This is a genomic window from Sphingopyxis microcysteis (assembly GCF_012274265.1).
Taxonomy (GTDB): Bacteria; Pseudomonadota; Alphaproteobacteria; order Sphingomonadales; family Sphingomonadaceae; genus Sphingopyxis; species Sphingopyxis microcysteis.
The window spans coordinates 227,568-282,299 of sequence record NZ_JAANYY010000003.1 but is presented as its reverse complement, the minus strand read 5'-3'; the positions used below and the strand labels follow the sequence as shown (position 1 = coordinate 282,299).

The 54,732-nt window shown below is 65.8% G+C and carries 58 protein-coding genes and 1 tRNA gene (2 of these 59 running past the window's edge); 26 read left to right on the top strand and 33 right to left on the bottom strand.

All coding sequences use genetic code 11. From position 1 onward, the window contains the following. Nucleotides 1–1,558: the 3' portion of an alkaline phosphatase D family protein gene (locus tag G9408_RS09075; protein ID WP_168453704.1), read on the top strand. Its footprint begins 74 nt before the window's first position; the window shows 1,558 of its 1,632 coding nt (coding positions 75–1,632); the start codon falls outside the window, past its left edge; it ends in the stop codon at nt 1,556–1,558. Here G9408_RS09075 and G9408_RS09070 read toward each other — a convergent pair. Continuing rightward, the gene (locus G9408_RS09070) at nt 1,555–2,478 is read right to left on the bottom strand and encodes a crotonase/enoyl-CoA hydratase family protein (RefSeq protein ID WP_168453703.1); all 924 of its coding nucleotides are present in this window, start codon (nt 2,476–2,478) and stop codon (nt 1,555–1,557) included. The genes G9408_RS09075 and G9408_RS09070 overlap by 4 nt on opposite strands. 348 nt (nt 2,479–2,826) lie before the next feature. Here G9408_RS09070 and purC point away from each other — a divergent pair, with 348 nt between their 5' ends. Then, on the top strand, nt 2,827–3,606 hold the full coding sequence (purC, locus tag G9408_RS09065; RefSeq protein WP_120215381.1) for a phosphoribosylaminoimidazolesuccinocarboxamide synthase: 780 nt from the start codon (nt 2,827–2,829) through the stop codon (nt 3,604–3,606). A 103-nt stretch (nt 3,607–3,709) separates the two neighbouring features. On the opposite strand, the gene G9408_RS09060 is transcribed toward purC, so the two are convergent. Then, nucleotides 3,710–5,698, bottom strand: a complete 1,989-nt coding sequence (locus G9408_RS09060) for a lipoxygenase family protein (RefSeq protein ID WP_168453702.1) — start codon at nt 5,696–5,698, stop codon at nt 3,710–3,712. A gap of 159 nt (nt 5,699–5,857) precedes the next feature. On the opposite strand from G9408_RS09060, the gene G9408_RS09055 reads away from it, so the two are divergent. The 4 genes from G9408_RS09055 (at nt 5,858) to G9408_RS09040 (ending at nt 11,638) form a co-directional block, all read left to right on the top strand. Beyond that, nucleotides 5,858–7,039, top strand: a complete 1,182-nt coding sequence (locus G9408_RS09055) for a GGDEF domain-containing protein (RefSeq protein WP_235957659.1) — start codon at nt 5,858–5,860, stop codon at nt 7,037–7,039. A gap of 166 nt (nt 7,040–7,205) precedes the next feature. Continuing rightward, entirely contained in the window at nt 7,206–7,847 is a 642-nt protein-coding gene (locus G9408_RS09050; protein ID WP_168453701.1) for a methyltransferase family protein, read from the top strand. A gap of 7 nt (nt 7,848–7,854) precedes the next feature. Further along, nucleotides 7,855–8,649 (top strand): sterol desaturase family protein, encoded by a 795-nt coding sequence (locus tag G9408_RS09045; protein WP_210423300.1) that lies wholly within the window; start codon nt 7,855–7,857, stop codon nt 8,647–8,649. A 97-nt stretch (nt 8,650–8,746) separates the two neighbouring features. Further along, nucleotides 8,747–11,638, top strand: coding sequence for a M16 family metallopeptidase (locus G9408_RS09040; protein WP_168453700.1), 2,892 nt, complete (start codon nt 8,747–8,749; stop codon nt 11,636–11,638). A gap of 265 nt (nt 11,639–11,903) precedes the next feature. Here G9408_RS09040 and soxR read toward each other — a convergent pair whose 3' ends face one another. Next, a complete protein-coding gene (gene soxR, locus G9408_RS09035) occupies nt 11,904–12,374 on the bottom strand; it encodes a redox-sensitive transcriptional activator SoxR (RefSeq protein WP_137870167.1) in 471 nt (156 codons plus the stop codon). 86 nt (nt 12,375–12,460) lie between these two features. Here soxR and G9408_RS09030 point away from each other — a divergent pair, with 86 nt between their 5' ends. Continuing rightward, nucleotides 12,461–12,907 carry a VOC family protein gene (locus tag G9408_RS09030; protein ID WP_168453699.1) on the top strand — a complete coding sequence of 149 codons (447 nt, stop codon included), beginning with the start codon at nt 12,461–12,463 and terminating at the stop codon, nt 12,905–12,907. A 21-nt stretch (nt 12,908–12,928) separates the two neighbouring features. Here G9408_RS09030 and G9408_RS09025 read toward each other — a convergent pair. Continuing rightward, nucleotides 12,929–13,005: transfer RNA gene (locus tag G9408_RS09025), tRNA-Arg, on the bottom strand. A gap of 59 nt (nt 13,006–13,064) precedes the next feature. On the opposite strand from G9408_RS09025, the gene G9408_RS09020 reads away from it, so the two are divergent. Beyond that, complete coding sequence (locus G9408_RS09020) at nt 13,065–13,853, top strand: queuosine precursor transporter (RefSeq protein ID WP_168453698.1); 789 nt, start codon at nt 13,065–13,067, stop codon at nt 13,851–13,853. A gap of 3 nt (nt 13,854–13,856) precedes the next feature. Beyond that, a complete protein-coding gene (locus G9408_RS09015) occupies nt 13,857–14,252 on the top strand; it encodes a hypothetical protein (protein WP_168453697.1) in 396 nt (131 codons plus the stop codon). On the opposite strand, the gene purQ is transcribed toward G9408_RS09015, so the two are convergent. Both purQ and purS read right to left on the bottom strand, forming a co-directional pair. Continuing rightward, nucleotides 14,214–14,879: a phosphoribosylformylglycinamidine synthase subunit PurQ gene (gene purQ / locus G9408_RS09010; RefSeq protein ID WP_168453696.1), complete on the bottom strand. Its 666-nt coding sequence runs from the start codon at nt 14,877–14,879 to the stop codon at nt 14,214–14,216. The genes G9408_RS09015 and purQ overlap by 39 nt on opposite strands. A 14-nt stretch (nt 14,880–14,893) precedes the next feature. Beyond that, entirely contained in the window at nt 14,894–15,124 is a 231-nt protein-coding gene (gene purS / locus G9408_RS09005) for a phosphoribosylformylglycinamidine synthase subunit PurS (RefSeq protein WP_168453695.1), read from the bottom strand. 181 nt (nt 15,125–15,305) lie between these two features. On the opposite strand from purS, the gene G9408_RS09000 reads away from it, so the two are divergent. Further along, on the top strand, nt 15,306–15,479 hold the full coding sequence (locus G9408_RS09000) for a (2Fe-2S)-binding protein (RefSeq protein ID WP_037513974.1): 174 nt from the start codon (nt 15,306–15,308) through the stop codon (nt 15,477–15,479). A 100-nt stretch (nt 15,480–15,579) separates the two neighbouring features. Continuing rightward, nucleotides 15,580–16,062 (top strand): bacterioferritin, encoded by a 483-nt coding sequence (bfr, locus tag G9408_RS08995; protein WP_120215392.1) that lies wholly within the window; start codon nt 15,580–15,582, stop codon nt 16,060–16,062. Between the two features lie 64 nt (nt 16,063–16,126). On the opposite strand, the gene G9408_RS08990 is transcribed toward bfr, so the two are convergent. Next, the gene (locus G9408_RS08990; protein WP_168453694.1) at nt 16,127–16,675 is read right to left on the bottom strand and encodes a DUF4189 domain-containing protein; all 549 of its coding nucleotides are present in this window, start codon (nt 16,673–16,675) and stop codon (nt 16,127–16,129) included. A gap of 272 nt (nt 16,676–16,947) precedes the next feature. Between G9408_RS08990 and G9408_RS08985 the strand changes: the two genes are divergently transcribed. After that, nucleotides 16,948–17,367 (top strand): addiction module antidote protein, encoded by a 420-nt coding sequence (locus tag G9408_RS08985; RefSeq protein ID WP_168453693.1) that lies wholly within the window; start codon nt 16,948–16,950, stop codon nt 17,365–17,367. Nucleotides 17,368–17,769: 402 nt separating this feature from the next. Here the strand turns inward: G9408_RS08985 and G9408_RS08980 are convergent, their stop codons facing one another. From G9408_RS08980 to G9408_RS08945, 8 genes are all read right to left on the bottom strand, one after another. After that, a complete protein-coding gene (locus G9408_RS08980; RefSeq protein WP_168453692.1) occupies nt 17,770–18,057 on the bottom strand; it encodes a putative quinol monooxygenase in 288 nt (95 codons plus the stop codon). Between the two features lie 17 nt (nt 18,058–18,074). Continuing rightward, entirely contained in the window at nt 18,075–18,659 is a 585-nt protein-coding gene (locus G9408_RS08975; protein WP_168453691.1) for a carboxymuconolactone decarboxylase family protein, read from the bottom strand. Beyond that, nucleotides 18,659–19,840 carry an acetyl-CoA C-acyltransferase gene (locus G9408_RS08970; RefSeq protein WP_168453690.1) on the bottom strand — a complete coding sequence of 394 codons (1,182 nt, stop codon included), beginning with the start codon at nt 19,838–19,840 and terminating at the stop codon, nt 18,659–18,661. Before G9408_RS08970 ends, G9408_RS08975 begins: the two co-directional genes overlap by 1 nt. A gap of 159 nt (nt 19,841–19,999) precedes the next feature. Further along, nucleotides 20,000–20,458 (bottom strand): MaoC family dehydratase, encoded by a 459-nt coding sequence (locus G9408_RS08965; protein WP_168453689.1) that lies wholly within the window; start codon nt 20,456–20,458, stop codon nt 20,000–20,002. A 94-nt stretch (nt 20,459–20,552) separates the two neighbouring features. Further along, nucleotides 20,553–21,758, bottom strand: a complete 1,206-nt coding sequence (locus G9408_RS08960) for a mechanosensitive ion channel family protein (RefSeq protein ID WP_168453688.1) — start codon at nt 21,756–21,758, stop codon at nt 20,553–20,555. A 21-nt stretch (nt 21,759–21,779) separates the two neighbouring features. Next, entirely contained in the window at nt 21,780–22,790 is a 1,011-nt protein-coding gene (locus G9408_RS08955; protein WP_168453687.1) for a DNA topoisomerase IB, read from the bottom strand. A 37-nt stretch (nt 22,791–22,827) separates the two neighbouring features. After that, complete coding sequence (locus G9408_RS08950) at nt 22,828–24,210, bottom strand: putative O-glycosylation ligase, exosortase A system-associated (protein WP_168453686.1); 1,383 nt, start codon at nt 24,208–24,210, stop codon at nt 22,828–22,830. Next, nucleotides 24,203–24,358: a hypothetical protein gene (locus tag G9408_RS08945; RefSeq protein ID WP_168453685.1), complete on the bottom strand. Its 156-nt coding sequence runs from the start codon at nt 24,356–24,358 to the stop codon at nt 24,203–24,205. The genes G9408_RS08950 and G9408_RS08945 overlap by 8 nt, the downstream gene beginning before the upstream one ends. 65 nt (nt 24,359–24,423) lie before the next feature. Here G9408_RS08945 and G9408_RS08940 point away from each other — a divergent pair, with 65 nt between their 5' ends. Both G9408_RS08940 and G9408_RS08935 read left to right on the top strand, forming a co-directional pair. Beyond that, a complete protein-coding gene (locus G9408_RS08940) occupies nt 24,424–25,632 on the top strand; it encodes a TIGR04063 family PEP-CTERM/XrtA system glycosyltransferase (protein ID WP_168453684.1) in 1,209 nt (402 codons plus the stop codon). A 57-nt stretch (nt 25,633–25,689) separates the two neighbouring features. Next, nucleotides 25,690–26,526 carry a hypothetical protein gene (locus G9408_RS08935; protein WP_168453683.1) on the top strand — a complete coding sequence of 279 codons (837 nt, stop codon included), beginning with the start codon at nt 25,690–25,692 and terminating at the stop codon, nt 26,524–26,526. Between the two features lie 165 nt (nt 26,527–26,691). Here G9408_RS08935 and G9408_RS08930 read toward each other — a convergent pair whose 3' ends face one another. Both G9408_RS08930 and G9408_RS08925 read right to left on the bottom strand, forming a co-directional pair. Further along, nucleotides 26,692–27,018, bottom strand: coding sequence for a hypothetical protein (locus G9408_RS08930; RefSeq protein WP_235957652.1), 327 nt, complete (start codon nt 27,016–27,018; stop codon nt 26,692–26,694). Continuing rightward, nucleotides 27,015–27,278, bottom strand: a complete 264-nt coding sequence (locus tag G9408_RS08925) for a hypothetical protein (RefSeq protein ID WP_168453499.1) — start codon at nt 27,276–27,278, stop codon at nt 27,015–27,017. The genes G9408_RS08930 and G9408_RS08925 overlap by 4 nt, the downstream gene beginning before the upstream one ends. Before the next feature lie 127 nt (nt 27,279–27,405). Here G9408_RS08925 and G9408_RS08920 point away from each other — a divergent pair, with 127 nt between their 5' ends. Further along, a complete protein-coding gene (locus tag G9408_RS08920) occupies nt 27,406–28,074 on the top strand; it encodes a S24 family peptidase (protein WP_137870158.1) in 669 nt (222 codons plus the stop codon). A 144-nt stretch (nt 28,075–28,218) separates the two neighbouring features. Here G9408_RS08920 and G9408_RS08915 read toward each other — a convergent pair whose 3' ends face one another. Then, a complete protein-coding gene (locus tag G9408_RS08915; protein ID WP_168453682.1) occupies nt 28,219–28,524 on the bottom strand; it encodes a hypothetical protein in 306 nt (101 codons plus the stop codon). A gap of 204 nt (nt 28,525–28,728) precedes the next feature. Here G9408_RS08915 and G9408_RS08910 point away from each other — a divergent pair, with 204 nt between their 5' ends. Both G9408_RS08910 and aqpZ read left to right on the top strand, forming a co-directional pair. Continuing rightward, the gene (locus tag G9408_RS08910; RefSeq protein ID WP_235957651.1) at nt 28,729–30,006 is read left to right on the top strand and encodes a methyl-accepting chemotaxis protein; all 1,278 of its coding nucleotides are present in this window, start codon (nt 28,729–28,731) and stop codon (nt 30,004–30,006) included. Nucleotides 30,007–30,104: 98 nt separating this feature from the next. Then, nucleotides 30,105–30,830 carry an aquaporin Z gene (gene aqpZ, locus G9408_RS08905; protein ID WP_168453681.1) on the top strand — a complete coding sequence of 242 codons (726 nt, stop codon included), beginning with the start codon at nt 30,105–30,107 and terminating at the stop codon, nt 30,828–30,830. Between the two features lie 37 nt (nt 30,831–30,867). Here aqpZ and galU read toward each other — a convergent pair whose 3' ends face one another. From galU to G9408_RS08875, 6 genes are all read right to left on the bottom strand, one after another. Beyond that, nucleotides 30,868–31,731, bottom strand: a complete 864-nt coding sequence (galU, locus tag G9408_RS08900; RefSeq protein ID WP_168453680.1) for a UTP--glucose-1-phosphate uridylyltransferase GalU — start codon at nt 31,729–31,731, stop codon at nt 30,868–30,870. A 61-nt stretch (nt 31,732–31,792) separates the two neighbouring features. Continuing rightward, nucleotides 31,793–32,293: an OmpA family protein gene (locus tag G9408_RS08895; protein ID WP_328804422.1), complete on the bottom strand. Its 501-nt coding sequence runs from the start codon at nt 32,291–32,293 to the stop codon at nt 31,793–31,795. Nucleotides 32,294–32,309: 16 nt separating this feature from the next. Beyond that, nucleotides 32,310–33,527, bottom strand: a complete 1,218-nt coding sequence (locus G9408_RS08890; RefSeq protein ID WP_168453678.1) for a sensor domain-containing diguanylate cyclase — start codon at nt 33,525–33,527, stop codon at nt 32,310–32,312. After that, the gene (locus G9408_RS08885) at nt 33,524–34,069 is read right to left on the bottom strand and encodes a YfiR family protein (RefSeq protein WP_168453677.1); all 546 of its coding nucleotides are present in this window, start codon (nt 34,067–34,069) and stop codon (nt 33,524–33,526) included. Before G9408_RS08885 ends, G9408_RS08890 begins: the two co-directional genes overlap by 4 nt. A gap of 243 nt (nt 34,070–34,312) precedes the next feature. Next, the gene (gene msrA, locus G9408_RS08880; protein ID WP_168453676.1) at nt 34,313–34,846 is read right to left on the bottom strand and encodes a peptide-methionine (S)-S-oxide reductase MsrA; all 534 of its coding nucleotides are present in this window, start codon (nt 34,844–34,846) and stop codon (nt 34,313–34,315) included. Nucleotides 34,847–34,901: 55 nt separating this feature from the next. Next, nucleotides 34,902–35,894, bottom strand: a complete 993-nt coding sequence (locus tag G9408_RS08875; RefSeq protein ID WP_168453675.1) for a M48 family metallopeptidase — start codon at nt 35,892–35,894, stop codon at nt 34,902–34,904. 104 nt (nt 35,895–35,998) lie between these two features. Here G9408_RS08875 and G9408_RS08870 point away from each other — a divergent pair, with 104 nt between their 5' ends. The 6 genes from G9408_RS08870 (at nt 35,999) to G9408_RS08845 (ending at nt 43,376) form a co-directional block, all read left to right on the top strand. Continuing rightward, on the top strand, nt 35,999–37,048 hold the full coding sequence (locus G9408_RS08870; protein WP_168453674.1) for a COX15/CtaA family protein: 1,050 nt from the start codon (nt 35,999–36,001) through the stop codon (nt 37,046–37,048). Next, nucleotides 37,045–37,842, top strand: a complete 798-nt coding sequence (locus G9408_RS08865; RefSeq protein ID WP_168453673.1) for a hypothetical protein — start codon at nt 37,045–37,047, stop codon at nt 37,840–37,842. Before G9408_RS08870 ends, G9408_RS08865 begins: the two co-directional genes overlap by 4 nt. A gap of 166 nt (nt 37,843–38,008) precedes the next feature. After that, nucleotides 38,009–38,488, top strand: coding sequence for a 50S ribosomal protein L13 (rplM, locus tag G9408_RS08860; RefSeq protein WP_120215416.1), 480 nt, complete (start codon nt 38,009–38,011; stop codon nt 38,486–38,488). Next, on the top strand, nt 38,488–38,985 hold the full coding sequence (gene rpsI / locus G9408_RS08855; RefSeq protein ID WP_168453672.1) for a 30S ribosomal protein S9: 498 nt from the start codon (nt 38,488–38,490) through the stop codon (nt 38,983–38,985). The genes rplM and rpsI overlap by 1 nt, the downstream gene beginning before the upstream one ends. Nucleotides 38,986–39,183: 198 nt before the next feature. Beyond that, a complete protein-coding gene (locus G9408_RS08850) occupies nt 39,184–42,687 on the top strand; it encodes an autotransporter domain-containing protein (protein WP_235957650.1) in 3,504 nt (1,167 codons plus the stop codon). An 80-nt stretch (nt 42,688–42,767) separates the two neighbouring features. Next, complete coding sequence (locus G9408_RS08845; protein ID WP_328804446.1) at nt 42,768–43,376, top strand: PepSY domain-containing protein; 609 nt, start codon at nt 42,768–42,770, stop codon at nt 43,374–43,376. Between the two features lie 9 nt (nt 43,377–43,385). On the opposite strand, the gene G9408_RS08840 is transcribed toward G9408_RS08845, so the two are convergent. The 4 genes from G9408_RS08840 to G9408_RS08825 are packed head-to-tail and all read right to left on the bottom strand — an operon-like array spanning nt 43,386 to nt 47,239. After that, the gene (locus G9408_RS08840) at nt 43,386–44,426 is read right to left on the bottom strand and encodes a phosphotransferase (RefSeq protein ID WP_168453671.1); all 1,041 of its coding nucleotides are present in this window, start codon (nt 44,424–44,426) and stop codon (nt 43,386–43,388) included. Next, nucleotides 44,423–45,511 (bottom strand): hypothetical protein, encoded by a 1,089-nt coding sequence (locus tag G9408_RS08835; protein WP_168453670.1) that lies wholly within the window; start codon nt 45,509–45,511, stop codon nt 44,423–44,425. Before G9408_RS08835 ends, G9408_RS08840 begins: the two co-directional genes overlap by 4 nt. 52 nt (nt 45,512–45,563) lie before the next feature. Then, nucleotides 45,564–46,412 carry a metallophosphoesterase family protein gene (locus tag G9408_RS08830; RefSeq protein ID WP_168453669.1) on the bottom strand — a complete coding sequence of 283 codons (849 nt, stop codon included), beginning with the start codon at nt 46,410–46,412 and terminating at the stop codon, nt 45,564–45,566. Beyond that, nucleotides 46,409–47,239, bottom strand: coding sequence for a diacylglycerol/lipid kinase family protein (locus G9408_RS08825; protein WP_168453668.1), 831 nt, complete (start codon nt 47,237–47,239; stop codon nt 46,409–46,411). Before G9408_RS08825 ends, G9408_RS08830 begins: the two co-directional genes overlap by 4 nt. A gap of 128 nt (nt 47,240–47,367) precedes the next feature. Between G9408_RS08825 and G9408_RS08820 the strand changes: the two genes are divergently transcribed. The 3 genes from G9408_RS08820 to G9408_RS08810 are packed head-to-tail and all read left to right on the top strand — an operon-like array spanning nt 47,368 to nt 49,864. Continuing rightward, nucleotides 47,368–48,321 carry an alpha/beta hydrolase gene (locus G9408_RS08820; protein WP_168453667.1) on the top strand — a complete coding sequence of 318 codons (954 nt, stop codon included), beginning with the start codon at nt 47,368–47,370 and terminating at the stop codon, nt 48,319–48,321. Beyond that, a complete protein-coding gene (locus G9408_RS08815; protein ID WP_168453666.1) occupies nt 48,318–49,103 on the top strand; it encodes an NTP transferase domain-containing protein in 786 nt (261 codons plus the stop codon). Before G9408_RS08820 ends, G9408_RS08815 begins: the two co-directional genes overlap by 4 nt. Next, a complete protein-coding gene (locus G9408_RS08810) occupies nt 49,100–49,864 on the top strand; it encodes a phosphocholine cytidylyltransferase family protein (RefSeq protein WP_168453665.1) in 765 nt (254 codons plus the stop codon). The genes G9408_RS08815 and G9408_RS08810 overlap by 4 nt, the downstream gene beginning before the upstream one ends. On the opposite strand, the gene G9408_RS08805 is transcribed toward G9408_RS08810, so the two are convergent. The 5 genes in view from G9408_RS08805 to G9408_RS08785 are tightly spaced (each overlapping or abutting the next) and all read right to left on the bottom strand, a layout consistent with a single transcriptional unit that may run on beyond the window. Then, a complete protein-coding gene (locus tag G9408_RS08805; RefSeq protein WP_168453664.1) occupies nt 49,852–50,280 on the bottom strand; it encodes an HIT family protein in 429 nt (142 codons plus the stop codon). The genes G9408_RS08810 and G9408_RS08805 overlap by 13 nt on opposite strands. Beyond that, the gene (locus G9408_RS08800; RefSeq protein WP_168453663.1) at nt 50,277–51,380 is read right to left on the bottom strand and encodes a CDP-alcohol phosphatidyltransferase family protein; all 1,104 of its coding nucleotides are present in this window, start codon (nt 51,378–51,380) and stop codon (nt 50,277–50,279) included. The genes G9408_RS08805 and G9408_RS08800 overlap by 4 nt, the downstream gene beginning before the upstream one ends. Next, complete coding sequence (locus G9408_RS08795; RefSeq protein WP_168453662.1) at nt 51,377–52,516, bottom strand: hypothetical protein; 1,140 nt, start codon at nt 52,514–52,516, stop codon at nt 51,377–51,379. Before G9408_RS08795 ends, G9408_RS08800 begins: the two co-directional genes overlap by 4 nt. Continuing rightward, nucleotides 52,516–53,226 carry an HAD family hydrolase gene (locus G9408_RS08790; RefSeq protein WP_168453661.1) on the bottom strand — a complete coding sequence of 237 codons (711 nt, stop codon included), beginning with the start codon at nt 53,224–53,226 and terminating at the stop codon, nt 52,516–52,518. The genes G9408_RS08795 and G9408_RS08790 overlap by 1 nt, the downstream gene beginning before the upstream one ends. Then, nucleotides 53,223–54,732, bottom strand: partial view of a lipopolysaccharide biosynthesis protein gene (locus tag G9408_RS08785; protein ID WP_168453660.1) — the 3' portion only. The gene runs 35 nt beyond the window's last position; 1,510 of the gene's 1,545 nt are visible here — the last part of the coding sequence; the start codon falls outside the window, past its right edge — the gene reads right to left on this strand; its stop codon occupies nt 53,223–53,225. Before G9408_RS08785 ends, G9408_RS08790 begins: the two co-directional genes overlap by 4 nt.

Genomic DNA, 54,732 nt, shown 5'->3' with positions numbered 1-54,732 from the left:
GCTGCCCGGCGCGGCGGCGGCGATGATGGCGCAGGGCTTTACCCACGGCGTCGCGAGCGGCGAGCCGGGGGCGAATTCGGTGCTGCTATGGACGCGCTACGCTGCCGCCAGCGATACGATGCTGACCGCCGAATTGTCCGAAACGTCGGATTTCGCCAAGATTTCGGGCGGCGGCAGCGTCACCGCGATGGGCGACCGCGACCATACCGCCAAGCTCGGCGTCACGGGACTTCAGCCAGGCCGCTGGTATTACTACCGCTTCGTCGCCCCCGACGGCACCAAATCGCTGACCGGCCGCACCCGCACGCTGCCCGCGGGACCGACCAGCGCTTTCACTCTCGCGCTCTTTTCCTGTTCGAACCTGCCGTTCGGCTGGTTCAATGCCTATGCCCATGCCGCGGCGCGTCAGGACATCGATCTGGTCGTCCATGCGGGCGACTATCTCTATGAATATCCGGTCGGCGATTATCCTTCGCTCAAACAGGCGGTGCCGGGGCGCACGATCCAGCCGGCACACGAGATGGTGGCGCTCGCCGATTACCGCCTCCGCTACGCCGCCTATCGCAGCGATCCCGACCTCGCACGGTTGCACGCGCTGTTTCCGATGATCGCGCAATGGGACGATCATGAAACCGCGAACGACAGCTGGAAGGGCGGGGCAGAAAATCACAATGACGGCGAAGGCAGCTGGCCCGACCGCGTCGCTGCTGCCGAGCGCGCCTATCGCGAATGGATGCCGGTCGCCGATACGCGCTGGCGCGATTACCAGGTCGGCGACCTCGCGACGATCTTCCTGCCCGAAACGCGCCTGACCGGCCGCGACAAGCCGTTCGAGATCGACGAGATCGTCGCGGGCGACGGCGACACGGCCGCCACGTTGCGGCAGTTCGCCGAAACCGCCTATCGCGATCCGGCGCGCCAGATGATGGGCGCCGAGCAGGAAAAGTGGCTGTTCGACGGCTTCGCCGCTTCGACCAAAGCCGGCACGCGCTGGCAGGTCTGCGCGCAGCAGGTGGTGATGGGCAGCCTGTTTACGCCGCCCGAGTCAAAGGATTGGTTCGGCGCCACCATGGCCGACGTTGTCCGCCGCCGCGTCGAAACGGCGCAGCTTGCGGCCAAAGCGGGGCTGCCGTTCAACTTCGACGCGTGGGACGGCTATCCGGCGGCGCGTTCGCGGTTGCTCGCCGCGGCCCAGCGAGCCGATGCCGACCTCGTCACCCTGACCGGCGATACGCACAACGCCTGGGCGTTCGACCTCAGTGAGGGCGGCCGCGCGGCCGGGATCGAGATCGCCGGGCAGAGCGTCACCTCGCCCGGCTACGAAGGCTATACGCGCGGCATTTCCGACGACGCGCGGGTGTCGGCGCTGCGCGCCGCGTCGCCGCAGCTCAAATGGGCGAACACCCAGGATCGCGGCTATGTGACGGTGCAACTGACGCGCGACCGGGTGACGGCAAACTGGCACAGCGTCGAAACGATCCGTACCCATAGCCCGGTGCTGAAAGGCACCCACAGCATGACCGCGGCGCGCGGACGGCGGAAATATGACGCGGCTTAGCTGTAGGGCGGCGTATCCTCGAATTCGGCGAACCAGGGATAGTCGTTCGCAACGCTGACGGTGAAATTGGCGGGGCGTTTTTCGAGGAAGCTCGACACACCCTCGGCGGCATCGGCGCTGCGCCCGCGCGCAAAGATCGCACGACTGTCCCAGCGGTGTGCGCTCATCGGGTGCGGCGCGCCGAGCATCCGCCACAGCATATGGCGGGTGAGCGCGACTGACACCGGCGCGCTGTGCTCGGTCAGCTCGCGCGCCTTGGCGATAGCGGCGTCGACCAGCTCGCCCGGCGCGTGGACCGACTGGACGAGGCCTTTTTCATGCGCTTCGGCGGCGTCGATCAGCCGCCCCGAATAGCACCAGTCGACCGCGTTCTGGATGCCGACCAGCCGCGGCAGGAACCAACTCGATGCAGCCTCGGGGACGATCCCGCGCCGCGCAAAGACGAAGCCGTAACGCGCCGTCTCGCTCGCGAGGCGCGCGTCCATCGACAGCGTCATCGTCGCGCCGATGCCCACCGCGGCGCCGTTGATCGCGCCGAGCACGGGTTTCTTGCAGTCGAAGATGCGCATCGACACGCGCCCGCCCGAATCGCGGATCAGCGGGTGCGACCAGTCGATCGTGCCATCCTCGGCCACCGGGCTCGCCGACATCCCATCGGGCAGGATCGCCTGCTTGTCGGTGCGCTTGTCATAATCGAAGGTCGCGGCGCCTTGGCCGAGGTCGGCGCCGGCGCAAAAGGCGCGGTCGCCCGATCCGGTGAAGATCACCGCGCGGACGCCGTCGTCGGCGTCGCATTCATCGAGTGCGGCGACGATCTCGAGCATCATTTCGGTGGTGAAGGCGTTCATCCGGTCGGGCCGGTGCAGTGTCAGCAGCGCGATGCCCTCCTGGCGGTCGAGGCGAATCTGGTCGAAGCTCATTCATCTCTCTCCTTGGATTTAACGTCATCGTTGCAAGCGCCGGGAACTAAGGCAAGCTCTAGTTGACGTAAACGTAAGGGGCAAATCCTCCCTGTGCCGCAGGCATGGGGAGGGGGACCGCCGCGAAGCGGTGGTGGAGGGGCCGCGCCGTCGGCGCCGATCGCCCCTCCGTCAGCGGCTCTGCCGCTGCCACCTCCCCATCGCTTCGCGACAGGGAGGATCATCGGCGACGTGACTGATGACGCGCCCTTGCTTTGCCGCTATAGGCCGCCCGACCGCCCCGGCGCCGCCTCTTCCTGAGTCGCTTGCCGGGGCCATTCATTTGGTTCCGACAGAAAGTTGACCGCCATGGCCCGTCGCCGCCAGATCTACGAAGGCAAAGCCAAGATCCTCTATGAAGGTCCCGAACCCGGTACGCTGATCCAGTATTTCAAGGATGATGCGACCGCGTTCAACGCGCAGAAACGCGGGACGATCAACGGCAAGGGCGTGCTCAACAACCGGATTTCGGAGCATGTCTTTACATTGCTCGGCAACATCGGCGTCCCGACGCACTTCATCCGCCGCCTCAACATGCGCGAGCAGCTGATCCGGCAGGTCGAGATCGTGCCGATCGAGGTGATCGTGCGCAATGTCGCCGCGGGCACGCTGTCGAAGCGCCTCGGGATCGAGGAGGGGACGCAGCTCCCCCGCACGCTGATCGAATATTGCTACAAGGACGACGCGCTCGGCGACCCGCTGGTCGCCGAGGAGCATATCGCCTGCTTCAACTGGTGCAGCCAGGACGAGCTTCACGATATTCAGGATATGGCGATCCGCATCAACGACTTCATGTCGGGCATGTTCGCCGCGGTCGGCATCCGCCTGATCGACTTCAAGCTCGAGTTCGGGCGGCTTTACGAAGGCGACTTCAGCCGCATCATCCTGGCCGACGAAATCAGCCCCGACGGCTGCCGTCTGTGGGACATGACGACGAACGAAAAGCTCGACAAGGATCGCTTCCGCCGCGACCTCGGCGGCGAGGTCGAAGCCTATCAGGAAGTCGCGCGTCGGCTCGGCCTGATGCCCGAGGGCGGCGAGAATGCCGTGCTCGACCTCGAAAGCCACCGGAAGAAAAAGGGCAGCTGACCAGCGCGTCGCCCCCGCGAAGGCGGGGGCCGCTGGCGGCTTAGCGCAGCAGCGCCGCGTAGACCGACTGCGGCCCCCGCCTTCGCGGGGGCGACGGGTTTGATCAAATATTGATGCTCGTCGGAATCAGGCTCGGCTGCAGATACGGGTAGGACTGCATCCGTTCGGCATTGCGCGCGACGATCTCGGCCTCGACGCCTGTCAGCGCCGCCTGGAACCACGCCAGCGGCCCTTCGGCGCCCGTTACCCGCGGATCCTGAAACCACGTCGGATAGGGAAAAGCGTTGCTGCGATAATCGCCGAGCGGGCGATAATGCACCGACCCCAGCAGTTCGAGCACATTCAATTGTTCGAGCGCGAGCGCCATCGGCGGCATCATCGCGAGCCAGCCCGGCTTGTCATGCCCGCGCTGACCGCTCGGCGCCGCCTGCCAGCCCGCACCCGTGAACGCGGGCGCAAACGCCATGATGTCCTTTTGCGGGAAGTTGACGGCGGCGTGCTGCGCGCTCGCGGTGAACATCACCATCGTGCAGATTTCGGCGAGCTGCTTGCGGCTGAGGATCGCTCCGAAACCCTTGATCTTCGCTTCGCCTGCAAGGCACGCGGCCCATGCGGCGAGTTCGGTGTCGCCGGTGACATCGGCGTCGCTCGCATAATAGAGGTCGACATATTGCCGTGCCCATTCGTGGATCGTGTTCCACACGAGCAGCGCATCGTCGCGATACGGATATTCTGCGAGCGCTGAATCGACGCCGACGCCGCGTTCGGCGAGGTCCGCGGGTAGCATCTTGCCACAGAAATCGAACGCCAGCCGGGCATCGACCGCGGCGAGCTGGCTCGACGTGATGGTGCCCGCGAAAATATGGTCGATCGGGCCGCCTGGCGCGATCAGCGAGGTTGCGGCCTGATCGTTGATGAACAAGGTGCCCTCGAAATGCGGCACCAGCAGCGCCCAGATGGGGTGTACCTCGGCGAGGTGGCGGTGGGTGGCGACCGCGAACGCCTCGATCACCAGATGGGTGCGCGCGAGATGCGCGAACAGCTCGTGATAATTTCCGTCGGCAACCTGCACGACGAACTTCGCCATTTCCCAGCCCCATAGCTTGTCGGCGGCGGGGGAGGGGGTGAAGATCGGCCAGTCGGCGGGGTCCTGCCCGCACTGGATCGCGACCGGCACCAGCGATGATCCACCCGGCGGCACCGCAAACAGCGCCATCGGCTGCCAGGCATATTTGGCGAGGCTGCCATAGGTCCCGGGATCGAGGACTTCGAGCGGCTTGTAGTCGAGGATGAACAATCGGCCGTCGGCGAGCGCCGCGGCCAGCGTGTCGCCATTGACGACCGCGGCATATTGCGCCGCGCTCAACCCGAAATTGGCGGGCAGGGCGCCGTCCACCGCGGCAATCAGCATGCAGTTCGGACCTTGCACGCGCAGGCGGGCGAATTCGCCGTCGCTCTGGAACATGTAACTGATCCCCGGCACGGGCAGCGTCGCGAACAGCGCGCGATACGCTTCGATGCTGCGCGGGGTCCGGCTGCCGAGCCCCATCGCCTCATCGATCTTCATCAGCGCCTCGATCCGCTCCTTATAGCCCGTCAGCAGCGCGATATGCGCGTCGCGTTCGGCGGCTGCGACGGCATTTTCGACATCGCCGACGATCCGTTCGAAGATATTGCCGCCGCTGTGGACGCCATGGTCGGCCGCGATCTTGGCGGTCGACGCCTCGATCGCGTCGCATTCGGTCAGCGCGGCTTCATATTGCGCGCGCGGGCTGTCGAGTTCGCCCTTGTCGACCCCGCCAAGCTTTACGGTCAGCGCGTTGCGGACGATGCCCAGCCCGACGCCGATCAGGATCACGAACCATGCGATCGTCGGCTCGTCATTCTTCGGCACCGCGGTGGCGAGCGGCACGCCGGGCAGCGTCGGGACGTCGGTCGTCCACTGATAGACCGCCTGCGTCGCGGTCAGCTGCGCCGCGCGCGCCGCTTGCTCGGCAGGGGTGTCCTGTTGCGGCAGTGTCGGGGCGGCGGGCGGCATCGGTGTCGTCGGCGTGGTAGTGGCGGGGGTCAGCGGCGGCATCGGATAGGACATGACGTGGCTCCTGTCGGGCGCGTGAAATCGGTCGCCGCTTGTCGCCGGACATGGTTAATATTTCGCAAGCCATTGGCCCGCTGCGGCCCCCTAGGCCTGTGATAAGACGTGGTTTCGATCCTTAACCGATGCTTTACCCCTGCTTGTTATCCGAAGGGGATGACGGGGGTCTTTAACAGATTGATCACGCGGATTTTTCCGCCGGTGCCGGACGCGATCCGCGACGATGTCGCGATTTTGCGCGCCAATCGCATCGAAACGCTGACCCCGATGCTGTTCCTGATGCTCGCGGCGACGACGCCGACCGCAATCTACGCCGGGGTGGCGACAGTCCACCCGATCATTCGTATCGGCTTTCCGGTGACCCTGGCGATCGTCGGCGTCCTCGGGTTCCTGTTCCTGATGCACAACCGCGGTCGCCGGATGAGTCCGCGCCGCGCCAGACGCATGATCCGCGAGGCGAGCTGGGTGTCGGGCACCACCGGCCTGATGTGCAGCGTGTGGACGGTGACCAACTGGCTCGCCGCGCCCGCGGCGACGCACAGCTATTATGCGATGATCATGGCGATGGGATCGCTTGCGACCGCCTATTGCCTGTCGTCGATCCGCTTTGCCACCATCGTCAATCTCGGCATCGGCCTCGCGCCGGTGGCGCTGTTGATGCTGACGTCGGGCAACCCGCCCGAAATCGCTGCGGGAACCAGCCTCGTTATCGCGACGCTGTTCCTGCTTCGCATGGTGATCCAGCAGCACGGGCAGGTCATCGACCTGCTCGAACTCCAGCGGCAGATGCGCGAGCTTGCGCACACCGATCCGCTCACGGGCCTTGCCAATCGCCGCGAATTCGACCTGCGGATCGAGGAAGAGATTGCCAAGGCCGACGAAAGCAGGCCGTTCGCGATCGCGCTGCTCGATCTCAACGGGTTCAAGCCGGTCAACGACCAGCACGGCCACGCGGTCGGCGATCTGTTGCTGTGCGAAATTGCTGAGCGCCTGCGCCGCGCCTGCGGCAATCATGCGATGGTGGCGCGCCAGGGCGGCGACGAATTTGCCATATTGGCGCCCGCCGGATCGCCGCTGCTCGCGACCTCGCTTGCCGACCATATCCTCGCGGCGCTGGCGGCGCCCTATCGCATCGACGGTCGCCCGATCCGCGTCGGCGCGAGTGTCGGTACGGCCCGCTGGCCCGACCATGGTCAGACGGTGCGCAAATTGTGCGAAGTCGCCGACGGCGCGCTCTATGCGGCCAAGGCTGCCGGCCGCGGGCACGCGGCGACGGGCGAACCCGGCGGGCGCCGGTTCGGCGCCAATCCGGGCGCCGACGTCCAGGCCTATTCCTGATCCGTCAGGCGCGGGCGGTCCCTGCCGCAGGCTTGTCCGAACGCCGCGCCACGATCGATGAAATCCGCGCCAGAATGCCCGCATTTCGGCGCGTTTTGACCCCGATCTTATCGGTTTGGTAACCATCCCTCTCTAACGCATTGTCAAATAGCGTGGGGATTTCAGCATGGATGTTTCAAAGGTTACTGCGGCGGACCAAACGCGGTCGATCAACTGGGATCTGCTGGAAAAAATTGTCGTCACCTTGCTGCTCGGTACGCTCGCGACGCGGATGATCCCCGCGGCGGTCGAGAGCGGAGCCTGGCAGAACTGGATCATCCTGCTCGCCGAGGGCTGCGTGGCCTTTTTCGTGCTCATTCGGCGGCCCACGACGGCGATCACGCGGCGTCCGCGCGATTGGGTGCTGGGTTTCGGCGGAACCTTCGCCGCGATGCTCGCGGTGCCGTCGAGCGATGTACCGCTGGTTCCGCTCCAGATCTGTCTGTTCCTGATGCTGGCGGGGCTGTTTATCCAGCTCTATGCCAAATTCATCCTGCGCCGCAGCTTCGGCGTCGTTGCTGCCAATCGCGGCGTCAAGATCGGCGGGCCGTATCGCTTTGTGCGGCACCCGATGTATGCCGGCTATGCGCTGACGCATATCGGCTTCCTGCTCAGCGGCCCCACGGTCTGGAACTTTGCCGTTTATGCCCTTGCGCTGGGGCTGAATATCGCGCGGCTGGTCGCCGAAGAGCGGGTGTTGATGGACGATCCGGCCTATCGCGAGATGGCGGCGCGGGTTCGGTATCGGCTGTTCCCCGGTATCTTCTGACCCGACAATGGATATGGACTGGCTGCTCGGCTTTATCGACGTCAAGGCGATCCTGATCGTCATCCTGATCTTCGGGCCGCTGGAACGCATGTTGCCGGCCCGCCCGCAACAGCCAGCGCTGCGACGGGCATGGACCACCGATGCCGTTCATTGTGTGGTCAATCGTATCCCGATCGGAATCGGGCTCGGGCTGGTCGCGGCCTTGTCGATATGGCTGGGCGATGCCGCCGTACCGGCGTCCTTTCGCGCCAGTGTCGCCGCGCAGCCGCTCTGGCTCCAGACGGTCATATTGATGCTGCTCGCCGATCTGATCTTCTACGCAATGCACCGGCTGTTTCATACCGTTCCGGCACTTTGGCGCATTCACGCCATTCATCACAGCATCTCGGACCTCGACTGGCTCGCCGCCTATCGCATCCATCCGCTCGACCAGATATTGACCAAGGGCGCCTCGCTGATCCCCGCCTTTGCGCTGGGTTTTTCCGATGCGGCGCTGGCGATCTTCTTCGTCGTCTTCCAATGGCATACCTTGCTGTTGCACAGCAATGTGCGGATCGGCTTCGGGCCGTTCAGCTGGCTCGTCGCATCGCCTTGTTTCCATCATTGGCACCATGCCAATGACCCGGCGCACTGGAACCGCAATTTCGCGGCGCAATTCCCGCTATGGGATATATTGTTCGGTACCGCGCAGATGCGGCGCGATGCGATGCCGGACCGTTATGGCATCGAGGATCCGGTGCCGCCGGGCTACGGACGCCAGATGGTCTATCCGTTTCAGCGGGAATCCAAGGACGCGGCTTGAACCATATTTGGCCATGATGCTGTCGTCGGTCGAAAACCACCGCCCGGGCGGATAACCATCGCTTGACCGCTTGCGGGGCGGTGGCCACATCGGTGCGATGACCAAATCGCTTGTCCGGCGCGCCTCGACCGCGCTTTCGCCCCTCGTCCTTTTGATCGCGACCGCCGTACCGGCCCATGCCCGGGATGCCGCGCCGCCGACCGCGGCGGCGGCGATCAACCCGCAAACCGACGCAGCCAAGGCGTGGAACTTCGCCGCCAGCGATGTGCCGGTCGATCCCAACATCGTCTTCGGCGTCCTGTCCAACGGCATGAAATATGCGCTGCTGCAAAACAGCACGCCCAAGGACAGCGTCGTCCTGCGCATGCGTTTCGACGTCGGTAGCTTTGCCGAGGCCGATGACCAGCGCGGCCTCGCCCATTTCCTTGAGCATATGGCGTTCAACGGTTCGACCAACGTACCCGAGGGCGAGATGATCAAGCTGCTCGAGCGCAAGGGGCTGGCGTTCGGCGCCGACACCAACGCCTCGACCGGGTTCGACGAGACGGTGTACAAGCTCGACCTGCCCAACGCTTCCGACGATCTGATCGACACCGGGCTGATGCTGATGCGCGAAACCGCCAGCGAGCTTACGATCGACCCCGCGGCGGTCGACCGCGAGCGCGGCATCATCCTGTCCGAACGGCGCGCGCGCGATACTTATCAGCTCCGCAATCTGATCGACCAGCTTGATTTCCAGATGCAGGGCATGAAGGTCGCAAGCCGCATTCCCGTCGGTACCGAGGAGGTGATCAAGACCGCCCCCGCCGCCCGCCTGCGCGATCTCTACGACCGCTATTACCGCCCCGAGCGCGCGACCTTGGTGATGGTCGGCGACTTCGATCCGGCAAAGGTGGAAGCCAAGATCAAGGCGCGCTTTGGCGACTGGCGCGGACGCGGTCCGGCCGGGCCCGATCCCGACATCGGTACCATCGATTATCGCCGCGCCGCAGCGGCCGATGACTTCATCGACCCCGCGATCCAGGACATGGTGACGATCGCTGCGTTCAAACCCTGGGTCGAAGAAGCCGATACCAAGGCGAAGCGCGCCCGCACCTTGGCGGAAGATGTCGGCGAAGCGATCGTGAGCCGCCGACTGGCCAAGATCGCGTTGAGCGAAGATTCACCGATCCTTGCCGGCTATTTCGCCGAAGCCGGGGGCTGGAAAGTTTTCGATCAGGTCACCTTCGGCGCTGTCGCCAAGGAAGGCGCGTGGAAAGAGGCGCTGGCGCTGATCGAACAGGAACAGCGCCGTGCCATCCAGCATGGCTTCACGCAGGCCGAAGTCGACGAGCAGCTCGCGAACCGCCGCACCGCGTTCAAGAATGCCGTCGCCGGGGTGACAACGCGGCGTAGCGACGCGCTCGCCGACACGCTGGTGGCCGCGGCCAAGGGCGATTTTGTGTTCGTGCGCCCAGAAACCTCGCAAGCCTTGTTCGAGGCGACCGCGCCATCGCTCAGCGCCGCCGCGGTGACCGCGGCGTTCCGCAAACGGATGGACGGCCTCAGCGCTCCGCTCGCGCGGGTTTCGGCGAAAAAGCCGATCGAGGGCGGCACCGACGCTATCCTCGCCGCGCTCCGCGCTTCGGCGCAGGTTGCCGTCGCCGCCCCGACGCAGGCCGCGAACGCTGCCTTCGCCTATGACAATTTCGGTACCCCCGGCAAAATCGTCAGCGACAACCGCGTCGAGGATCTGGGCATTCGCCGCATCCGCTTTGCCAACAATGTGATGCTCAACATCAAGAAAACCGATTTTCAGAAGGAAACGGTCTATCTGTCGGTGCGCGTCGATGGCGGCAATCTGCTCGCGACCCGCGACGACCCGACCCGTGTCGCGCTGGCGGGGTCGATGGTGCTGGGCGGGCTGGAGGCGCACAGCGTCGACGATCTGCGATCGATCCTCGCGGGCCGCACTGTCAGCCCCAATTTTGGCAGCGGGGCCGATTTCTTCGGCGGCACCGCAACCAGCTCGCCGGGCGATTTTGCGCTCCAGGCCAAGTTGATGGCGGCGTTCCTGACCCATCCCGGCTACCGCGCCGACGGCCTGGCGCTGATCCGCCGCGTGCTGCCGCAACAATATGCGGCGAACGACGCGACCCCGGCGGCGGTGATCGGCCGCGACGCGGGCGGCATCCTTGCCAATGACGATCCGCGCTCGCAGACCCCGCCGCTAGAAAAGCTGATGACGCTCGACTGGACGCAGCTGAAACCGGTGGTGGCTGACAGCTTTGCCAAGGGTGCGATCGAAATCGGCGTCGTCGGCGACATCGACGAACAGGCGGCGATCGACGCCATCGCCGCGACCTTCGGCGCATTGCCCGAACGCCGCGCCGCGTTCGACCCGCGCGCCGACGCGCGCGTGCGCGAATATGCCAGCGACCGCAGCGAACGGACGCTGATCCACAAAGGGCCGACCGAACAGGCGGAACTGCGCGTCTATTGGCCCGCGCGCGACGACAGCGACCTTGCCGAAGCGATGCGGCTCAATCTGCTGGTGCGCGTCATGCAATTGAAGCTGACCGAAGAATTGCGCGAAAAGCTTGGCGAAAGCTACAGCCCTGGCGCCGCCGCCAGCCTGTCGGACGAATTTCCGGGCTATGGCCATCTGTTCGCCGCCAGCAATGTTGATCACAAGGATCTGGCGACCACCCGTGCCGCGATCTTCGCGATCGCCAGGGAACTCCGCGACGCGCCCATCGACCAAGACCTGCTCGACCGCGCCCGCAAGCCGTTGGTCGAGGCGATGACGAAGTCGCGCCGCGAAAATTCCTATTGGCTGAACTATGTCGCCGAAGCGACCAGCCAGGCCGACCGCCTCGACCGCAGCCGCAAGGGCATCGGTGAAGTCGAAGCCGCAACCCCCGCCGACCTGCAGACGCTGGCGCGCCGCTATCTAGTCGACGACAAGGCGCTGGTGATCAAGGCAGTGAGTGACAAGGCGGGGAAGTAGCAAACCGCTTTCGGCGGGGAGGTATGGCAGCTAGCGACCGATTGCGGACGTACGCAAAAAGCAGCCCCTCCCCTTTAGGGGAGGGGCAACGAAGACTTGGCAGCTTGCTGCCTAGTCGTAGTGGGGTGGGGGCCAGCGGCCATGGGCAAGGGCGCTGGCCCCCACCCGCTGCGACTAACGAACAAGTTCGTAAGTCTCGCTGCCCTCCCCTGAAGGGGAGGGCGTGATATTGTCCCAACGCCCGCTCCCCACCCCCAAGCCGACCTCACCCGACCTCGGCAATCTCTCCCGCGCGATCCCCCAGCACATAACGCGGCCCCGCCCCGCGCTGCGCGGCCTTGTCGGCGCGGTTGTACAGCCCGCATTTCTTGAGGCTCAGGCAGCCGCAACCGATGCAATTGCCCAAAAGCTCCTGCGTGCGTTCGAGCGCCGCAATCTGCTCGGCGATACGCGCGTGCAAGCCGGCGCTGATCCGTGCCCAGTCAGCGGCGTTGGGCGTGCGGCCGGCGGGTAGCCGCGCCAGTTCGGCAGCGATCTCTTCCAGGCTCAATCCCAATTGCTGCGCGATCAGGATGAACGAGACGCGGCGAATGTCGGCGCGCAGGAAACGGCGCTGGCCGCCGCGCGTGCGCAGCGCCGCGAGCAGCCCCCTCGCTTCGTAGAAACGGATCGCCGATACCGCGACTCCGGTGCGCGCGGCAAGGTCGCCGATCGGTATCAGGTCGGTGCGGTGCATCGTGGCTCCTTGGACAAACGGGCTTGACCTAAACCTCAGTTGAGCTTGCAATAGCTGCCGCGTCAACCCGAATCAGGAGCAACCGCGTGACGCATTCCTTTATCGAGCATGTCAATGTGACGGTCAGCGACCCCGACCGCACCGCTACCCTGCTGTCCGCCATCTTCGGCTGGCACGAACGCTGGCGCGGCCCCGCGCGCGATGGTGGGCGGACGATCCACCTCGGCAACGATACCGCCTATGTCGCGCTCTACACCGGCCCCGACGGTCAGCACGCCGACGCGCGCTACCCGAAGGGCGAACCGCTCAATCATCTCGGTATCCAGGTCGACGACCTCGACGCGGTCGAGGCGCGGGTCAAGGCGGCGAACCTAATCCCGTTTAGCCACGGCGATTACGAGCCCGGCCGCCGCTTTTACTTCTTCGACCCCGACGGCATCGAATATGAAGTCGTCAGCTATGCCGAACCAACAGCCGCGCGTAGCGCCGCGGCCTATGAGAGACTGGCGCATATGCATCTTATTCTGAAATAGGACCACGGCGCGAAGTTGGAATGGCGCGCCCGGCAGGATTCGAACCTGCGACCACCCGCTTAGAAGGCGGGTGCTCTATCCAGCTGAGCTACGGGCGCTTGGCTCGCGCGAATAGCGTGGTTTGCGCGGGCTGCAAAGCAGGTTAAGCAGCGTCCCGATGACCGAGTCCGCCGCTTTCCCCAACCGACCCGCAGCCGTCAGCGCGTCGAGCGTTCGCCACTTTCGCTATTATGACCTGGTCATGGCGGCGTTCGTCACGGTGTTGCTGCTGTCCAACATCATCGGCGCGTCAAAGCTGTCGACGCTCGGCGGACTGACCTTTGGCGCCGGGATCCTGTTTTTCCCGATCGGTTATGTCATCGGCGACGTACTGACCGAAGTCTATGGCTATGCGCGCGCGCGGCGCGTGATCTGGACGGGTTTCGGGGCGCTTGTCTTTATGGCGGTGATGAGCTGGGTCGTGCTGGCGATGCCCCCGGCGCAGGACTGGTGGTGCAGCGGCACCGAAAACCTGACCTTGAAATCGGGTGAGGCGAGTGGCAGCGGCGCGGTGTGCCAGGCAACGTACGAAAGTGTGTTCGGCAGCGCGTGGCGGATTGTGCTGGCGTCGATCGCGGCCTTTTGGGCGGGCGAGTTTGTGAATTCCTATGTCCTGGCGCGGATGAAGATCGCGACCGGTGGGCGGTTTTTGTGGATGCGCACGATCGGGTCGACGATCGTCGGCCAGGGGATCGACAGCCTGATCTTTTACCCGATCGCCTTCCTCGGCATCTGGGAAACCGAACAGGTGCTGCTGGTGATGGTGACGAACTGGGCGATGAAGGTCGCCTGGGAAGCCGCGCTGACCCCCGCAACCTATGTGGTGGTGGGGGCGTTGAAACGCCGCGAAGGTGTCGACGTATTCGACGAAGGCACCAATTTTACGCCGTTCGCGGCCAAGGTTTGATCGATGACGCTGATTGAAATTGCCTCGCTGTTTGGCGAGCGGAAGGCCTCGCTGGTCGAATTGACCGGGTTGGATAAGGACGCGCTGCACATCTATTTCGGGCTGTCGCTGTTCCTGATCATTCGCCTGTTCTGGCGCTGGCGCGGCGGCTGGGTGGTTGCGTGGCTGGCGGTTCTGGTGATGGCGATCGGGGGCGAATGGCTCGACATGACGCGCGAGATGGGTGATGCGACCATCCAGCCCGACGCAGCGCATTGGCACGACATCTGGAACACGATCTTCTGGCCGACGGTGCTGCTGCTCGTCGGGCGCTGGTTGCAACCGCGCACGAAGGATGCGGCGGTTATGGCGAGCGAAATGTCAGGCGAGGACGCCGAGCGCCGCCTCGAACAGGCGTAGCCCGTCGGTGCCGCCGTGCGCGCGGTCGATCGCGCGTTCGGGGTGCGGCATCATGCCGAGCACATTGCCCGCATCATTGAGCACGCCCGCGATGTCGCGCGCCGACCCGTTGACGCTGTCGGCATAACGGAACGCGACGCGCCCTTCGCCCTCGATCCGGTCGAGCGTTGCGGCATCGGCAAAATAATTGCCGTCATGGTGGGCGACGGGAATATTGATTTCCTCGCCCGCATTATAGCTCGCGGTAAACAGCGACTGGCTGTTTTCGACCTTGAGCGGCACGGTGCGGCACACGAAGTTGAGGCCCGCATTGCGCATCAGGGCGCCGGGTAGCAGCTGCGCTTCGGTCAGCACCTGGAACCCGTTGCACACGCCGAGCACCGGGACGCCGCGGCCCGCGGCATCGGCGACGCTACGCAGGATCGGCGACCGCGCCGCCATCGCGCCCGAGCGAAGGTAATCGCCGTAAGAGAAACCGCCGGGCAGCGCGATGAAATCGGTGCCGTCGGGCAGGTCGGTGTCGCGGTGCCAAACCATCGCGGGGGCACGGCCCGTCACCTGCTCCAGCGCGACCGCCATGTCGCGATCGCAGTTCGAGCCGGGAAAGACGATGACGGCGGTCTTCATGGCGCAGGCTCCTGTTACGGGCGTTCGATGCGGTAGTTTTCGATCACCGTATTGGCGAGCAGTTTCGCGCACATCGCGTCGAGATCGGCATCGCTCGTGTCGTCGGCGACGTCGAGTTCGATGAAGCGACCCGCGCGCACATCGGCGACGCCGCCAAATCCCAGCCCTTCGAGTGCATGATGGATCGCCTTGCCCTGCGGGTCGAGAACCCCCGGCTTCAGCGTCACATAGACATTCACTTTCATGGGGCGGGCCTTTGCAAAGAAGTGCGGGGAAGTTGGGCGCGCCTATGCCCGCGAATCACTTTTCGGGCAAGGGCCGGAACCGGGAAAAAAGTGGCTGTTCGGATTGCGAACCAGTCGCATCTTTCCTGTTGCGAATCTCTCGCACTATCCCTACATCGGCATTGTTGAGAAGGATTCGCACATGGTTGTCTGTGTCTGCAACGCAATAAGGGAAAGCCAGCTGCGCGATGTCGCGCGCGATGGCCAGTTGCGCTGTGCCAAGGCGGCTTATGCGCAATTGGGTCGCAAACCCAAATGCGGCCAATGCCTGCCTTTCGCTCGCAATATCATCAGCGACGTCGCCGCGACCGCCTGATTTTTCTTGGTTTTCTGCCGTTTTTGACCTTGGCCTGATGGGGCCGGGGCGCGTATAATGCGCGCATCCCATTCCAAGAACATATGACAGGACAGACAGCATGAAGGGCGACGAAAAGGTCATCGATTTCCTCAACGAGGCGTTGAAGAATGAGCTGACCGCAATCAACCAATATTGGCTGCATTACCGGATGCTCGACAATTGGGGAGTCGCGAAGCTGGCGCATTTCGAGCGCGAGGAATCGATCGACGAAATGAAGCACGCCGACAAGCTGGCGGACCGTATTCTGTTCCTGGGCGGGCTGCCCAATTTCCAGATGCTGGGCCGCCTGCGCGTCGGCGAAACGGTCGAAGAGATATTGAAGGCCGACCTGGCGCTCGAGGAAGAAGCGATCCCGTTGCTCAAAGATGCGATCGCGCACGCCGAAAGCGTCCGCGACTATGTGAGCCGCGACCTGTTCGCCGACATCCTCGAAAGCGAGGAGCATCATGTCGACGAGCTGGAAAAGCAGTTCGAGATGATCGAGCGGATGGGCATCGCCAATTATATCCAGCTGCAGTCGAAGCCCGCCCACGACGATTGATTTCATCGACCGGCACGCAGGAACTCGCGGTCGCGGTGCGCGGCGGCGGGTTTCCGTGTGCCGGTCACATGCGGATCGGCGACGAATCGATTAGCTGGCGAATTTTGCAGACCTGATTGGCGGCTGCGCATATTTGGTGAATTTCACGGATCACTTCGTCCCGCTCGGGGCCGCCATGCGCGGCAAGCCGACCCTGCCTGTCGCTATAGACGGCGATGAACCCGTTGGTGATCGATCCGACCAGCGCACAGTTGAACAAGGCCTTTTCGGCGCATTTCGCGACCGCCAGCTTCCTGGCATCCGCCTCGTCGGAAACCGAGGTTTTGAAATAAACGAAATCGGTCGGGAACGCGGCGTCGCGCTTCCGGCTTCCGAACGCCACGGCCGACGACGTTGAAAACCATTCGAGCGGTAACGGGCGCGGGGCAGGTTCGGGTTGCCGGTCCGGCGCGTCGTGATAACCCGGAATCGGCACGCAATCACCGGGCCCCTGAATCGGGACGCGCCATGGCTGAAGACCCGCCGGGCAACCGCCTTCGGCACCGGCCGGGGCGGCTGTCGCCGCAACGCCCACCGCGATCGCCACCGCCAAGAACCGGCGCACCTTGCCCATGAACTTGCCTCCTCGCGTGCCAGACACACAGCCCGGCTCGGCGACCGGCGCAAGCTGCGCCAATGTACTAAGGCGGAAAAGTCGCAGTGGACTGCCGTGCAAACGCCGTGGCGCGGGCATGCCGCATCCGGAAATATTTTCGCTTGCACTTGCGACTAATTCGCAATAGCAAGGTTGGGCAGTCCCCTCCTGCCGGTCGCTGCCTCGCGGCGACCGGCATCTTTTTCAAAAGCGGGGAGGGAGGACGGCAACCGCCGGGAGACGATAAAGCCATGCAAAGCAGCACCCTAATCCGGCAACTGACGACGCAGCCGCTGATCCGCGACCTGTCGGTCGAGGCGGCGCAGGCCGTGCTGGCGCTGCGCTATTGCATCGTCTGCCGCCGCAACGATCGCGACCCGATGCCCGAACTGGAGCGGCGATGGGGCAACGTCCTCGCCGCCCGGCGATACCGGCTGGTCGTCGAGGCGATCGGCCACAGCTGGCCCGATCCCTTTGCCGTCGCCCCGCCATGCTGCCCCCGCGCCAGCTTCGACGAAGCGCTGCTGGCGGACATGGTCACCGCCGCCGCGCATGGCGACCGCGTCGCCTTCGACGTGCTGACCGCCGAAATGCTGGGCAGCGACGCGCGCGAGATGATCTTTGTCGCACTGGAAAATTTCATCCGCGCGCGGGCACCGGGGCGGGTTTAGGTTCCGGCGCCGGAGATCGACGCACGCAACGTCGGCTTTGGGGTGGGAAGCGGTCGGAGCGATCCTCCCCGGAACGGGGAGGGGGACCAGCGAAGCTGGTGGAGGGGCACCTTCGGTTTGCCTTGCCGCCGAAGTCGTGCTCCATTGCTACGTTCCCGGAACGCTTGGCTCTTCCAGCCCGGCGCTGCGGTAACCTCCTGTGCCCCTCCACCACCCTTCGGGTGGTCCCCCTCCCCCGTTGGGGGAGGATCGGCTACGTCCGCTTCCGGTCGTCTAAGGACATTCGTCATCCCGGACTTGATCCGGGATCCACTGCGGCGCTGAAGTCGTTGACCCCGGATCAAGTCCGGGGTGACGATGATGGATGGCGCGGTTTCCGGTCGTTAGCCGCCGTTTCCGTACTCAAACCCCGCTCAGCTTTTCGATCTCCGGCGCCCCCGCCAGGCACGGCCCCAGCTTCGCGCCCAGGCTGCGGAAATGGTCCGACGCGCGGTGGGCGTCGACCGCCGCTTCGTCGTCATAACATTCCAGTACCTTGTACACGCCCGCCTCGCCCGTGCGGAACAATCGGTAATAGCTGTTTCCGGGCTCGTTCGCGGCGACCGCGGGCGCCAGTTCGGCGAACACGCCCTCGAATTCCGCTTCCTTGCCGGGCTGGACGCGCAGCGTCGCGATGATGCCGATGGCCATGTTTCTCTCTCCTTGTTCTATTTGCGAAGCTCGGGATCGACGTCCCAGCCGTCCTCGACCTGGATACCGAAGCTGTTCAGGATCATCGAAACCTGCGTGTACTGGCCGACCGTCATCACCAGATCCATGCGGCCCTTGTCGCCAAGTGGTGCCAGCGCCGTCCAAGTCGCATCGGTGACGAAATGATCGGCGGTCAGCTCGTCGGTCGCGCACAGCATAGCGCGGTCGAGATCATTCCAGCCGTCTGCACCCGGCCCCGCCTTGATCCGCGCGATCTCGGCGTCGGTCAGCCCGCAGTCGAGTCCGATCCGCTTGTGCTGGGTCCACTCGTAGCCCGAACGGCAATTATAGCCGGTGCGCAGGATCACGAGCTCGCGATCGCGCGGGCTCAGCGCATTGCGCTTCGACAGGATATAATTGCCCCAGCCGAGGAAGGCGGTGAGCGCCTTGGGCGCATGGGCCAGGGTGCGGAAGATGTTGAGGATCTTGCCGCCCCCGACCTTTCCACCCTCGGTGGAAAGGAAGGGTTCGAGCGCGGCGCGCTGGTCGGCATCGAGCCGGTCCAGATCGACCGGCTCGATACGCGGAGCGCTGAGGCGCATCAGAAGACCTCGAACAGGCCCGCTGCGCCCTGGCCGCCGCCGATGCACATGGTGACGACGGCATATTTCACGCCGCGGCGCTTGCCTTCGATCAGTGCGTGACCGACGCAGCGCGCGCCGGTCATGCCGAACGGATGGCCGATCGAGATCGAGCCGCCGTTGACGTTGAGCAGCTCGTTGGGGATGCCGAGCTTGTCGCGGCAATAGAGCACCTGCACCGCGAACGCCTCGTTGAGTTCCCACAGACCGATGTCGTCCATCTTGAGCTCGAAGCGTTCGAGCAGCTTGGGGATCGCAAACACCGGACCGATGCCCATTTCGTCAGGTTCGGTGCCCGCGACCGCCATGCCGACATAGCGCCCCAACGGTTGGAGCCCGCGCTTTTCGGCGACCTTGGCTTCCATCACGACGCACGCCGAGGAGCCATCGGCGAGCTGGCTCGCGTTGCCCGCGGTGATCGTGTGGCCTTCGCCCATCACCGGCTTCAGGCTGGCGAGACCTTCGAGCGTCGTATCGGCGCGGTTGCATTCGTCCTTGTCGGCGACGACTTCGTGGAAGCTGACTTCCTTGGTTTCCTTGTTCATCACCGCCATGGTGGCGTTACAGGCGACGATCTCGTCGTCATATTTGCCCGCGGCCTGCGCGGCGGCGGTGCGCTGCTGCGACTGGAGCGAATATTCGTCCTGCGCTTCGCGGCTGATGTTGTAACGCTTGGCGACGACCTCGGCGGTGCCGATCATCGGCATGTAGGTGTCCTTGTGCATCGCGATCAGCTCGGCGTCGGTTTCGATGAACGCCTTGCCGCTGCCGCTGACCTTCGAGATGCTTTCGATACCGCCGGCGACGCAGATGTCCTGGCGGTCGACGATGATCTGCTTCGCGGCGGTCGCGATCGTCATCAGGCCCGACGAGCATTGACGGTCGATGGACATGCCGGGGACGGTGACGGGCAGGCCCGAACGCAGCGCGATCAGCCGCGCGACGTTCATCGTCTGCGACCCCTGCTGCATCGCCGCGCCGAACACGACGTCGTCGATCTCGCCGCCCTCCAGGCCCGCGCGCTCGACCGCGGCCTTGACCGAATAGGAGCCCAGCGTCGGGGCGAGCGTGTTGTTGAACGATCCGCGGCCCGCCTTGGTCAGCGGGGTGCGGGCGGTGGAAACGATGACGGCGTCACGCATGATATTTCTCCTAACAATCCCAAATCCCTCCCCTTCAGGGGAGGGCAGCGAGACTTGGCAGCTTGCTGCCTAGTCGCAGCGGGTGGGGGCCATCGGCCTTGCTCTACGCCGCGAAACCCCACCCCAACCCCTCCCCTGAAGGGGAGGGGCTTAGTCACCTCAAACGAAAAACTGGCTGATCCATTCGGCGATTAGGGCGGGCTTTTCCTCGCCTTCGATCTCGACGGTCACTTCATTGGTCTGCTGCCATTGGCCGGGGCGTTTTTCTTCCAGCTCGAGCAGCTTGATGTGGCTGCGCACGCGCTTGCCCGAGCGGACGGGCGACAGGAAACGGACCTTGTTGCAGCCGTAATTGACGCCCATCTTGACGCCGCCGACCTTCGGGCCGTCGGTGCTCGCGCCCAGCATGGGCATCAGCGACAGCGTCAGGAAGCCGTGCGCGATCGTGCCGCCGAACGGCGTCAGCCTGGCCTTTTCCTCGTCGATATGGATGAACTGATGGTCGCCGGTGGCGTCGGCGAACTTGTTGATCATCTCCTGATCGACCAGCACCCAATCCGACGTGCCCAGATGCTCGCCGACCTTGGTCTGCAATTCCTGCGGCGTGATTGTGGCCATGGCTTATCCCCTCGATCATTGGTTCGGGGCGCGTTCTAGGCCTGTCGGGACGCGTTGCACAAGGGCCATGCGGTCATGCCACGGCGCCGTAGCGTCAGCTTGCCTTGGGGGTCTTCGCCGTGCTCGCCTTGGGTTTCGGGGACTCGGCGAAGGGCATGATCATCGTGCCGTCGGGCGCGGCGGTGAAGGTCGTCTGGGTCGGATAGGCAAACTCATATCCCGCCTTCGCCATCGCCTCGAACAGCCGGATCCCGACCTCGGTCCGCGCCGCGGTCACAACGTCGAAATCCTCGCTGTACACGTCGAACAACAGTTCGAAATCCAGGCTCGACGGGCCGAAGGTGACAAAGCTCGACCGGATGAACTCGTGCCCCGCCGCGCGCACCTGTTCCTCCAGCAACGCGGGCAGCTCGCGCAGCATCGCGGGGCTGGTCTGGTAGATGACGCCGATCGCAAAGGTCACGCGGCGGCGGTGCAGATGGGCAAAGTTGGTGATTTCCTTCGCCAGCAAATTTGTGTTCGACACGACGAGCAGCTCGCCGTTGATCGAACGCAGCCGCGTGCTTTTCAGCCCGATGCGTTCGACCGTCGCGGTGCTGGTGTCATATTTGATCGTCTCGCCGACGCGGAACGGCCGGTCGAAAATGATCGACAGCGACGCGAACAAGTCGGAAAAAATCCCCTGCGCGGCCAGGCCGATCGCGATGCCGCCGATGCCAAGCCCGGCGACCAGCCCGGTGACATTGACCCCCATATTGTCGAGGATGACGATTGCGGCGATCGCAAACAGCGCGACGCTGATCAACAAGCGGATGATCCCCATCGCATTCGACAGCGTTTCATTATGCCCGTCCGACGCGCGCCGCTGGATCAGCCCCAATATGACTTCGCGCGCCCAGATCGCGACCTGCAACACGACGGCGACGGTGAACACCAGCTGGATGATCTGCATGATCACCGCGGGCGGCTGCGCATAGCCCGCGACCAGCCGCACCGCGACGATTGCCAGCACGAACGACTTGGTCTTGTGGATCACCCGCCCGACGATGTGGGTCAGGGTGAATTCGCCCGGCGTCGCCTGCGCGCGCTTCAGCGCAAAGCCGCGCAGCATCGACAGCAGGAAATAGATGGCGAGGCCCGCCGCGATCGCGATGCCAATCTGCAGCCAGTGGCTGTTCACCCACGCGATGCTGCTGTCCCACCACAGGCGGATGTCCTCGATCGGGTTGGTCGCGGCGGCGGGGCGGGTCGATGCGGGCTTGGCGGCGGCGGTGGCCGCAGCAAGGATGGAAAAGGTCAAATCGGTCCTCTTGCGTGTGGATCAGGCGGAACGAAGCAGCGCCGCGGCATCGGGCGCCCGCTCCAGATAGGTCAAAAATCCGCGCTCGTAACGCGAAAGATATTTGGTCGCACGGGGCAGCGCGCCCGTCGCGCCCGCAAAATCGTCCCGCGACTGTGCCGCCGCGATCATCGCGGGGTGGACATAGGATTTGCGGGCGATCGCCGGGGTATTGCCCAGACGGTCGGCGACATGCTCGACCATCGCTTTCAACGTCGGCGGATCGGGCGCGTCGTACAGAAAGGCAAAGGCTTCGACGCTCGCGGTCCAGGTGCGGAAATGCTTGGCGCTGAACGCGCCGCCCATCGCCTCGCGGATATAGGCGTTGACGTCGTCCGACCCGACCGCGCAGACGCCGTCCGCATCCTGATACTGGAACAGATGCTGCCCCGGCAGATCCTGCAACCGACGGACCAATGTGGTGATATTACGGTCGCTGATCGTCACTTCGCGCTGCGCGCCGCCCTTGGCGCGGTAGCTGAGGCGCAGCGTCTGGCCGGTCAGCCTCGCGTGACGGCGGCGCAGCGTCGTCGCGCCGAAGCTCTTGTTCGCCGCGACATATTGTTCGTTGCCGACGCGCAGTGCGGCCAGGTCGAGCAGCCGCACGACCGCGCCGACGACGCGCTCCTGGCACAGCGTCCGCCGCGCCAGATCGCTTTCCAGTCGCGCGCGGAGCAGCGGTAGCGCGTGCCCGAATGCGGCACAGCGGTCATATTTGTCGGCCTCCTGCGCCAGCCGGAAGTCGGGATGATAGCGATATTGCTTGCGCCCGCGCGCATCGTAACCGGTCGCCAGGATATGACCGTTGGCGGCGGGGCAATACCATGCGTCTTCATACGCCGGGGGCAGGGCGATCGCGTTCAGCCGGGCAATCTCATCGCGGTCGCGGATGATCCGGCCTTGCGGGTCGCGGTATCGCCAGCGGTCGCCGACGCGTTCGCGGCTGATGCCGGGCAGGCCGTCGTCGACATGGATCAGGCGCGGGAAGGGCATGGCCCAATAGCGCGCCGCCTTGCCCTTTGGTTCCGCTTCAGCGCGCGTCGGGGAGCGAATGCCGCGCCGGCACCTCGGCCGGGCGCGCCATCAGTGGGCGCCATCCGGCCTCCTGCTCGCGGCGGCGGCAATAGGTCGACAGCCCGATTTCCAGCGCCAGCATCATGTAAATGAACGGCTGGAACGCGATGCCGACGAACAGCGACCCGACCATATAGATGATGTGGCCGTGCTGGAGCGCGGTCGCCAGCGGCGCGATCCATTGTTCCTCGCCGCGCCGCGTCTTCAGATAGCGCCGCCTGAGCCGCTCCATTTGCGCGATCCCGACGATGTGCAGCAACAGCCACAGCGCCAGCCCCGGATAGCCTTGCTCGCCCAGCATCTCGAAATAGCTCGAATGATAAGCGCGCCCCGCATCTTCGTGCACCATCGGACCGCCGGGTTGCGCGCGGTCGGGGTCATAATCCGATCCCGCCGTCTCGACGCGCAGGCGGTTCTGGATATAGGCGTTGAAGCCGCCGCCGAACGGGTTTTCCTTGGCATAGTCCCACGTCCACGCCCACACCGCGACGCGCGTCGATGCCGACTGGTCGGACTTGTAACCCTGGATCGTTTCCATCCGCTCGGTAAAGCTTTGCGGCAGGAAGGGCACCGCCGCGATCGCCAGCAACCCGGCGCCCGCCATATAGAGCAGGCGATGCTTGACCGCGCGCAGCGACAGTACCGCCAGCACCGCCAGACACACAAGCCCGGTGCGCGCCTGCGTCCCGACTGGCAGCAGCATGCACGCAAAGCACAGCGCGAAACAGAATAGCGACACCCGCCAGTCGGGCGGGAAAATCGTGCCGTGGCGGCGATACCACAGGATCAGCGGGATGATCGCGATACCGACGGTCGACATGATCGACCCTTCGTACAGCCCGAAATTTTCGTTGAGCAGCAATTGCAGCGATCCGTATCCGCCGCCGCCCGCCGCGGTCTTGAGCCCGCCGGCAATCGCGATCGACGCGGCTGAAAGCAGCATGATCAGCGCCAGCGATTCGATGCGCAGCTTGGTGCGCAGCGTCAGCGGCAGGAATATCGCCCACACCAGCGCCTTCCACACCCAATCCCACTTGTCGGCGGCTTCGACCGGAAAGTCGGCCGAGATGGTGGTCATCCAGCAATAGGCGAGCAGCACGACCAGCAATGTCTGCCGCCCCGACCAGCGCGTGTCGCGCTTGTCGTCGATCGCCAGCCAGCCGGCGATCGCCAGCCCGAACACGATCAGCGAGACGGGGATCGAATTGATCAGGAAATAGCTCAGCCGCTGCGGCGCCACGATGTCGATGTAGCAAAAGCACAGCACGAACAGGAACGGCTTGCGGAAACCGATCCCGATAAAGGCAAACAGAAAGGCGACGAACGCAATGTCACGCATCGGCGCGGTCGTCCGTTTCGGCGTCGCGGCGCTGCTGCCACTGCAGGCGCGGGCTGACCTCGCGGTCGAGATCGTCGCGGTGCAGCAGGCGCCATAACGCGATCGCCATCAGGACGTGCGTCAGGCCAATGGAAAAATTGTCGACCATGTCCGCTCCCGCTACGCGATCGGGGTTGACGCTGCGTTAAGGCTAGTATGTCAAAGCGCTAGCCCATGACCCGCATATTGCACGTCCTCGATCATAGCCTGCCCACGCACAGCGGCTACACCTTTCGCACCCGCGCCTTGATGAAGGCGCAGGTGGCAAAAGGGTGGGAGGTTGCGGGGGTGACCGGGGTGCGGCACCCCGAACCCGGGCCGGATGGCGAGACGGTCGATGGCCTGACCTTCTATCGGACCCCCGCGATCGCGCCCGGAATGCCAGTCATCAACGAATGGCGCGAAATCGGCGCGCTGGCGCGTCGGGTCGCGGCGCTGGCGCAGACATGGAAACCCGATGTGCTGCACGCGCATTCGCCGGTGCTGGACGGGCTCGCGGCGCTGCGCGTCGGCAAACGGCTCGGCATCCCCGTCATCTATGAAATCCGCGCCTTTTGGGAGGATGCCTCGGTCGGCAACGGCACGGGGTGCGAGGGCAGCTTGCGCTATCGGCTGACCAAGATGCTCGAAACCCGCGCGGTGAAGGCCGCCGATGCCGTAGCGGTGATCTGCGAAGGCTTGCGCGGCGACCTGATCGCGCGCGGTATCGATCCTGCCAAGATCACCGTGTCCCCGAACGGCGTCGATTTGGACCTGTTCGGCGACCCGCCGCCGCGCGACGATGTGCTGGCGGACACGCTGGGGATCGCCGCCGACGATGCCGTCATCGGCTATATCGGCAGCTTTTACGACTATGAAGGGATCGACGACCTGATCGCCGCGATGCCCGCGCTGGTTGCGGTGCAGCCCCGCGCGCGCTTGCTGCTCGTCGGCGGCGGTCCGATGGAAGCGGCACTGAAGGCGCAGGCCGCGGCGTCGCCCGCCACGGCGCACATTCATTTCGTCGGCCGCGTCCCGCACGATGAGGTCGAGCGCTATTATTCGCTCATCGACATCCTCGCCTATCCGCGCAAGAAAATGCGGCTCACCGACCTCGTCACCCCGCTCAAGCCATTGGAAGCAATGGCGCAGGGCAAGCTGGTTGCCGCGTCCGATGTCGGCGGTCACCGCGAACTGATCGAGGACGGCCAGACCGGAACGCTGTTCGCCCCCGATGATCCAACTGCGATCGCCGACGCGCTGGCGAAGCTGCTCGAAAATCAGGCCATTTGGGCGGAACGCCGACGGATTGCGCGTATTTTTGTCGAAACCCATCGTAACTGGTCATCAAACATTTTACGTTACGAGCCGGTTTACCAGCGATTGCTGCGCGGCGGCGCTTGAGCGCGTTGCCGGGCAAGACGAGATTTGGGCCCCAGCGGCCGCACGGAATTGGACGATATGGACGATAGCAGCGACAACCCCGTTCCGGGCAAATCAGGTGTGCTCCTCCGCGCGCTGCGTCCCGCGCTTCCGGCGGCGATCGGCGCCGCCGCGCTGACCTTCCTGTTCGCTGCCGTGATGCCGATGTCGTGGGTCGCCGGGATTGGCTGGAACCTCTATCTCGACCGGCTGTCGGATTATTTCGTGCCGCCGATCGGCAACGCCGGGCGGCTGGTGCTCGCACTTGGCATGGCGGCGATCGCGTCGCTGATCGCGGGGCTGGTCGCGCTGCTGATCGCGCAGCCCGAAGCGGCGGGACTGACCTCGCTGCGCGGCCGCTTCCGCCGCGCGCCCGCGGCGGACGCCGACGAGGATGGCGACGCCTTTTGGACCCGCCGCCGCCGCGTCGATCTCCACCCCGACGATTCGCTGCGCCCGCCGATCCGCGCGGGCCGCGATCTGCCTGCGGGCGGGCTGGGACCGCTGACCGCCGACCGCGATGCCGCCGACCGCAGCGCCGAAGCCGACCTGTGGCTCGGCGAATTTGCCGAACAAAATGCCGACGAGCTGGTGCTCGCCGATCTCGCGCCGACCGAGGACGAGCCCACGGGTGACGAGCCCTGGCTGCAACCCGCCGATATGAAGGCGCCGCCGCTGCCCGCGCCCACCGACAATTCGCTCGGCGCCATGGTTGCGCGGCTCGAGGCGGGGCTGGCGCGTCGCCGCGAACCGACCGCGGCCGCTGCGGTCGATGCGCCCGATGAACCGGCACTTGCGGTCGAGCCCGAGGTCGATTTCGCCCTCGAAGCCGCGCTCAGCACCCTGCAACGAATGACCCGCCAATCGGTGGGTTAGGGACATTGCTCCGTTCCGGTTGAACCGTGGCCCCGAGCCTGTCGAAGGGCGCTTCTCGGAAAAGACGCCCCCTTTGACCGCCTTGCAGGCGCTCAGGACAGGCTTCGGCAAGGTCGGGGCAAAGCTGGAGAAAATCCGGTCGCGCGCCGCTCCATCGTCCACCCCTCAATCCTCCACCGTCAAGATCTCGATCCGTAACGCCTCCGGCGCGACCCCGCATTCGACCGCGACATCGGCGACGACATGGCCCGGCAGCGCCCATTCGGTCGCGCTCAACACCCCCTGCAATGCGGCGCTGACCGCCGCCGCTTGACCCGCTGCCAGATCGCACGGAAACAGGTGACGCGCGCCGACGAAATTTGCGCTCGCCCATGGCCGGAACGTCGACGCACCGATCGTCAGCCCGGGTGGCAGCGCTTCGCCCAACAGGTGGCGCAACCGGCGGTGCGGACAACCGGGACGGCGCGCCTGCACGGGTGACCAGCGCGTCATGCCTCGGCTCCCTTGGCCGCTCCGCGAAAGCCCCGCGTCCGCCGGTCGCCCTGCGGCGCGACCCGGCCGGCATGCCGTTCAGCACGCCAGATGTTCATGAAATGTTCCACACGGCAAATCAGTTGGCGACCGGGTTCGCGACCGCCGCGCAGATCGCTGACGAGTTTCGGATCGCGCACCGCGGCGCGGCCGAATACGGTCGGCGGCATCGCCGATTCCTTCAGAAACGCGTCGATCCGTTGCAACAATGTGCGCTCCATAGCTTCCTCCCTGACCGCGTCGACAACCGGGCGACTCACCCGATAGGATAAATCCTATCTGAATGTCGTTTTCCTACTTGTCTAGGAAAAATCCGCTTGCTAGAGACGAAATAGGAAGGACTAGTCCATGAGCGACCATGTTGCCGATCCGCGCGCTGCGCTGGACCGCCTGTTGACCGACAAGGGCATCGATTACGCGCGCCTGTCGCAGGTGATCGGGCGCAACCCCGCCTATATCCAGCAATATATCAAGCGCGGGTCGCCGCGGCGGCTCGCCGAACAGGACCGGGCGCGGATCGCGGCTTATCTGGGGGTGTCCGAAGCGTTGCTCGGCGGTCCGGTGCAGCGCGTCGCGACCCCGGCGCGGATGCGCGGTCCCGGCATGATCCTCGTCCCCAAACTGGCGATCGGCGCGTCCGCGGGCGCGGGGGCCAGCGTCGAGGGCGAAGCGATCGAGGGCGAGGTCGCGTTCGATCCCAAATGGCTGCGCGACCTCGGCGCCGATCCTCGCGCGCTCAGCATAATCCGGGTCGAGGGCGATTCGATGGCGCCGACGCTGAACGACGGCGACGACATATTGGTCGATGGCGGCGATGCGGCGGCGCGGCTTCGCGACGGCATCTATGTGCTGCGCATGGACGATGTGCTGATGGTCAAACGCGTCGCGCGCGCGCCGGGACCGGGACGGATTTCGGTGATCAGCGACAACCCGCATTACCGCAGCTGGGACGATCTGCCGATGGCGTCGGTCCGGCTGGTCGGCCGCGTCGTGTGGACGGGGCGCCGGGTGCGGTAGGTGCGCGTTGGGGTGGACTCCCTATTCCCGTTCGTGTCGAGCGAAGTCGAGACACGCCGAGTTCGCACCAGCCTTCACGTGTCTCGACTTCGCTTGACACGAACGGAATCTAAGGAACGGCTGAGGGCCACGGCTACCTTCAAATCAACGAGGCTCCGCCATCAACGCTTCGATCTCATGCTCCAGCACTTCGGCGCGTTGGCATTGCTCGACCTTGCCGTCGCGGCATTTCTCCGCCGCCTTGTCGCGCTCGCGCGCCAGCTTGCCCAGTTGTTCCTCGCGCTTGCGCATCTCGCGGCCGCGGTTGCGGTCGGCCTCGTCCTGGCTGGTCGTCGTCCAATCGGCGACCTGCCCGACCGCTTTGACCGGCGCGGTCACCACGGTCTTTACGGCGCTGACACAGCCGGTGAGCAGCGGCAGCGCCGCAACGACGATGATGATGGCACGCATGGTCTTCTCCTCGCCCCGCTACTCGGTCGCTCGCCGCCTCATCGCATAGCGGGCGTGATCTGAACAGGATATTGCGATGGATCGCCGCCATCGTGCGGCCCTGTGTCACACCATTGAAACAAATGGTTAAAGTCGTGTTTACCAACGCCCCTTAGGTCGAGCCGCGAAACGATAGCCACAGCGCGAAGAGAGACCACGCCCGTCATGGACACCATTTTGTCACCCTCATCGGGCCACGCCGCCGCGGTCGCCGTCGATGCGCATATGTCCGACGTGATCGATCTGTTTCGCGCCGATTCCGAACTGCGCGCCGTCGCGGTTCTCGACGCCAACGCGCGCCCGGTCGGGGTCATTCACGAACAGCGGGTGCGCGAGCTGCTATTTTGCCCCTTCTGGTTCTCGCTGATGCAGAACCCGACGATCGGCGGCTCGATCGCGTCGATGATCGATCCTTGCCCGGTCGCCGATGTTGCGAAACCGACCACCGACCTGCTCCGTATCGCGGCATCGGGGCGCGGCAAGGGCGAGTTGATCCTCGTCGACCGCGGGCGCTTTGTCGAAACGCTCGACAGCGGCCAGCTCGCGCGGCTGGCAATGCTGCGCGATGTCGAACTTGCGCAGGAGCGGGTCGAACTGGCGACGCGCGTCGACGAGGCCGGGCAGGCGTTTCAACAGGACATCGCGGCGCTGACGGCGGCGCTGGCCGACATGGCGCGCGAGGTCGAAACCGTCGCTGACGGCCTCTCCGATCGCGCGCGCCGTACCGGACACGACGCGGTGACCGTTGCGGGCGCGACGGCGCAGACCTTGGCGGGGCTCGATGAACTCGGCCATCGCGGCCATGCGCTGGCGGCGACGATGGCAAAGATCGTCGATGACGGTTCGCGCGCCCGCGCCATTCGCGGCGAAGCGCATCGCAAGGTCCAGCAAGCCGGCCAACGCGCCGCGGTGCTCAAGGCGGCCAGCCAGTCGATCGAACAGATGCTGGCGCTGATCATCGACATGGCGAGCCGCACCAACATGCTCGCGCTCAACGCGGGGATCGAGGCCGCGCACGCGGGCGACGCCGGGCGCGGCTTTGCCGTGGTCGCCGCCGAAGTGAAAACGCTCGCCGGCCAGACCCGCGAGGCGGCGGGCGACATCGCCCAATATGTCGACCGGATCCGCGATATCGTCGGCCAGGTCGCCGCGGGCTTTACCGAGGTGGAGCGGGCGATCGACGCCAACAACGGCTTCTCCGATGCGATCGACCGCGCCGTCGACGGGCAAAGCGCGACGACGCTGATGATCGCGAGCTATGTCGAACAGGCGGTGTCGGCGGGCCGCGAGATCGACCATCGCGTCCAGCAAATCGGCCATGGCGCGCGTGCGGTCGGCGACGGCGCGCAGGCGCTGGGCCAATTGTCGGCCGGACTGACTGCGGCGGCCCGATCGCTCGACCAACGCGCGCGCCATTTTGTCGAAACCGTCGCCGCCGCCTGAAATTCGGCGCTCCCGCAAAGACTTGCTCGCCCGCCCAGCCCTGATAGGATGGTGCGGCGCCGGGGGCGTCGATGGCCGCCGGTGGGGAGGAGGGTCACATGACGAATATGCAAAAGGGCTTGGCCGAGCTGATCGGCACATTCTGGCTTGTCTTCGGCGGCTGCGGCAGCGCGGTGCTGGCGGCGGCGTTCCCCGATGTCGGCATCGGCCTGCTCGGCGTCTCGCTGGCGTTCGGTCTGACGGTGGTCACCATGGCCTATGCGATCGGCCATATCTCGGGCTGCCATCTCAACCCCGCGGTCACCGTCGGCCTGTGGGCGGGCGGGCGCTTCGAGGCGCGCGACATCCCGCTCTATGTCGGGGCGCAGGTAGTCGGCGCGGTCATCGCGGCGTTCCTGCTGTTCTACATCGCCAGCGGCAGTCCGGCCTATGACCTTGCGACCAACGGGCTCGCCGCCAATGGTTTCGACACGGGTTCGCCGGGCGGCTACGACATCTGGTCGGCGTTCCTGATCGAAATTGTGCTGACCGCCTTCTTCCTCTGGATCATCATGGGATCGACCGATGGCCGCGCGCCCGCAGGCTTCGCGCCGCTTGCCATCGGCCTCGCGCTGACGCTGATCCACCTGATCTCGATCCCGGTCACCAACACCTCGGTCAACCCGGCGCGCAGCACCGGCCCGGCGCTCGTCGTCGGTGGCCTTGCGATCCAGCAACTCTGGCTGTTCTGGATCGCGCCCTTGATCGGCGGCGCCGTGGGCGGCCTGCTCTACAAGACGCTGGGCGCCGACACCTTCCCGAAACCGAATATCGAAGGCGAATAGGCACCGATCCGGCGGGGGCAGGGCGCTTCCGCCGGCCTTATTTCAGCAAATCGATCGCAAAGGCGCGCACTTCGTCGGCCATGTCGGGACGCTCGAGCGCGACCGCGAGATTGGCCTGGATATAGCCGGCCTTCGACCCGCAGTCGTACCGCGCGCCGTCGAACGTCACCGCGTGGAACGGCTGGCTGCCGATCATCGATGCCATCGCGTCGGTCAGTTGGATCTCGCCGCCCGCGCCCTTTTCCTGCCCCTCGAGCACCCGCATCACTTCGGGCTGGAGGATATAGCGGCCAGAGATGATCAGGTTCGACGGGGCATCGGCGACCTTCGGCTTTTCGACCAACCCCCTGACCTCGGTCAGCGCCCCGTCGCGCGTGCCGGGGGCGATCACGCCGTAACTCGCCACCTGCTCGCGCGGCACTTCCAGCACCGAGATCAGATTGCCGCCGACCTTGTGATAGGCATCGACCATCTGCTTCATGCAGCCGGGCGATCCGTGCATGAACTCGTCGGGCAGGAAGATCGCAAAGGGTTCGTCGCCGACGATGTCGCGCGCGCACCAGATCGCATGGCCCAGCCCCATCGGCTCCTGCTGGCGGACATAGGCGCAATTGCCGGGGCCAAGCCGCGTCGGCGCCAGCACCGACAGGTCCTTGCCGCGTTCGGACATCGTCTTTTCCAGCTCGAACGCGATGTCGAAATGATCCTCGATCGCGCTCTTGCCGCGCCCGGTGACAAAGATCATCTGCTCGATCCCCGCCTCGCGCGCTTCGTCCACCGCATATTGGATCAGCGGCCGATCGACGACCGGCAGCATCTCCTTGGGGATCGCCTTGGTCGCGGGCAGAAAGCGCGTGCCGAGACCGGCGACGGGAAAAACGGCTTTGCGGATCGGTTTCATGGGCGGGGGCTTAGCGGCGATAGCGGAACAAGAAAAGGCGGGTCGATTACGGTCCGCCCGATTATTGCGGCGTCACGATCACCACCACCCGGCGATTGTCCTGGCGACCCTCGTCGGTATCGTTGCTCGACATCGGCACGGCTTCGCCGCGTCCGACGATCTGGTCGGGCGAAAGCTGCATCCCCGCCGCCTGCATCGGTGCCGCGACCGCGGCCGCGCGTGCCTGCGACAGCGTCAGGTTATAGGCTGCGGTCCCCACCGAATCGGTATGTCCCTCGACGCGCGCCGTCGTAATGCCGACCCCGACCAGGCGCGAGGCGATGCGGGCGATCTGCGCCTGCTGCTCGGTGGAGATTGCGCTCTCGTTGGTCTGGAACAACAGGCGTTCGGGCATGTTGAGCGACCAGTCGAAGCCCTGGTCGACAAAGCCTTCGGCCTTCAGCACGGCGACCTGCTCGGGCGTAAAGCCGGTCGGGGTCGGTACGCTCTGGCATGCGGCCAGCAGCGCGGCGCAGACGATGAGAAGCGCGCTTCGGATCGATTGGGGGATAGTCTGGGTCACGGCGATACTCCGATGGTCATACACGGGAACGGTTGCGCAATTTGTCGGCATACATTGCGGCATCGGCGGTGGTGAGCAGCGCGGTCGCGTCGCGCCCGCCGTCAGGGTAAACCGCCACGCCGACGCTGACCGACACATGGTAGCTCTCGCCGCCGGGCAGCTTGACGGGCTGGGCAACGCAGGCCCGAATACTGTTGGCGAGGTCGGCGGGGACGGTGTCGGCGTCGAGCGGGTCGACGATGACGATGAACTCGTCGCCGCCGATGCGCGCCGCGAAATCGCCCTTGCGCAGCGTGTCCTTGATGCATGCCGACAGCGCGACCAGCACCGCGTCGCCCGCGGCATGACCGAAACTGTCGTTCGCCGCCTTGAAATTGTCGGCGTCGATGAACAGCAACGCAAAGCGGTCGCCGCGCGCATCGGCCGACGCGATGCGCTGCGCCAGCTGCTCGTCGAACGCGTGGCGGTTCGGCATGGCGGTCAGCGTGTCGTGCGAGGCGCGGTGGGCGAGCATGGCGCGCTCGCTTTCCATATGCCCCTGCCAGCCCTGAAGTTCGTCGAGCAAATTGTTGATATCGCCGCCCAGGCGGTCGAGTTCGGCAATGCCCAGCGGTTTGACGCGCTTGTCGAACCGGCGGTGCAGCCGGACATCGTGCGCGACCGTCGCAATTTCGTTGAGCGGCTTGACCAGCTCATATTCGAACCGCCGCGCCAGAAAGATTGTCCCCAAGGCGGTAATCAGCAAACAGCCGAGACCGGCGAGCAAGCCGATGCGGACATAGTCGATCAAGGTGGAGCTATCGCCCCAGACCTCGATCGTTCCGATCGCCGATCCGTTGCGCTCGATGGGCACCGCAAAGGGGCGCGGGAAAAACATCCGGGTCAGCAGCGGCGCCGGGTCGGCCATCGGCGACGACCATTGGGTGAGCGGCTGGCCGCGATCGTTCAGCACGCGCAGCCGGGCGATCCCGGGAATGCGGGTCAGCGGCTCCAGCCCTTCGCGCGCCGCCTGCGGGTCGTTGAACACCAGCGCGGGTTCGACACCATAGGCGCCAAGCTGCGCCGCCAGCTCCATGTTGCGATCGGCATAGCCGCGCAGCGCCGACACCCCCGCAAGCAGGATCGTCAGCCCCGACAGCGCGACCGCGAACAGGGTGATGCCGAAATGGAAGCGCGACAACAGCTTTTGCAGCGTCGTGCGCGCGCCGATCCGTTCGGGGGTCTGGCCCGTCATGGCGGGCCTCCGGCGCTGCGTCCGATGCTCAGCACCCGCGGATCGATACGCAGCGGCCCGCGCGCGATCGCGTCCAGATTGACTGAAAAGCTGAGGCTCGCCGTGCGATTGCTCAGGCAGAACATCGCGCCATAAATGCACGCGGCATCGTCGTCGGTGATGGTCAGGATCGGGCGGCCCCGGACCCAGGCGATCAATTGCCGCCGATCGGCGATCGCCATGCGGCCCAGGAACAGGATGTCGCAATCCGACCGGCCCGCCACGGTCCCGGCGCTCAACCGGCGTACCGTGACCGACCCGGCGCCAGGCACGTCGGGCGCCATGCGATTGGTCAGCCGCGGGGCTCCGATCACGCACATCACGCGCGGGGTGTCCGCCGTACCTTCGGGCCAGCGCGCATAGCTGACGATGCCGCCGACCATGCGGTTCACCGCTCGGCTCATGCCGCCGTCGCTGTCTTCGACAATCGTCTGGCTTGCGGCCTGAACCGACATCTGCGGCGTCGTCAGCGACGCGCCAATCAGAAACAGCGATGCCAACACTTTGCAGCGACCCCCAACTGCGCTCGACTCCAGTCTGCCCCAGCGCGGGGGCGTCCGCTAGTCAAAAGGATTGGAAAGTCAATGAAAAGTGACGTCATGCGGCCATTTGGCAACAGTGCGCCGGACCCGAATGGCGAGCGATCATGCCCATATCTCGTCATCCCGGCGAAGGCCGGGATCTCGCCGGTGCAACAGGATGCCACGTTGAGATCCCGGCCTTCGCCGGGATGACGACCTGATAACTTAGGCGCGCAGCCGGTCGGCAAAGCCCTTGCGCAATTTCGCGAGCTTGGGGGGAATGACCGCCATGCAATAGGGATTGCGCTGGCCTTCGCCGTCCCAATAGGACTGATGATAATCCTCGGCGGGATACCAGTCGGCGGCAGGCTCGATGGTGGTAACGATTGGTGCGGGCCAATCGGCTGCGGCGCGTTCGATGCCCGCGCGCGCCGCGTCGCCCTGCGCGGCGTCGAGCGGGAACAATGCGCTGCGATACTGGGTGCCGACATCATTGCCCTGGCGGTTCAGCGTCGTCGGATCATGCGTCGCGAAATGGACGTCGAGCAGATCGTCATAGGTGATGACCGCGGGGTCAAAGGTGATGCGGATCGCCTCGGCATGGCCCGTATCGCCGCCGCACACCTGCTTGTAGGTCGGGTTTGCGACATGGCCGCCGATATAGCCGCTTTCGACCGTCTCTACCCCGGCGAGCGACTGGAACACGGCTTCGGTGCACCAAAAGCAGCCTCCGGCAAAAATGGCGGTCTCATGCGTCATCGGGTCGATCCTTGGTCGGGGGAGGGAGAGTTGCCCAGATAGGGAGCGGCGGCGGCTATTCCAAGGGCGGCGGTGCGTCGATCAACGGCGGGCGCAGCGGCTGGCCTGCCGTTCGCGCCGCGGCGATCAGCGCGGCCTCGGCCTCGAGCGACGTGACACGGTCGCGCCAAGGCGGATGCGTTCCCGCCTGGATCAGCGGGCGCCCCTTGCGCTGGCCGAAGCGCGTCCAGAATCGCGCTGCCGCCGCCGGATCATATCCGGCCCCGGCGAGCAGCCACACCGACAGCCGGTCGGCCTCGATCTCGGTCTGCTTGAACAGCCGGGCGCTGCGGCCAAACTGCTTGCCGAGCCCGCGATCGACCCCGGCGGCGTCGAGCCGGGCGCGGTGGCGGAGGATGTTATGCGCCAGCTCGTGCGCGATCGCCGCGGCGAGCTCGTCATCATCGGCGGCAAATTGCGCCAGCCCCTGATTGACCAGCACCATCCGGCCGTCGGCGACGGCGCCCGCCTTTTCGCTCGCCTCGACGCGGAAATCGCTCACACATCCCGCAACCGGGGTCAGCGTCAGCGGCCCCACATCTCCCGCGTCGAGTGCGAGCGGTGCGGTGGGCGGCAGCGCCGCGAGCCATGTTTCGATCGCGGTGATCCGCGCAAAGGGGTGCGCGTCGGCGCCATCGGGAACCGCGCTGCCCTGTATCCCGGTGACCGCCGCGCCGACGCGCAGGCCCACGGCGGCCGCGGGCGACGAGGGCGCGATCGCCGCGACAAAGGGTGCATCGCGGTCGGCTGCGTCATAGGCCGCAAGCGCCTCGGCCCGCCGATCCGCATCATAGAGCCGCGGATCGCCCCAGATCCAACCGAACTGCGGCTGCTGCACCGGGCACCAGGCGGCATTGGCAGTGGTCAGCCGAAAACCGATCGCCGCGACGCGCGCCTCGATCGCGGCCAGCGCCGCATAGGGCGACGGATCGGCGGGCGCTGCGGCACCCGCGGGCACGGCGGCGAGCAGCGACAGGGCGACGACAAGGGCGGAGGCACGATGCGGCATTGGTTCCGCTTATCAATGCGCGCCTGTCGCGGCCATGAATTTCCCTGTCCACGCCGCTGCCCACCTCTTGCCTATCGCCCGACAAGCGCCGATAGGGCGGGGCGATGACGAACGCCGCCTCCCTGTCCTCGCCCGCCGCTCGCCAACCCCGCCCCGCCGCGCTCGCGCGCTGGCTGTGGGCCGTCGCATTGCTGGTGGTCATCGTCGTCGGGGTCGGCGGCATTACCCGGCTGACCGAATCGGGGCTTTCGATCACCGAATGGCGGCCGGTATCGGGCGTGCTGCCGCCGCTGAACGAGGCCGATTGGGTCAAGGAATTCGAGAAATACAAGCAGATCCCGGAATATAAGGAAATCAACCGCGGCATGTCGCTGGCCGGGTTCAAGGCGATCTTTTTCTGGGAATGGCTGCACCGCATTCTGGGCCGCGTCGTCGGCATGGCGATGGTGCTGCCGCTGGCCTGGTACGCATGGCGCCGCGCGATCCCGGCGGGCTATGGCGGGCGCCTGCTCGCGCTGACATCGCTCGTCGGGCTGCAGGGCGCGCTCGGCTGGTGGATGGTCGCATCGGGGCTCGAATATCGTACCGACGTCAGCCATTTCCGGCTCGCCGCGCATTTGCTGACCGCATTGTTTTTGCTCGCTGGCCTCGTCTGGACGGCGCGCGATCTCGATGCGTTGGCACGCGATCCGTCGGCACGGCCCGCGCGGCTGACCGGCGGCGGCATCGCGGTGATCGCGATCCTGTTCGTCCAGCTGCTGCTCGGCGCATGGGTCGCCGGACTGAACGCCGGCTTCGTCGCCAGTACCTGGCCGCTGATGAACGACCATTTCGTGCCGGAAGGTATCGACTGGGCGGGCGGCGCGTGGCTCGCGCTCACCAATGATCCGTTTCTGATCCATTTCCTGCATCGCTGGTGGTCGTGGATCGCGGCGCTGGCCCTGCTGCTGCTCGCACGCAATTTGGCACGGCGCGGCGCGGGGCGCGAGGCGCGGTTGCTGGTCGCGGTCGTCGCGGTGCAGATGCTGCTCGGCATCTGGACCGTCATATCGGGGGTGTCGATGTGGGTCGCGGTCGCGCATCAGGTGGTCGGGGCGATCCTCGTCGCCATCGCCGCCGCCGCATTGCACCGGCAGGGCCGCGCGGCGGCATGACCCTGCTCGGCGGCCTGGGCAGCGCGCTGCTGCTGGTCGCTCAACCCGTACCCGCGCCGGGCGGTGTGTCGGTCGCGGCCGCCCCGGCATTTCAGTTTGCCCCGCCCGTCGATCGCCCGATGACCTATCGCGTGACCACGCGTCGCATCGGGCGCGATGGGTCGTTGATCAGTTTTTCGCTGGTCTATGCTTTGCAATGGCAGCGAATGGGGCGCGGCTATCAGTTGCGATCGGTGCTGCAACGCATCGATTCCGATGCGCCGCCGGCAGTCACGCGCGCGCTGACCTTGATGCTTCAGCCGCTGGTCGGTGAAGAACTGGCCTATCTGGTCGCGTCCGACGGCAGCCGCGTCGAGCTGGTCGATCCCGACGGCCTGTGGGACCGCGCGACCGCGCGGGTCGAGGCTGCGGCGGCCGAGGGTAACCGCGCCGAGGCCAGGCGGCTGGCGCAGTTGATCGCGGCACTTCCCGCGGTCGAACGCGACCGGCTGGCGACCGCCGACGCCCGCGCGCTCGTTGCGGCGGCCAATGATGCGATCACCACCGCCGCAGCGGCCGATGGTGCAAGCGTCTCGACGCGGCATGGCGGAACGCTGCGCACGATCGCGACCGCCGACACCGCCGTCGTCGGCGGCACGGACGCGGCGCCGTTGCACATCGACCAGTTGTGGACCGTCGATACCGCCACGGGATTGGTGATGGAGGAACGTCGCCAGAGCTGGATCGTCGAACCGGACGGCGCGGCGCGGACGCTGGTCGAGGAACGGGTGAGGGCGGTCGAGCCTGCCTCGTAAATCGCAAGGTATCATGATACCTGTCAGCAAAGCCGCTCCCTGCTTGACTTTTTAGCTGCATACAGCCATTGGCCCGCTCCGAAGCGCCGCTGCGTCCGCCTTGGACACGCGGCGCAACTGTTTCGGAGCGCTGTTGCTCCGGTCCATATCTGTCAAGGAGCGTGCCATGAAGGCGCTGACCAAGACGACCGTTTCGGCGAATGCCGCCACGGTCGAAAAGAAATGGGTGCTGATCGACGCCGAAGGTCTCGTCGTGGGCCGCGTTGCCTCGATCATCGCCAACATCCTGCGCGGCAAGCACAAGCCGTCGTTCACCCCGCACGTCGATTGCGGTGACAATGTCATCGTCATCAACGCCGAAAAGGTGGCGTTCACCGGCAACAAGCTGCAGGACAAGCGGTACTACAAGCACACCGGCTATGCCGGCGGCATCAAGGAAACCAGCCCGGCGAAGATCCTCGAAGGCCGTTTCCCCGAGCGCGTGCTCGAAAAGGCCGTTGAGCGCATGATCCCGCGCGGCCCGCTCGGCCGCCAGCAGATGCGCAACCTGCGCATCTTCGCCGGCAGCGAACATCCGCATGACGGGCAGAACCCCGAAGTGATCGACGTTGCGTCGATGAACCGCAAGAACAAGGTGGGTGCATAATGGCTGACGAACAGACCATGACCGATCTCAAGGATCTCGCCGGCGCCGTCGAAGGCACCGTTGCCGCTCCGACCAGCAACACGCCGCTGCGCGAGAAGCAGGTCGACAAGCAGGGTCGCGCTTATGCGACCGGCCGCCGCAAGGACGCCGTCGCCCGCGTGTGGGTCAAGCCCGGCACGGGCAAGATCACCGTCAACGGCCGCGACCAGGAAGTCTATTTCGCGCGTCCGACGCTGCGCCTCGTCATCAACCAGCCGTTCGGCCTGACCGATCGCGTTGGCCAGTATGACGTCATCGCGACCGTCAAGGGCGGCGGCCTGTCGGGCCAGGCGGGTGCCGTGCTGCACGGCATCGCGCAGGCGCTGACCCGTTTCGAACCGGCGCTGCGCAGCCCGGTCAAGGCGGCCGGCTTCCTGACCCGCGACAGCCGCGCGGTCGAGCGTAAGAAGTACGGCAAGGCGAAGGCCCGCCGCAGCTTCCAGTTCTCGAAGCGCTAAGTTTCCTCCGCCGACGGGTGGAGAAAGGAAGGGCGGTCCGGCAACGGGCCGCCCTTTCTCGTTCCGGCGCCGACGCGATGAACAGAGTTAAGCGACGGTAAATAGGCCATTGTCTATTGGCCGCGCGCAGCTAAGCTACCCCTATGCGCCGACTCTCTGACCCGGAGGAGGTGTACACTTATACTTTGGGGGTAATTTATGAATTTTCGTTTTGATTCGCGGCGCATGCGCCGCGGAGCGTTGCTCACGTCGGTCTGCGTCGCGGGCCTGCTGCAGGCGGCACCCGCGCTCGCCGAGGCTGATGCGGGCATCGTGCCGACCGGCGGCGAAGGCCATATCACGGTCACGATACCCGAACCGCAGGCCAATCTGGTCCCGGTAACCCCCGGGCCGACGATCCAGCAGATCACCCCCGAACCCGAAATCCTGATCGCCAATCCCGGGACCCCGACGACGGCGCGCGACCCGGTGAACATCACCGGCGTCGGCCAGATGATCATCGACAATGGCGGGGGCTTTGTCGGCCTGTGCACCGGCACGCTGATCAATCCGCGCACCGTGCTGCTGGCGGCGCATTGCGTGAACACCCGCGCCGCGACGGCTTATGGCGCGAATTCGGGCGGCACCGCGATCGGCTTCGGTTTTGAAACCAACACCCGCGCGAACGCCGCGGGGCAGACCGACGAACTGGTGCGCTGGCTGCTCGGCGGCGCCGGTGGTGCCGGCAAATATCAGACCAATACCGCGCAGGCGTTCTACAATTCGAACTGGCTGGCCTATAACCCGCTGTCGCTCGAACCCGCGGCGCGCAGCTTCCTTTACGGTGACGTCGCGGTCGCTTCGCTCGATACCCCGGCGGCAAATGTTCCGACATGGGCGCTGCTGTTCTCGCCGCTCACCAACACCGGCACCATCGGTGCTTCGGGGACCGGCTATGACGTGGGTATCGTCGGTTATGGCAACAATGGCACCGGCACCAGCGGCGCCTCGGGCAGCGATTTCCGCCGCCGTGCGGCCGAAAATATCCTCGGCGCGCTGACCGACTTGCAGACGTTCGAAGGTTTTCTGTTCGGCGGCGCGCCCAACGGTCTGACCCAGAATCTCTATTTCCTCGACTTCGACGATCCGCGGCGCGGGATGACCGGCGCGAGCCCCTTCGATTTCAACGCGTTCCGCGACAACGCGCGCACCAACCCGAACGGTGCCTCGCTGGAAGGTATCACGTCGCAGGGCGATTCGGGTGGCCCGCTGATCCTGCAGAACGCCTTTGCACGCCAGGTCGTCATCGGGGTTCTGTCGGGCGGCTATACCCGCTTCTTCACCGGACAGCCGGCCAATGGTTATGGCACGGTGTCCTTCTACCAGCCGCTCTATCTCTATTGGGACTGGATCGCAGCGAACAATCCCTATCATTATGTGTCGGCGAAGGCGGGCAACGGGTCGTGGACCGACCCCAATCATTGGGTGTCGACGATCGACCCGTCGTACATGATCGAATCGGGCGGGCAGCTCGTCAACGGCATCCCGGCGCTGACCGGCGAACAGAAGACCGGCACCAGCGGCGATTTCGGCCAAATCTGTTTCCAGAGCGGCGGGGTCAGCGATTGCCTCGACACCCGCACCGGGATTGAGGTCGTCGAAAACCGGCCGATCGGTACCTCGGGCGACAACGCCGGTTCGGCCTCGATCGCCGACATTACGGGCGGCGCGACCGCCTCGCGCGACGCGTTGATGCCCGGTGCGCAGCCGGAGGCACAGGCAGCGGCAACCCCGTTGCCCGCTGCGACGCTCGCCAATGGTCTGCCCGGCGCCACCAACTTCGTTCCGAACAATGTCGAACCGGTCCGCACCACGGGGACGCCGCCGCGCTATTTCGACGTGACGCTCAGCGCGACCGGGCTCACGACGCTGTCGGGCGCGAATATCACGATCGACCGGCTGACCATCGGCACCGCGGGCGCGGCGTTGCAGATCGACTCGGGCGCATCGCTGTCGTCGCTGATCAACGTCAACCAGCTCGCGGGGATGGTGACAGTCAACGGCACGTTGAGCTCGGTCGGTGACTATAGCCTGTTCGGTGGCGGCCTGATGGGGTCGGGCCGGATCAACGCGCCCTTCCTGACCAGCGTCCTCGGCCAGATCGCCCCGGGCACCCCGACCACGATCGGCACGTTGACCGTGGGCGGTAATCTGGTGCTGTCCTCGGGCAGCAACCTGTTCATCAACTTCGGCCCCAACGGCACGTCGGACGTGCTCGCGGTCGTCGCGAACGGCACATCGACCGGATCGGCGACGCTGGGCGGCGCAGTGAGCTTCTCGCCCGTCGCGGGGACGCAGGTCACGGCAGGCAATCGCTATACCTTCCTGACCGCCGCGGGCGGGGTGACGGGCACCTTCAGCTCGGCGAACGCGCTGTCGGCGATCCTGACCCCGCGTCTGACCTATGGTCCGAACAGCGTGTCGGTCGAAATCCAGGCCGGTCTCTACCGCGACGTCGTCGCCGCCACCGCGGTGCAGGGCGCCTATGCGCAGCTGCTCGACCAGTCGCGCGGCACAGCCGGGCTTGCCAGCGTCTATGGTCCGCTCGACCTCCAGAACGCCGCGACGATCCGCGCGACGCTTGAAAGCTGGGCGCCGCGCACCGAAACGCTGCGCGGTTCGCTCGCGACGGTGGCGGTCGACAATATGTCACGTTTCACTCGCGATCGCCTGCTCCAGCTCGACGACGGCGACATGGGCGGTACCCTGTCGATGATCGGCCGTCCGGTGCAACTCGCGCAGCTCAACATGACCGCGGTCGGCGCCGATACGATGGCGGTGCGGTCGGACAGCGATGCAGTGACAGTGCAGCAGGGCCGCCTGCCCGAAGATACCAGCGCCTTCCTGGCGGGTGGCTATCTCGACGGCGACAGCCGCCCGATGGCGAGCGCGCTGCCGGGTGGCGGCCGCGACCAGTTCGACGGCTTCTACCTGGCGGGCGGCATCGAAAAGGCGCTCGACGAGGGCAGCGTGATCGGCTTCGCACTCAACTACACCGACGTCGACGGCACCACCCCGATTGCGGGCCAGAAGGCCAGCGGTAGCCTGTACCAGGGGACGCTTTACGGCAAGGCGATGCTGGGCGGCGGGCTCGAACTCGCGACGCAGGTTAGCGCCGGTGCGTTTGATTCGCGTACGACGCGGGTCGCCGATCTGGTTGGCACGCCCTATACGCTGACTGGCGAAGACAGCGCGCTGGTCTTCACCGGCGAAGTCAGCCTGGCCAAGAATTTTGACCTCGGTTCGGTCGAATTCGGGCCGCGGGCTGCACTGCGGGCGAGCCATATCGGCTTTTCGGACATCAAGGAAAATGGCGGCGGGCCCGCGCTGCAGCTCGACCGGTCGAGCTTCAACAGCCTGCAGGCACGCCTCGGCCTCGCGCTGTCGGGCAAGCGCCGCAGCAGCTTCCAGCCGCACCTCAGCGCCGACTATGTCCATGAATTCGAAGACGCCCCGGCATCGTTCGGTGCGACCTTCGTCGGTGGCCCCGGACCCAATGCGATCTTCGGCCTTGCCGGGACCGACAAGGACTGGTTCGAAGTCGGCGGCGGGGTCACGTTCAAGACGGGCAATGTCGACCTGTCGATCGGCGCCGACACGACGATCGGACGCAAGGACGTGTCGAACCAGAGCTATCGCGGTTCGGTGACCTTCCACTTCTGATCGAACCCTGACCAAAGGGGGAAGGGCGGTCCGGCAACGGGCCGCCCTTTTTCGTCGGGGCGCCGGGTCTCGGCGTTGACATCGCGCGACGGACATGGCGATGTGCAGCCTCCTCCTATCGAAAGCCCCTCATGACCCATGCAACGCTGATCCGGTGGCATATGCTGACCGCGGCATTTCTGTTTCCCGCCATTCTGCTCTTTCTGGCGACAGGTGCGCTGTACACCTGGGGGATCAAGGGCGACTACGCGTCGGCCGAATATGAGGTGGCGCTCGCCGCCCCCCTGACCAAAGACAAGGATGCGTTGCAGGCCGTGGCCGCCGCCGAATTGAGGCGCCGCCAGATCGATCTGCCGTCCGGCGCTGCATCGGTGAAGTCGATGGGCGATGCCTTTCAGCTGGAGTGGACGGGCACGCGCCGCGACGTCCTGCTCGATCCGACCGCCGAAGCCCTGACTGCCAAGCTGACCGTCAAGGATACCGGCTGGCACCGCTGGCTGGTCCAGATGCACAAGGCGAAGGGCGGCATCGCGTTCAAAATCTATGCGGTGGTGCTGGCGCTGGGGTTGCTGTTCCTCGTTGTCTCGGGACTGCTGATGGCGTGGCGCGTCCGCGCCATGAAGCGCCCCGCAATTCTGGCCTCCGCAGCCGGATTGGCGGCCTTTATCGGCATCGCGCTGATTTCCTGAAGTCGCCGACTACAGCAGCTCCAGGCTCTCCAGCGCCAATGCCTGCCGCGCCGGGCGTTCGGCCATCACCGCGAACATTTCGTCGCCGCGCTCGGTGCGCTCGACGTTCATCGACGCGAATACGGCCATGAAATAGCCGCTCAAGGCGCCGACGCGGTAATCGTCCCACAGGGGCGCCGGGTCGGGATCGACCCCGTGTCGGCGCAGCGCCGCGATCCAGTGGTCGAACGCCGGGCGATCGGCGGCGGCGCGCTCGAACGGGTCGGCGATGCTGGTGCCGACCAGATAGGCAAGGTCGGCGGCGCTGCTGCCGCGCCCCAGCGTCTGCCAGTCGACCAGCCAGCACGCATCTCCGTCGGGCGCGAACAGGATATTGTCGATGCGCAGGTCGCCATGGACCAGCGTCCGCGCCGCGGGTTCGCGCGCCAGATAAGCGTCGAGCTTGGCGACGATCCCCGCGCCGATGTCGAGGATTTCGGAGGCTAGGCGCGCGGCATAGCGCTCGCGAAATCCCAGATAGAGCTCAGGGAACAGCGCGCGGACCAGTTCGCCATTGTCGCGCGCGAGCCAGGGCAGCTGCGCGAGGTGCGGATCGTTCCAGAGGTGCGCATGGAGGCTAGCGGCCGCTTCGATGCACGGTACGAGCCCGGCAAGCCCCAGCCCAGCCAGCTGGTCGCCCTGCCGCGCCGGGGCAAGGTCGGACAGGATGAGGATGAAATCGACCTCTTCATCGGCAATGGCGTGATAGTGGCAATGCGGCGCGGGGACGCCGCTTGCCGCGGCAAGCTCGCGGTACCAGCTGACTTCCTTGACATAGGTGCCGGTGAGCTTGGCGATGTTACGGCTCGCCGCGTCGTGGCTCGGGCATTTCGCGATGACGGTTGCGGGCGCGTCGGTGTCGCCCTGCCAGTCGAGCGTCAGGCGATAGCTGTCGCACATCTGCCCGGTGCCGACCTTGGTCGCGGTAAATGCCTTGAGTTTACCCGGCCACCCCAGGACGGCCCCGAGCCATTCGGCAGTCATCGCCTCGGGCGAGGTCGGAAAGCTCATGCAGCGGGGTCCATCAACCCGTTCAGGCCGGTGGGCGCGTGCGGGCCGACGAACAATTGTTCGAGCACGCCGACGCCTTGATGCACCGCGTCGCCATCGACGAGTTCGGCGCGAACCAGCGCCTGTACATGCATCGCCAGCGGATTGCCCCACGCCCGCTCGGCTGCGGACAGGCTGTCGTGCGCCACTTCGAGGTCGCCATGATCGAAGCCATGACCCCAAATAGGGTGGGTGTAACCCAGCCCGCTCATCGCGAACAAAGGGCCGTCGGGGGTCAGGGTCAGGCGGGTGCTGCGGTCGAAGTCGGCGGTCAATTTGTTCAGTCGCCGCGTACCCTGCTGCCATTCGGCGGCGAAGGCCGGATCGGCGAAATGGCGCTCACCGCCGGTTCCGCCCACCAGCACCGCGCGGCGGTTCCATGGCGCACCTTCGCCATCGTCATTGCTGTGAAAGAAGAGCGAGCGGTCGGCGAAATTGCACGGTGTCCACAGCCAGAAGAATTGGTGGAAATTGCCCTGCGGCGGCGGTTGCGGTTCGGCGGCGCCGACCGGGCGGATGCCCCAGCTGCGGTCGCGGGTTCCGGCCCAATCCGCGCCGACCTCGATCCGCTGTCCATCGACCGCCAGCCACCCCGACCAATGGCCGTTCTGGGTCATGCGCGTATAGTCCATGAACAGGCGGGTGCCGTTGCGGCGGGTGAAGCGCGGTTCCAGAATCGGGAAATGGCGCGCGGTAAAATGCAGCTCGCCGGCGAGCGGGCCGTCGTTCGCGGCCACGGTCAGCGTCAGCCGCTCCAGCGGTTCGTCGATGGTGATCGCGATCGGCCCGACCGCCAGGTCAAGCCGCTCGCCACCCGAGCGACGGCTGGCCCGCAGATTATGCTGCACCCCGTCGATCAGCACACAGAACGCCGCATCGACGATGCCCAGCTGCGGATAAAATCCCATCGCGGCGGCGAAGAATATCGATCCGTCCGGCGCATAGCCGTTGAAGAAATAGCGGTCGTAAAAATTGCGGTCGGTACCCGCGAACGCGATCGGCTCGGCGCTCTGGTGCAGCGGGAAATCGTCGCCCTTGGTCAGCATCGCTTTTCCTCATCCCGTTTTTTCTTGCAACCTAACGCGATGCGGCGCGGCGTCAATGCACCGGCGGGTCGACCGGGGGTACGGCGTGGATCGGCGCCACCGGCTCGCCGGGTTCGCGCGGAGGGAGGGCGTTGGGCGGGACGGCGTCGATGAGCATGTCGGGGGTCGGCACCGCGGCGCTGTTGCGGACCCGAACCGCGACTTCGCCATCCCGGATGCGGAGCTCGTTGAAGCTGGGCGGGGTCGACCGGATACGCTGCGACAGCGTTCCGGCGCCGATCATGCGGATCGGTCCCGCGGCGGTCGGGGTAACCAGATCGAATGCGTCATGGACATGGCCGGTCAGCACCGCCGCGACGCCCCGCGCGGCCAGCGCTTCGAGCGCGCGCGCGCCGCCGCGGGTCAGCGCGCGGCCTTTCGTCCCGGCTTCGACCAGCGGATGGTGCGCGGTGACCAGCGCGGTGGTGCCGACGGGCAGCGCATCGACCGCAGCCAGCGTCTTGGCGAGCGCATCGCGCGTCACCCAGCCTTTCGACCAGTCGAGCCGCCACTGCGCGCGCGCGGTGGTTTTGAGCGGCACGACGGCGACCCCGGCGAGGTTCAGCTCGCGCTCGACGAGCCGCTCGATCCGCCGGATCCGGCGATAGGGCCAGAAAAAACGCGCGAACGGGTTGAAATAGGGCAGGTCATGGTTGCCGACCTCAACCGTCACCGGCACATCAAGCGCCTCGATCCAGTCGCATGCGGCGGCAAATTCATGGCTCCGGGCGCGCATCGTGAGGTCGCCGGTAATCAGCACCGCATCGGGCTGTTCGCGGCGCACGCATTCGCGGAACCAGTCGAGCGCGGCGCGATCCTCCAGCCCGAAATGCAGGTCGCTGATATGGAACAGTCGCGTCATGCCGTGGCGATGAAATCGACCGCGCTGGTGCCAAGGCGGAACGTCGCTGGCGATGCGACTTCGTCGAGCTCGCCGTCATATTCCAGGCTGATCGGTTGTTCGCTTTCCAATAGGATCGTCGCGTCGGTGACGATCGGTTCGCTTGGTCCATCACGGAAATCGCCGCTGAGCCAGGCGAGCCCATGGCGTAGCACGTCGGCTGTGCCCTCGGTCAGGATCCCGTCGGCGTGAATTCCCATCGGCGTCGGGGTCAGGATCACCGCGGGATAGGCCTTGCCGTCCTCGCCGACACGCACGCCCGGGGCGTTCATCATCTCGTCGAGCGCGTCGGGCGCCGCGCGGCTCGCCTCGATCAACCCGTCCTGCCGCATCGTCTCCCGCACTTCGGCCCAGCGTGTCGCGGGTCCGGCGACGATGGTGATGAACGCGGTGCCGCCGTCGGATTCGATGGTCGGGATCGGGCAGCGCCGCACTTTGCCGTCAAGGGCGTCGGCGACGATCTCGGTCGCTGGCCGGTCGCCGTGCAGCGCCTTCGACAACAGGTTGAGCGTACCGCCGGGGAGCGGCAGGATCGCGCCGCCCCAACCCGCGGCCCGGGTTGCCGCGGCGTTGATCGTGCCGTCGCCGGTCCACACGATGAGCAGGTCGATGCGCTGCAGCTGCAACTCGGCGGCGTCCGGAATCTCGCCTTCGGGCAGGGCGAAGGTCGCCACGAGCGGCGTGCCATGCGTTTGGCATAGCTGGGCAATCTGCTCGCGCACGGCATCGTCATGACTGCCGCTTTGCGTGTTGCAGATCAGGGCGGGGCGAGTGAAGGGGCTGGTCATCGGATTTTCCTACGCATGAGGACGAAAAAGGTGGCCACTGAATTTCGTCATCCCGGCGCCTCCCTGATCACAGATGCGCGGTTCGTCCGCCGCTTGTTCCCCGCTTCGCCGCGCGATAGGGCGTGACGATGGCAGCACCGATTTCCAAAGGACGGCGATTGATCAAATATCTGTTGGTGGCCGTGCTGCTGGTGCTGTTGTTCGGCGGCGCGGCGCGGGTGATCGTTGCGGGCGGGGCAAAGTCGCTCAACCTCGGCGACCGGTTGCTGGGCGACGGTGGCGGCGCGACTTTGCAGGTGGCAGGGCAGCCCTATGGCGCGGGCGCGCGCAACAAGCTCAACATCTGGGTGCCGACGGGAACGAACAAGACCGACAGGCTGCCGGTGCTCGTTTTCCTCTATGGCGGTGGCTGGTACAGCGGCGCGCGCGACGACTATGGTTTTGCCGGTCGCGCCTTTGCCAAACGGGGCTTTGTCGTTGTCATCCCCGATTATCGCATCGTCCCTGACGGGCATTGGCCCGACTTCCTGAACGACAGCGCCGCCGCGGTGGCGTGGACCGACGCGCATATCGGCAATTATGGCGGCGATCCCGATCGCATCGCACTGGCGGGCCATTCGGCGGGCGCCTATAATGCCGTGATGCTGGCGCTCGACCCGCAATGGCTGCGCGCGGCGGGCAGCGATACGTCGGTGATCCGCGGCGTCGCGGCGCTTGCCGGCCCCTATGATTTTGCGCCTTTCGAAAAGGGTGGCCGCGCCGATGTGGCGATGGGCGACATTCGCCCCATCGAACGGACGCAGCCGATCCGTTTCGTGCGCGGCGACGCGCCGCCGCTGTGGCTCGGCCATGGCACCGCCGACACGGTGGTACGCGTGCGCAATAGCCAGCGACTGGCGGCGGCGATGCACAAGGTTGGCGGTTCGGCAACGCTACGCGAATATGACGGGCTCAGCCACAACGACCTCGTCATGGCGCTCACCAAACCGCTGGCGTACAAGGGGCCGATCCTGCCCGAAATGACCGATTTCCTGCGCGGCGCCACGGCGCGGCGCATCGCACCGGCGCCGCTTGCGCAATGATCCCCGCGATCGTCCTCGCGGGCAGCCGTCCCGGTCCCGACCCGCTGCTGACGGGGAGCGGCGTATCGACCAAGGCGCTGCTGCCGATCGCGGGCGACGCGATGCTGGTCCATGTCGTCGGCGCATTACGGGCGTCGCCCGATGTCGGCCCGATCACGATACTGGCGCAGAACAGCGCCGAGCTGGCGGCGGCGTCGGGGCTGGCAGGGTTCGCCGACCTGCATTTTGCGGACTCGGGGCAGGGGATCAGCAGCTCGCTCGCCGCGGCGCTCCCCGCCGGTGAGGAACCGCTGCTGGTGACGACCGCCGACAATGTGTTGCTGACGCCGACGATGATCGCCGAATTCCTGCACGGTGCCGCGGACAAGGATGTTGCGGTGGCGATGGTCGAGCGTGATGTGCTGCTCGCGCGCTATCCGGAATCGAAACGCACCTGGCTGAAATTCCGCGGCGGCTGGTGGTCGGGGGCGAACATGTTCTACCTGCGCGGACGGCGCGTATTGCCGCTGCTCGATTTCTGGGGCCGCATCGAACGCGACCGCAAAAAGGGGCTGAAGATCATCGCTGCCTTTGGCCCATGGTTGCTGATCGGCGCGCTGCTTCGCCTGTTCACGATCCAGCAGGGCGTCGCGCGCGCGGGTCTGCGCTTCGGCCTCCACGCCAGCGTGGTACCGATGTCCGAGGCCGAGGCGTGCATCGACGCCGACAAGCCCGCCGACATCGTGCTGATCGAGCAAATCTTTGCCGCGCGGCGGCAAGCCGCTATAGGGCAGCCGCTATGACCATCGAAAAAGCCATCATTCTGTCGGCCGGGCAGGGTTCGCGCCTGTTGCCGCTGACCCGCGACATTCCCAAATGCCTGATCGACCTCAATGGCCGGACCTTGATCGGCTGGCAGGTCGCGGCGCTTGCCGCCAACGGTATCAAGGACATCGTCGTCGTCACCGGGTTCCGTACCGAGCGTGTCGAGGATCATGCATTGCAGCTTTACCGCGATACCGGCGTGCGCATCCGCACCCTGTTCAACCCCTTCTTTCAGGTCGCCGACAATCTTGGCACCTGCTGGATCGCGCGCGAGGAGATGGACCGCGATTTCATCATCCTCAACGGTGACACCATCGTTTCGGAAGAGATCGTCGCGAAGTTGATCGCGGGCGCCCATGAGCCGATCACCGTCACCGTCGACGTCAAGGCCGACTATGACGACGACGATATGAAAGTGAACCGCGACGCCGACGGCCGCCTGCACCATATCGGCAAGCGCCTGCTGCCCCCCGATACCAATGCGGAATCGATCGGCATGCTCGCCTTCGTCGGCGACGGCCCGTCGATTTTCCGCAGCCAGGTCGACCAGATGATGCGCACTCCCGAAGGGGTCGAGCGCTGGTATCTGCGCGCGATCGATGTCATCGCCAAGGGCAACCGCGTCGGCACCGCGTCGATCGAGGGGCTGGACTGGCAGGAAGTCGACTTCCCGCAGGACGTCGAAGCCGCCGATGCGCTTACCGCGAAATGGGCCGAGGAAGGCCGCTACGCGAAATAGGGTTTGAGCCAGCCGGTGAGCGCGGCGATCTGTGCATCGCCCAGCTTGACCGCCTGCGCCAGATCGGGCGGCCCCGGCCAACCGGTATCGGTGACCGCAAGGCCCGCGCCCATTCGTTCGCCGTCATAGCGCGGCAGGACGTGGAAATGGACGTGCGGATCGACCATCATCAGCATCAGATAATTGATCCGGGTATAGCCGACCGCTTGACTCAACGCGGCCTCGATCGCCGACGTCGCGACCTTGAGTTCTGCGTGCGCCGCCGCGGGCAAATCGCCGAACGCCGTGGCGTCGGATTTTGCGGCCAGCACCAGCGCGCCGAGCGTTGGCTGGGCGGGGCGCAGCAGCACGACCCAATGGTCATATTCGGCGATCAGCGTCGCGGGGTAGCCGAATTTCGCGATGGTGTCGTTCATGCTTCCTCCATCCAGCTGACAATCGGGCGCCCGGCGCGCCGCTGCGCATAGGCCTGAACCAGCTGCACCGCATGAACGACCAGCGAAATAATCGTCCACCACGCGACCGCGATCAGCCCGATGTCGGGGCGCCCGGCAAGCGTCGCGAAAAACAGGATCGCGATATTCGGGTTGCGCCGCGCGGTGATCAGGCGGAACTGGCTGTCGAAGCGCCGCCACACATGGACGTCCATCCCGAAATCCTTGATGAACATCCCCTCGATCACCCGCTGGAGCACATAGCCAGCGAGCACGGCGATCATCACGAACAGGAAGGTCTGTGTCGACAGCGCGAGCCCCCAACTGCCGAGCCCGACGCCCCAGAAATACCACCAGAAGGGCGGGTGGATCAGGTCGACGCCATGATCGGCGACATTGCCCCATTTCGACGAGGTGATCGTGCAGCGCGCGAGCTTGCCGTCGACGGTGTCGAAAACCATGAAAATGAACGCGGCGAGCATTCCGGTCCAGTAATGGCCATAGGCAAACAAATAGGTCGCGTAGACGCAGAGCGCGGCGCCGATCGCGGTGACCATATTCGGGGTCATGCCGATGCTGGCGGCGATCCGCGTCAGCCATAGCGCGAGTTCGGGCCACAGATATTTGGTCAGCACGTCGGTAACGCCCTTATAGGCGCCGAAATAGCTTTTGCGTTCGATTTCGCGTCGCGTTTCGGGGGTCAGCCGCTGGATGAACGGCGTATCGAGCTTGCGCAGCTGGCGGTTATAGATTTGCGGCTTGTCGCGGTAGTCGATGATCGTGAGCGCATCCCGATGCGCCGCGATGTCATCGGGACCGAGGCCGCCGGTCAGATGCGCCATCACCAGCGCATCGCCGTCCATCACGACGGTGCCGGGCAGCGTCACGATATGCCGCAGCCACACCGGGTCGAACACATAGTCGAGGTTGACGAACAGCCGCGTCCCGGACGCAGGCGGCGTGTCGGGCAAGCCTTCGGCGCGCGCCATGCGGCGCAGCCGTTCGGCGTTGGTCATTCCCCATAGCAGGGTCGGATTGTCGCCGATCAGTGCCAGCGCGGGCAGGGTCGTTGGTTCGCTCATCCGCCGCTCTTATCCTGTGCAGCATCCTTTGCAAGGAAGCGCGCGATCGCCTCGGCCCCGCGCTGCGCCGCGCCCGCCGGATCGCCGCCGATCGATTCCGCCAGCCGCTCGCGTTGCGCGTCGATATAGCGCGAATGACGCGCTGTCGCCTGATCGAGCGCATTGGGAAGGTCTGCCACATCGTCGATGACGTCGCCGAGCGTCCAGAACAGATAGTCGGGGTCGCCGACCCATTGCGCGTCATGCGCGTTGAGAAACAGGCAGGGGCGCGGGGTCGCCAGAAATTCGTAAACCTGGCTGCTGACATCGCCCAGATAGAGGTCGGAGCCGCTGGTGTAGCTCATGTCGAACAGCCGGTCGGAATCGAGATCGATCAGAATCTTGCCCGGAATAGCCAGCGTTTTGATCGCCGCGCGATCGCCGTCGCTGGCCTCGGCAAACAGGCGGATGTGCGGCGCAACGACGAGGTTGTACCGGCCCTGCGCCGCGAACCAGTCGATGATGTCGCGCCCGAACCGGTCCCACGACGACAGCCCGCGATGGAAATGCGGTGCATAGAGGACGGTCGGGCGATCATTGTCGAACAGCCGCGCGCGCGTCTTGTCCAGACGCGTCATCAGGTCGAGCTTCACATAGCCGTTGAGCGCATAATGGCCCGGTCGGATGGTTCCGGCATCGAGCAGGCGCTGTTCGCTCTTTTCGCCCGCGACCAGCACAAAATCGAAATGGCGGTCGCGCGGGTCGAGCATGATCGCGCGGTCGCCCGCGCCATGCGGGGTAAAGATCAGCCGGGTGCGGCGCGGCAGGAAGTGGCGGATCGCGGTTGTCGTCCGTTCGGGTACGACGATCGCGTCGAACTGGCGCAAAAAGCGCAGCGCGCCGAACAGGATCGGCAGGCGCGGATGGCGAATGATCGCACGCGCGCGCAGCCAGTGGCTGATCCCGCGCTGCCCGAGCAGCCTGATCCGGGGCGAAAAGCCGGGATAGGCTGCCATTACCCGTTCGACCACCGGCAGATGTCCGGTGCTGGCGACCGCGACCTCGACATCGCTGCCCGCAGCCGCCATTTCGGCCGCGATCGGCAGCGCGTGGAAAATCTGGTGCGGTTCGCCGATGAACAGGAACAGGATGCGCATTACCGCACCTTGGCAGCGGTGCCCGCCGCCTCACTTTCAAAGTCGGCTACCTGCCAGCCGTGCCGCGCTGCCAGCCGGACAGATTTTTCGCCGCGCCCGACCAGCCACGCTTCGTCCGCGAGGGCAAAGGTCGGCGCGTCGCTGACATGGTCCGAATAGGCGCGGATATGCGTCGCGCCAGCCGCGTGACTTTCGATCCATTCGGCGACCCGCCGCGCTTTTTCGGCGCCGTAGCAATTGGGGCCGTCGAGCAGCGGCAGCCAATTGCCGTCGGCGTCGCGCTGGTGGCGCGAGGCGACGATCGCGTCGAAGTTCAGCGCGTCGGCGATCGCGCCCGCGTAAAATTCGGGCGCCGCGGTCGCCATCAACAGCCGGTAGCCCTCGGCCCGGTCGCGCGCGATGCAGGCCCGGGCGCCCGGCGGCACATCGCGCGGCACGCGCCAGGCGGCAAAACGGGCAGCAAGCCGCGCCGCGCGCGCGGGCGTCAAATGCGATCCGAGCATCAGGTGGATGGCGGCGGGCTTGAACCGGTCGCGACCGTAAAGGCGCAGCGCGTAACCGATCATCAGCGCGGCGAGCAGCGGGAGCAGCAACAGGCGCCACGGCGCCTCGCGGGCCGGCGCCCACAAGAGGAACAGGGTGAATGTCGGCTTGCGCAGCACGGTGCGGTCAAGATCGTAAATGGCGATGCGCGCGGGGGAACCGGTCATGGGGTATCGTCCCCGATCAGCCGCAATTTCCGTCCCGCTTTGCCGAGCGACGCGCGGTCGGCATAGGGTAGCGCGAAACGGATCGCGGCCCATATCGATCCCAGCGCGATGATCACGATCAGCGGCAGCGCAACCGGATCGGGCAATCGGTCGGCGAGCAGCGCCGCGGCGCCCGCGACCAAGGTCAGCGCCATGCCGCGCGTCGCAACGACCGGGAACTGATGGTCGAACGGGTGCAGCTTTTCGTTCATGGCCAGCTGCAGGGTCGGAATACCCGCCATCACCACCAGACCGATCGACGTCGCGAGCGTGACCCCGGTGAGCGCATCCATATGCCCAAGGATCAGCCAGCCGGCGCCGACCGCCACGGCGACGCCAAAGATGCTGGCGGTGAGCTGGTGGCGAAACGCCGATACGACCTGCAACACCGGCGACGAAATGCCGAGCACCGCTTCGGCGGCGCGCGCGAACAGCAGGATCACGAGCGCGGCCTGCGCGGCCTGCGCCTGTGCGCCGAACAGGCTGAGCAGCGACGCGCTGCCCGCTGCGAGGACGGCGGCGAGCGGTAGCGCGATCGCCGAGATCAGCCGGGTTGCATAGGCATAAATATCAGCGACTTGCGCCCGATCCCGGCGCTCGGCGCTGGCCGCGAGCGGCGCCATCACATAGACAAATGCGATGCGAACAAGCTGGACGACGCTCGACAGCTTGCGCGCGATGGTGAACAGCCCCGCCGCCGCGGCGCCCGCCGCGCCGGGCAACAGCAGGTTCAGCACTAGCGCGGGGGCGTCACCGAACAGGCGCGCGATAATGTTCGACGGCAGGATCGACAGCCCGGCCCAAAAGGTATTGCGCGCCGTTTCGGTGCCGCGGGGGCCGCGCCAAAAGCCGCTGAGGTCGTAATGTTGGGCAAGCAACCGGACGCACAGGATCGCGGTGATCGCCAGCGAGCAGAGGTGCGCGATGAACAATCCTTTCAGCCCGAGCCCGCCCGCAAAAAACAGCCCGGCGAACACCAGTCGCAGCACCTGTTCCCAAACGATCCGCAGCCGGATTTCGGCGCCGAACACCATCCGCGCACGCAGCGCCGACGTTGCAATCTCGACAAAGGCCCATAACGGCAATGCCCACACGAACACCCGGATCGCAGGCGTGACGAGGTCGCGGTCGCTGGCGGCGACATTGAGCAGCGGACCAAGATCGGCAGCAAATGCGGCGATCAGCGCCGCGACAAGGATGCACGGGCCGACGCCGAAAATCATCGCCGTACGCAGCGCCGCCGCTGCTTCGGCGTCGCTCGCCGATTGCGGCACGGTGCGCTGCATCGCGCTGGTCATGCCCATGTCGAAGATATTTTCGAGCAGGTTGATCGCCGCCCACAGCACCGCATAGAGGCCGTATCCGGCCAGCCCGAACATCAGTACATAGAGCGGCTGTGCGACGATTTCGACCACCGCGCCGAGCCGCGCGAGTACCGTGGTACCCAGTCCGCGCGCGACGCTGCGG

Bases quoted from the DNA above. Each gene is read 5' to 3' on its own strand.
- G9408_RS09070 (WP_168453703.1), bottom strand. From the start codon at position 2,478: ATGAGCTTCGACCAGATTCGCCTCGACCGCCAGGAGGGCATCGCGCTG.
- purC (WP_120215381.1), top strand. From the start codon at position 2,827: ATGGCCCGTCGCCGCCAGATCTACGAAGGCAAAGCCAAGATCCTCTAT.
- G9408_RS09060 (WP_168453702.1), bottom strand. From the start codon at position 5,698: ATGTCCTATCCGATGCCGCCGCTGACCCCCGCCACTACCACGCCGACG.
- G9408_RS09055 (WP_235957659.1), top strand. From the start codon at position 5,858: ATGACGGGGGTCTTTAACAGATTGATCACGCGGATTTTTCCGCCGGTG.
- G9408_RS09050 (WP_168453701.1), top strand. From the start codon at position 7,206: ATGGATGTTTCAAAGGTTACTGCGGCGGACCAAACGCGGTCGATCAAC.
- G9408_RS09045 (WP_210423300.1), top strand. From the start codon at position 7,855: ATGGATATGGACTGGCTGCTCGGCTTTATCGACGTCAAGGCGATCCTG.
- G9408_RS09040 (WP_168453700.1), top strand. From the start codon at position 8,747: ATGACCAAATCGCTTGTCCGGCGCGCCTCGACCGCGCTTTCGCCCCTC.
- soxR (WP_137870167.1), bottom strand. From the start codon at position 12,374: ATGCACCGCACCGACCTGATACCGATCGGCGACCTTGCCGCGCGCACC.
- G9408_RS09020 (WP_168453698.1), top strand. From the start codon at position 13,065: ATGACCGAGTCCGCCGCTTTCCCCAACCGACCCGCAGCCGTCAGCGCG.
- G9408_RS09015 (WP_168453697.1), top strand. From the start codon at position 13,857: ATGACGCTGATTGAAATTGCCTCGCTGTTTGGCGAGCGGAAGGCCTCG.
- purQ (WP_168453696.1), bottom strand. From the start codon at position 14,879: ATGAAGACCGCCGTCATCGTCTTTCCCGGCTCGAACTGCGATCGCGAC.
- purS (WP_168453695.1), bottom strand. From the start codon at position 15,124: ATGAAAGTGAATGTCTATGTGACGCTGAAGCCGGGGGTTCTCGACCCG.
- G9408_RS09000 (WP_037513974.1), top strand. From the start codon at position 15,306: ATGGTTGTCTGTGTCTGCAACGCAATAAGGGAAAGCCAGCTGCGCGAT.
- bfr (WP_120215392.1), top strand. From the start codon at position 15,580: ATGAAGGGCGACGAAAAGGTCATCGATTTCCTCAACGAGGCGTTGAAG.
- G9408_RS08990 (WP_168453694.1), bottom strand. From the start codon at position 16,675: ATGGGCAAGGTGCGCCGGTTCTTGGCGGTGGCGATCGCGGTGGGCGTT.
- G9408_RS08985 (WP_168453693.1), top strand. From the start codon at position 16,948: ATGCAAAGCAGCACCCTAATCCGGCAACTGACGACGCAGCCGCTGATC.
- G9408_RS08980 (WP_168453692.1), bottom strand. From the start codon at position 18,057: ATGGCCATCGGCATCATCGCGACGCTGCGCGTCCAGCCCGGCAAGGAA.
- G9408_RS08975 (WP_168453691.1), bottom strand. From the start codon at position 18,659: ATGCGCCTCAGCGCTCCGCGTATCGAGCCGGTCGATCTGGACCGGCTC.
- G9408_RS08970 (WP_168453690.1), bottom strand. From the start codon at position 19,840: ATGCGTGACGCCGTCATCGTTTCCACCGCCCGCACCCCGCTGACCAAG.
- G9408_RS08965 (WP_168453689.1), bottom strand. From the start codon at position 20,458: ATGGCCACAATCACGCCGCAGGAATTGCAGACCAAGGTCGGCGAGCAT.
- G9408_RS08955 (WP_168453687.1), bottom strand. From the start codon at position 22,790: ATGCCCTTCCCGCGCCTGATCCATGTCGACGACGGCCTGCCCGGCATC.
- G9408_RS08950 (WP_168453686.1), bottom strand. From the start codon at position 24,210: ATGCGTGACATTGCGTTCGTCGCCTTTCTGTTTGCCTTTATCGGGATC.
- G9408_RS08945 (WP_168453685.1), bottom strand. From the start codon at position 24,358: ATGGTCGACAATTTTTCCATTGGCCTGACGCACGTCCTGATGGCGATC.
- G9408_RS08940 (WP_168453684.1), top strand. From the start codon at position 24,424: ATGACCCGCATATTGCACGTCCTCGATCATAGCCTGCCCACGCACAGC.
- G9408_RS08935 (WP_168453683.1), top strand. From the start codon at position 25,690: ATGGACGATAGCAGCGACAACCCCGTTCCGGGCAAATCAGGTGTGCTC.
- G9408_RS08930 (WP_235957652.1), bottom strand. From the start codon at position 27,018: ATGACGCGCTGGTCACCCGTGCAGGCGCGCCGTCCCGGTTGTCCGCAC.
- G9408_RS08925 (WP_168453499.1), bottom strand. From the start codon at position 27,278: ATGGAGCGCACATTGTTGCAACGGATCGACGCGTTTCTGAAGGAATCG.
- G9408_RS08920 (WP_137870158.1), top strand. From the start codon at position 27,406: ATGAGCGACCATGTTGCCGATCCGCGCGCTGCGCTGGACCGCCTGTTG.
- G9408_RS08915 (WP_168453682.1), bottom strand. From the start codon at position 28,524: ATGCGTGCCATCATCATCGTCGTTGCGGCGCTGCCGCTGCTCACCGGC.
- G9408_RS08910 (WP_235957651.1), top strand. From the start codon at position 28,729: ATGGACACCATTTTGTCACCCTCATCGGGCCACGCCGCCGCGGTCGCC.
- aqpZ (WP_168453681.1), top strand. From the start codon at position 30,105: ATGACGAATATGCAAAAGGGCTTGGCCGAGCTGATCGGCACATTCTGG.
- galU (WP_168453680.1), bottom strand. From the start codon at position 31,731: ATGAAACCGATCCGCAAAGCCGTTTTTCCCGTCGCCGGTCTCGGCACG.
- G9408_RS08890 (WP_168453678.1), bottom strand. From the start codon at position 33,527: ATGACGGGCCAGACCCCCGAACGGATCGGCGCGCGCACGACGCTGCAA.
- msrA (WP_168453676.1), bottom strand. From the start codon at position 34,846: ATGACGCATGAGACCGCCATTTTTGCCGGAGGCTGCTTTTGGTGCACC.
- G9408_RS08875 (WP_168453675.1), bottom strand. From the start codon at position 35,894: ATGCCGCATCGTGCCTCCGCCCTTGTCGTCGCCCTGTCGCTGCTCGCC.
- G9408_RS08870 (WP_168453674.1), top strand. From the start codon at position 35,999: ATGACGAACGCCGCCTCCCTGTCCTCGCCCGCCGCTCGCCAACCCCGC.
- G9408_RS08865 (WP_168453673.1), top strand. From the start codon at position 37,045: ATGACCCTGCTCGGCGGCCTGGGCAGCGCGCTGCTGCTGGTCGCTCAA.
- rplM (WP_120215416.1), top strand. From the start codon at position 38,009: ATGAAGGCGCTGACCAAGACGACCGTTTCGGCGAATGCCGCCACGGTC.
- rpsI (WP_168453672.1), top strand. From the start codon at position 38,488: ATGGCTGACGAACAGACCATGACCGATCTCAAGGATCTCGCCGGCGCC.
- G9408_RS08850 (WP_235957650.1), top strand. From the start codon at position 39,184: ATGAATTTTCGTTTTGATTCGCGGCGCATGCGCCGCGGAGCGTTGCTC.
- G9408_RS08840 (WP_168453671.1), bottom strand. From the start codon at position 44,426: ATGAGCTTTCCGACCTCGCCCGAGGCGATGACTGCCGAATGGCTCGGG.
- G9408_RS08835 (WP_168453670.1), bottom strand. From the start codon at position 45,511: ATGCTGACCAAGGGCGACGATTTCCCGCTGCACCAGAGCGCCGAGCCG.
- G9408_RS08830 (WP_168453669.1), bottom strand. From the start codon at position 46,412: ATGACGCGACTGTTCCATATCAGCGACCTGCATTTCGGGCTGGAGGAT.
- G9408_RS08825 (WP_168453668.1), bottom strand. From the start codon at position 47,239: ATGACCAGCCCCTTCACTCGCCCCGCCCTGATCTGCAACACGCAAAGC.
- G9408_RS08820 (WP_168453667.1), top strand. From the start codon at position 47,368: ATGGCAGCACCGATTTCCAAAGGACGGCGATTGATCAAATATCTGTTG.
- G9408_RS08815 (WP_168453666.1), top strand. From the start codon at position 48,318: ATGATCCCCGCGATCGTCCTCGCGGGCAGCCGTCCCGGTCCCGACCCG.
- G9408_RS08810 (WP_168453665.1), top strand. From the start codon at position 49,100: ATGACCATCGAAAAAGCCATCATTCTGTCGGCCGGGCAGGGTTCGCGC.
- G9408_RS08805 (WP_168453664.1), bottom strand. From the start codon at position 50,280: ATGAACGACACCATCGCGAAATTCGGCTACCCCGCGACGCTGATCGCC.
- G9408_RS08800 (WP_168453663.1), bottom strand. From the start codon at position 51,380: ATGAGCGAACCAACGACCCTGCCCGCGCTGGCACTGATCGGCGACAAT.
- G9408_RS08795 (WP_168453662.1), bottom strand. From the start codon at position 52,516: ATGCGCATCCTGTTCCTGTTCATCGGCGAACCGCACCAGATTTTCCAC.
- G9408_RS08790 (WP_168453661.1), bottom strand. From the start codon at position 53,226: ATGACCGGTTCCCCCGCGCGCATCGCCATTTACGATCTTGACCGCACC.